The organism is Chitinophaga sp. (assembly GCF_035538455.1).
Classification (GTDB): Bacteria; Bacteroidota; Bacteroidia; order Chitinophagales; family Chitinophagaceae; genus Chitinophaga.
In genome coordinates, this window is sequence record NZ_DATLKJ010000276.1 from 1 (window position 1) to 57,671 (window position 57,671).

Consider the following 57,671-nt stretch of genomic DNA (forward strand, 5'->3'; position numbering starts at 1 on the left):
CAGAATTTCACGGAAACCCTCAATATCTGGAAAATTTCTGTTTTTTTTCCGACTATTCCACAACCGGTAACAAAATCTCTGAATACGGATATATTAATGATGTACAATTCTCTTCAACTGCAGGTTGGTAACGGGAGCCACGACTAACGGATACTTCTCAATGGTTACGTAGCTGGAGTCCAGCCCGAAGCCTCTTTCTTCTGACAGACTGATTTTCTTCAGGAAGAAGTAGATCTTCATTACCATTCTTTCGTATAAAGGCAGATCATTATCATGCGAGAGGAATTTCTCCATAACAATGAACTGGAAATCGCCCACCACATTGTTTTTGCTCAACGATTCGTAGCGACTGGTGATATTTACCTCCTTGTTACGTACCATATCTTCCACTACCATGCGGAACATAAGATTGATACGCTGCTCCACTTTGAAGCCCAATCTGAATTCAACACGAATTACTTCATTAGGAATAATTGTCTGAACAGAATATTCGCTGAGATAAGGCTCATCTACCACATCGACATGCACAAACCAATAGATGTCAGCGCGCTTTGGCTTTTTGTTGAGGATAGAATAGATGATCTTATGTTCTATTTCCTTCGGATTATCTGCACTACTCATGTAAACGAGATGTGTGGCATATTTGGGAATAGTAGTGTCATTACTCAGTTCCTGTATAATAGGCAGATAGTCTTCCAGCCTTACAAATTCCACGTAACGGTTCTTGATTTTCCTGGATTTGAACCAGGCGATCATGACAAGGAAGAGTGCACCGGCTACTATGACCGTAACATAACCACCATGCATAAACTTCACCAGGTTGGCAAACAGGAAGGAGAATTCTATAGAGAAGTAGACGACGAGGTAAAGTAATATCCATCCGATCCACACTCGCCTGGTGTATAAGTAGAAGGCAAACAGGCAGGACGTCATCAGCATACAAATGGTGATAGACAAACCGTATGCAGCTTCCATATGGGATGATTCCTGGAAGATGAGCACGATAGCCGCACATCCTACAAACAACATAGTGTTGATTCCCGGAATATACAGCTGGCCGCGCATTTCAGTAGGATAGTTCACTTTCAGTTTAGGCCAGAGGTTGAGTCTCATGGCTTCTGCAATCAATGTGAATGATCCGGATATAAGTGCCTGGCTGGCAATGACAGATGCCATAGTGGCAATCAGTACGCCAAAAATGACGAACCATTCTGGCATAATGGTAAAGAACGGATTCTGATCTTTTGGCAGGATCTGTCCTTTCTGTGTGAGTAACCAAGCACCCTGGCCCAGATAATTCAGAATAAGGCAGGATTTTACGAAAATCCAGGATATTCTGATATTTCCTCTTCCACAATGTCCGAGGTCGGAATACAGCGCTTCTGCACCGGTAGTACAGAGGAATACGGCGCCAAGTATAAGGAACCCTTTGGGATAGGTTGTCAGTAATTCTATAGCATAATGCGGGCTGAAAGCCTTGAGGATACTGAGATCATCGGCAATATGGGAGATTCCCAATACGCCCAGCATAGAGAACCACAGCACCATGATAGGGCCAAACATGCGCCCGATAGATACTGTCCCGAACTGCTGCATGACAAACAGGCCGGTAATAATTGTCAGTACGATTTTAACAATAGTAAGCTGACTGAGATCTTTAAAGACTTCGAGCGTCCGCAAACCTTCAATTGCGGAGGTAACAGTGATAGGTGGTGTGATAATGCCATCAGCCAGTAGTGCAGCGCCTCCGATCATGCCGAATATCACGGCCCAGCGGGCATGACGCCGAACAAGTGCATAAAGGGAGAATATACCACCCTCTCCTTTATTGTCAGCCCTCAATGTGAGGATGACGTATTTGATGGTTGTTTGTAGGGTTAACGTCCAGATGATACAAGATATACCACCTATAACAAGTAGGTCGCTGATGGGGTTACCGCCGACAATTGCTTTAAACACGTATAGCGGAGAAGTTCCAATATCGCCGTAAATGATACCCAGCGCTACTACTAAACCTGCCAGGGAAACCCTGTTAATGTTTATTCCCACGTTGTAATAAAAAATTGGTTAAAAAAGCCTCCAAAATTAGGGGGAATTATTGAGACCAGCAATTGAATGTTCTATTAACTAAAAAGTCCTCTCCCGCATTAACGGGAGAGGACTTTTTAAATTATCATCTCAAGGAGTGATACTTATTAGTTAGCAGGAGCTAAGTCAACAGTACCAGACTCACCAGGAGTGTTTTGTTTGATGAAACGACCGCGGTCGATGCCTTGTTTGTCGGCCAGGTAGTCGATAACTGAATCAACACGACGGCTGCTCAGGTCAACACCACCTTTTTTACCTTTAGCACCTGCGTGACCTGTTACCAGAACGTTGCAGGAAGGATTGCTCTTCAGCGTAGAAGCAACGGAAGCCAGGATAGCTTCTTGATCGCGACCAACTTTGGTAGAGCTACCTTTGAAGGATACGCTAGGCAGAACCAGTGTAGCGCAAGAAGTTTCAACTGGTTTGTTTTTGCAGCACTCAGGATCTGGGCATTTACCAACACCATCAGCGTCAACTGGCTGGCAGTAAGTTGGAGTGATCAGCTGTTTGTCTTTGTAATCAGGAACGCCATCACCGTCAGTATCTTTAGCAACACCGTGAGAATCTACAGGTGCGCCAGCAGGCGTGTTAGGTTCGCGATCGAACTGGTCAGTAACGCCATCACCGTCAGCATCAGGCAGAACAGGGGTAGGCAGTTTCATGTGACGAGGGTTGCTCAGCTCGCTGTAAGCGTATTCCAGCGGGTTGATCCACCACAGTGGCTGTACGCGTTTAGCAGGGTTACCCAGGTTGAAGTTCAGACGAACGCTGGTGTAAGAATACAGATCTTTGGAAGCACCATAAGGATTTGCTAAACCATCCAGGTAGGCATCGAAAGGCATGGTGATTTTTTCTTCTACGCCGATGTTGAAGCGTTTAGAAACTTTGAAAGCTACACCAGTACCGAGGTCCAGAGCGTGACGGATCAGCTGGTTGTCGTTGTTACGACCGATAGCGATTCTGTTACCCTGAGAAGGAGCATTCTGCTCGTATTTTTTATCCTGCAGAGATCTGATATCCTTAACGATCTGGTGGCGTTTTTTACCGAAATCGATGCTGCTGTAATCGTAAGCGTTACCGTTACCGTCCAGTGCATCAACGTCTACGTCAGCCATTACAACAGAGTAACCAGCCAGTACGTACCAGTTAACTTTAGGTTCTGCTCTGTAGAACAGGATGTTGCTCAGAGAAGCCAGTACGTCCAAAGACAGCTGATGGTTAGCTGATTTGTAGTTAGGAACGTAGTAACCATTCTTCGCATAAGTTTTAGCCCAAGGGCTACCAGCACCTGGATTTTCGAAACGTTTCTTATAATCCTGACCGTAATCGAAAGATCCGATATACTCAGCTCTTACAGAGAAAGTATGACCCAGTGCTTTTCTCAGAGAGATACCACCACCAAAACCAGGAGTAGGATTAACAGTTCCACTGATCAGGTGCAGACCGCCATGAAAACCAAGTTCCCATTGATCCCTAGGTTTAGCAGGGAAATTAGACTGGTGGTTCAGGAAGTTATTTTGTTGTACCAAACGCTTGCCACCCACTTTGGACGAATCCAAAGCGTCGTAGCCCGTTGGCTGAACCTGTGCAAAACCAGTAGAGGCTGCCAGTAAACTTGCAGCACCTGCCAGTAATAAGTACTTTTTGCTTGCCATAATTGTGTTTTATTTAAAAACTGTTAAAAATTTACTAATAACCCGTTTTTTACCTAGCAAAGGTAAATATCATTAATGAATATACAAATTTTTCTTGCAATATTATTTTCATTGATAAGTCCTTCAATACTAGAGCTTAACCGAAACTATTTATATACCTTATTTACAGTTAAGTTAAAGATATGTTTAGCCCTTGTTAAAGGAAACCTTAACCCTTGTTAAAGGAATGTTATACTCCATATACAAATTAAAGGCCAAAATGTTAAAATTTCCCATTTAAAACATAGCTTAGCAAACCTTTTTATTTACTACATGGATGATTTAAAGTACCTGATAAGTAAGGAATTACAGGATTTTGAAGACAAGTTTGCCGATTCGGTAAAAAGTCATGTGCCGCTGCTGGACCGCATTATGCACTATATAGTGAAGCGGAAAGGAAAGCAGATCCGGCCCATGTTCGTGATACTGTCTGCCAGACTTTTTAAAGATGAAATCGGAGAAAGCACCCACCGGGCAGCCGCCCTTGTTGAATTATTGCACACTGCCACTCTCGTACACGATGATGTGGTAGATGACGCCAACCAGCGCAGAGGACTTTTCTCCATCAACGCATTGTGGAAAAATAAGATCGCTGTATTGGTTGGCGATTATTTATTATCCAAAGGTTTGCTGTTGTCGCTCAGTAACAACGACTTCCGCTCATTGCAGATCCTCTCCGAAGCGGTGAAGGAAATGAGTGAAGGAGAACTCCTCCAGATCGAAAAGACCCGCAAACTGAATATCAAAGAAGATATTTACTTTGAGATCATACGCCGCAAAACGGCCTCGCTTCTGGCATCCGCCTGCGCAGCAGGCGCCTGGAGTACGAGCAATGATGAGAATACCACAGAGCAGATGCGTCTGTTTGGTGAAAAAGTAGGTATTGCCTTCCAGATCAAAGACGACCTGTTCGATTATGGTTCTGCGAAAATCGGGAAACCTACAGGTATCGACATCCGGGAGAAAAAGATGACGCTGCCACTTATTTATACGCTCGAACATGCTTCTACTGAAACCCGCCGCAAAATCATCAATATTGTAAAAAATCACAATACTGATAAAACTAAAGTGGATGAGGTTATTCAATTGGTAAAGGCATCCGGTGGCATCGATTATACCCAGCAGAAGATGGTGGAATACCGGGATGAAGCACTGGCAATTCTACATCAATTCCCTGAAAATGATATCAGGAACGGGTTGGAATCATTGGTAAGATTCACTACCGACAGGACCTTCTAAAAGAAAAAAAGAAAAATGTAAAATAATAAATGTAAAATGTAAGAGTAAAATACCACAACTGCCTAAAACTACCGGTACATTTTACATTTGTCATTTTACATTTTCTTAATCTGTTTCCTTACCTGAGAATCTGATGCAAAAACGCTGGACAGTAAAAGCATATCAACCAAACCAGGAAAAGTCCCTTCAATCCTCACTGCGTATACATCCGTTATTATGCCGGCTGCTGGTACAACGTGGCATACACACTTTTGAAGCGGCCAGACAATTCTTCCGTCCTTCCCTGGATGATCTGCACGATCCGTGGCTGATGAAAGACATGGATAAAGCCATCTCGCGTATTGAACTTGCATTTTTCAGAAAGGAAAAAATACTGATCTATGGTGACTACGATGTAGACGGCACCTCTGCTGTGGCTACTGTGTACGCTTTTCTACACAACCTCTACGGTAACATAGAATTTTATATCCCTCACCGTTATCGCGAAGGATATGGTATTTCCGTTCAGGGCATAGATTACGCCCGTGAAAATGAGTTCAGTCTCGTTATTGCACTGGACTGTGGAATAAAATCGGTAGAGCATATCACACGTGCAAAAGAGCTGGGCATAGATTTCATTATCTGTGATCATCACCTGCCGGATGCAATATTGCCACCAGCCGTAGCCATTCTGAATCCCAAGCAGTATGATTGTCCCTATCCTTACAAGGAATTGAGTGGCTGTGGTATCGGATACAAACTGATTACGGCCTTCGCTCAGAAAAGAGGGCTGCCGCGCAAAGAAGCTGACAGATATCTGGATCTCGTTGCCACCAGTATCGCTGCCGATATTGTGCCGATGACCGGAGAAAACAGGATACTCGCATTCCACGGACTCAAAAAAGTCAATGAAGACCCACTGCCAGGTATCAACGCACTCATTGAGCTTAGTGGACTTAAAGAGAAACTAACTATCTCTAATCTTGTTTTTGTTATCGCACCCCGTGTTAATGCTGCCGGCCGAATGGATGATGCACGCAAAGCTGTAAACCTGTTCATCGAAAACGATGAAGAGAAAGTGGCAACTATAGCAGCTGTATTGCACGCAGACAATTTCGACAGAAAAGAGATCGATAATACCATTACACAGGAGGCTATTGAGCTGCTGCAGCAGGATACCAATATTCACGCGAAAAAATCAACCGTATTATATCAGGCACACTGGCATAAAGGCGTGGTGGGCATTGTGGCTTCCAGGTTGATAGACAAATACTACTACCGGCCTACCATTATCCTCACGCAATCCAATGACAGAGTGGCTGGGTCCGCGCGTTCTGTAATGGGCTTCAACGTGTATGAAGCTATCCATCAATGCAAAGATCTGCTGGAAAATTATGGCGGCCATTTCTATGCTGCCGGCATGACGCTGAAACCAGAAAATGTAAAGGCCTTTCAGGAACGTTTTGAAGAAGTGGTTGCCAATACCATTAAGCCGGATCAGCTGATACCAGAAATTGTGATCGATACTGAAATTTATTTTTCAGATATCACCACGCCGTTCTACAACATTCTGAATCAGTTTGAGCCACTTGGTCCGGAAAATCTCCGCCCGATATTCCTCGCCCGCAATATCATCGATACCGGCTATTCAAAACTTGTAAAGGAAGAACATATCAGGTTTGCTGTGAGGCAGGGAAAATCCGGTACTACAATGTATGGTATTGGTTTTTTTATGGCTGAAAAATTCCCGATCGTCAGCAGTAACAAACCGTTTGATATCGCTTTCAGTATTGATGAAAATGAATGGAATGGCCAAACATCCCTGCAATTAAAAGTGATTGATATAAGGGAAAGCAGCAGGTAGCTCTCAGAAGTGCTGCTGCAATAACCACGTATATACGTCGGGGTTAGCATAGGTGCGGGTCCAGGCATCATGGCCACCATCAGGATATTCTGTGTATTTAACATTCCCCCCCAGATCTTTCAGTGCCTGTACAAGCGCACGTGTTTCGGTCACTGCTACCGTCGAATCATTTGCTGAGTGAAAAGCCCATACAGGCGTACTTTTCAGCCTTACCATAGCAGATACGCTGCCGCCGCCACAAATAGGTACAATAGCAGCAAACCTGCCAGTAAAGGACGAACTCCAGTCCCATGTACCATAGCCACCCATACTCATTCCTGTAAGGTAAATACGATTGGTATCCACGTTGTATTTATTCCTGACTTCTTTGTAAAGATATTCCAGTACAGCAGGATTCCACCAACCCTTACGGCATTGCGGTGCAACTATGATAAAAGGTTTCCCCGCAGCCACTTTCATTAGTCCTGCTTCTCTCAGTACATTAACATCACTCCCCATCTCTCCTACACCATGCAGAAAAAAAACTACCGGCCAGCGGTAATTCTTCTTTTCATTATATCCAGGCGGAATATAAAGCAGGTAATCGCTCACGTTGCCGCCTTTAGTATCAGTTTTCTGGGTTGAAATACCTTCCGGATAAGGGGATACCGGATTGGTACTATCACCGGGTGACGGCGCAGGATTAGAAGTGCCTGATTTGGAACAGGCGAGTAATACCAGTGCGCAAAGCGCAAGCGTATGAACAAAAAACTTAATTCTTCTTTTTTTCATATAACTACACAAAAAAGAAAATCCCCCGGATTACAAACCGAGGGATTTTCGTGATATTTTATTCCTGCATCCTGTTTTGGTTTGCAGGCAGTGTTCTGCCACAAAGAAAACAAAAAACAGTAAATAAAATATCGTTTATGTATGGTTATATCATTTTTTTTCGTCAGCCAGCAGTTCAACACTTCTGTTAACAAACGCAGTGAGGTCTGCGCCTGTAAGCAGGTTCTGTGACAATAGTGCAAGATCAGCCAGGTTTTTCACCTGTTTTTCCTGACGTATAGCATCTTTCTCGTCCAGGATCTTCAGGTAAACAGGGTGGTTGGCATTTACGGTCATATTGATCTCATCAGGCATAGCTGCATACCAGTTCATACCTCCGCCGCCCATAGCTGCCATATCTTTCATACGGCGCATGAATTCAGGACGGGTTACAATAACCGGCTGTGCCTCAGCGCTGAGTCCCTTCATTTCTACTTTGATATTGGGCTGGTTCACCTGTGCGGTGAAGATGTCTTTCAGCGTTGTTTCCTGTGTTTCAGACAACACCGTAGTAGTGTTCTCGGCCTTATCGATCAGATTATCAGCAATATCTGCATCTACACGTGTGAACTGTACTTTATCCCACTTCATCTCGATGTTGTTAATGAAAGCGGCATCCACCAGTGTTTCCATCTTCACTACGGTAAAGTCTTTGTTTTTTGCTGCCTGTACATAGCTATCCTGTTGCACAGGGTTAGTAGCATACAGCACCACCAATTTATCTTCTTTATTGGTTTGCAGGGCAGCAGCAGCGGTACGATATTCTTCCTGTGTATAGAAAATGCCGCCATCCACGTTTTCGAGCAGGAGGAACTTATTGGCTTTATCCAGGAACTTATCATCCGTCATCATACCATATTTCACGAACAGGCCGATGGATTCCCATTTCTCTTCAAAACCTTTACGGTCATTACGGAACATTTCATCCAGTTTGTCGGCTACTTTCCTGGTGATGTGTGCATTGATCTTCTTCACATTAGGGTCACCCTGCAGATAGCTACGGCTCACGTTCAGCGGAATATCCGGGCTGTCTATCACACCATGCAGCAGCATGAGGAATTCAGGAACAATATCTTTCACCTCATCCGTTACGTACACCTGATTGGAATACAGGTTGATCTTGTCTTTCTGTATTTCGTAACTCTTGGTAATCTTCGGGAAATAGAGGATACCTGTGAGGTTGAAGGGGTAGTCAACGTTGAGGTGAATCCAGAACAGCGGAGCCTCTGCGAAAGGATATAATTCTTTGTAAAAGTTCTGATAATCTTCTGTGGTAAGTTCGCTCGGTTTCTTGGTCCAGGCGGGATTGGTATTATTGATCTGATTACCTTCGTACTTTACCGGAACCGGAAGGAATTTACAGAACTTCTGGAGGATAGAACGGATACGGCCTTCGTCCAGGAACTCTTCACTTTCTTCGTTAATGTGCATAACGATTTCGGTGCCTCTGTCTTCCCTGGTAACTTCTTCCAGTTCATATTCGGGGCTGCCGTCGCATTCCCAGCGAACTGCTGCGGCATCTTCCTTCCAGGATTTGGTAAAGATCTCTACCTTGCTGCTCACCATGAAAGAGGAATAGAAACCAAGACCGAAATGGCCAATGATATTGGTACCATTTTCCTGTCCTTTATACTTCTTCAGAAATTCTTCTGCGCCGGAGAATGCAACCTGGTTAATATATTTATCCACTTCTTCAGCAGTCATGCCCACGCCATGGTCCGCAATAGTGATTGTCTTTTTCTCTTTATCCAGTCTTACTTCAATATCAATGTTTCCAAGCTCTCCTTTAAACTCTCCTACGCTGGCCAGGGTTCTCAACTTTTGGGTGGCGTCTACCGCGTTACTTACCAGTTCGCGGATAAAAATTTCATGATCTGAGTACAGAAATTTTTTGATGATGGGGAAGATATTTTCCGTTTGAACACGGATTGCGCCTTTTTGCATCGGTTATCTGATTTTTGTTGATGATTTTCAAAGGGTATGCCAGCACTTATCCGGCTGACAAGTTGACAATATCTTCAATTAACAAATAATTCATTGTAAAACGGGGATCAGGCTATTACAATTTTGTAGATTTAAGCAATAATTAACACCCCATTTTTCTAACCAAAAGCCGTCTATGAAAAAAACGCTACTCTCTTTTTTATTCATTTCCCTTTACTGTCACTGGGCGCAAGCTCAGACTAATCCGGCACCACGGCCGCTTCCCTACCAGGAAAGCTTTGATGCGCTACCTGCTTCGTCCACGGTATATCCTGACGGATGGCAGGGCTGGCTCCTCAGTGGTTCGCCTTCGGGAAACTTCAACGTTCTGCCACCTACATCGGACAAACCGTTGATAGCCAATGGCAGTGCATCTTCTACAGCCAACGGTGCTTATAACTACACTGGCAAGCTGGGCTTCCTTAACAGCGGCAGCGCAGATAACTCGCTGGTGCTGGCGCTCAAAACTTCCGGCCAGATCAACATCACCGTGAGCTATGACGTAATGACTATCAGGAATCCTTATGACAGTGCCTCCAATACGCGCATCAATGAAGCAGTATTGCAGTATAGGGTTGGCAGTACCGGAAACTTCACTACTATCGCCGGAACAGAATACCAGAACAATACTGTTAATCAGAGTACTTCTGGTGTTACGCTGCCCCAGCAATCTGTTACAAAATCCGTCGTATTACCGGCAGCCTGTAACAACCAGGCGTTGGTACAATTGCGCTGGGTAAACCGCCAGATCGGAGGAGCCGGCTCCAGACCCAGTTTTGCAGTAGATAACATTCAGGCTGGCGGCAGCGGTGTAGATCTGACCCCTCCGACCGTCAGTAGCCTGGTTCCTGCCAATGGTGCAGACAGTGTATCTCCAGCCACTGACATCAGTATAACCTTCAGCGAAAACATAAAAGCCGGCAACGGTAATATCCTGCTGCACAATACCAGCAGCCACATTACAGATACCTTTGCGGTAAACAATGCAGCTATCCAGATCAGGAACAATATACTTTCTCTGAAAAAGCTGCTGCAACCTCATAGACATTATTATATCACCGTAGACAGCGGCGCCGTAAAGGACCTGTCTGACAATGATTTCGCAGGTATCAGCGATACTGCGCAATGGCAGTTTGCTACCGGCGAACAGGAACTGAATTTCAACTTCAACAACTGTACGCCCAGTGGCAACAGTCAGCTTAGCAGCGGCTTCATGCAGTACAGCGTGAGTGGTGCGCAGGTATGGGCTTGCACTACATTCGGACAAAATAACAGTAACGGCGTGCAGATAAATGGTTTCAGTGGCAGTGCCATTGAAAATGAAGATTGGCTTATCTCTCCGGCTTTTGACTTCACAGCATTCAGTTTCCCGCTGTTACATTTCAGCAGCCGTACGGCATTTACAGGCCCTGCACTGACACTGAAAGTATCTACAGATTACAGTGGTAGCGGCGATCCGCGTCTGGCTACATGGACAACTATCAACGGACGTTTCCCGGATGCTGCCAGCGATGTGTGGAAAGCTTCTGATGGCATCAATCTCGCTGCGTTTAAGCAGGGCAGCGTTTATATCGCATTTGTATACACATCTTCGCCTTCCTTGCAGGCAGCCCGCTGGACAATCGATGATTTTGGCATAAAAGATACCACTGCTGCCCCTGCACCCACGCTTAACAGCAGCCCGGCTGCGCTGGACTTTGATTATGTGAAAGCCGGACAGCAATCGGCTCCCCAGGCTATTGCATTCTGGGCCAATGACTTCACCGGGGACCTGAAGGTTAATGTGCCAACCGGTTTCCAGGTATCGCAGGACAGCAGCAGCTACAGCAATCAAACCATTGTTTCTCTTTCAACATTAAACGCTGGTCCGCAACGTGTTTGGGTAAGGTTTGCACCGACAGCAGCCAACCAGGCGCAAAGCGGCCATGTAAGCTTCACTGCTCCCGGTTTTACAGACAGCCATATTGCGTTATCAGGTACTTCGCTGCGTTCGCTGAAAGTGGTGAACTGGAATATTGAGTGGTTCGGCAGCCCTGAGCAAAGCCCAGATAACGACAGTCTGCAGCAGGCCAATGTAACAACTATCCTGAAAAAACTGGATGCCGACATATTTGCGCTGGCAGAAGTAGTAGATACCGCAAGGTTCAAAACCGTAGTAAGTCAGCTACCCGGTTACAGTTATGTATTATCTGATTTCGGTTCTTATGCTGACAGCATTACCGATGTAGATTACGTAAGCGCTCAGAAACTGGCGTTTGTTTACAAGACATCTGTGATCAGGAAGATCAACACCTATGGCGTATTACGTAAAGGTGGCGGCAACACTGCTTATTACAACTGGTCATCCGGCCGTTTCCCTTATATGCTGGAAGCCACAGCCAGGCTGGAAAGTGATTCCGCCAAGATCCGGTTCCTGCTGCTCCACGCCAAGGCCAATACTGGTACCAAAGCGGAGAAACTGGTTTCGTGGGACAGGCGCAAAAATGGACTGAAAGAGTTGAAAGACACACTGGATGCAGAGTATCCGTATAGCAATATTATCATGCTCGGCGATTTCAATGATGATCTTAACAAGACCATTACTATAGAAAGAGCGCCGGATACTACCACCTCTTACATTGACTTCACCAGTGACACGGTGAACTATAAACCGCTGACATTACCACTGAGTATTGCAGGACAGCGATCTACTGTAAGTTTCGGCTCTGTGATTGATAATGTGATTGCGTCCAATGAAACCGGGGTAGCTTACCTGCCGGGATCTGCAAGCATCCGTATGGAAGTGGCCAAACTGGTGAGCGGTTATGGTACTACTACCACAGACCATTACCCGGTACTGAGCCGCTACGATCTTCGTATACTGGCTAATCCTTTGCCAGTAAAAGGTTTTACAGCTAAATCCGATGGCGGCAAAGTACAGCTTACCTGGAATACGCCTTATGAAATCAACAGTTCTTCCTTTGTCATAGAGCGTTCCCGCAATTCACGCACTTTTGTACCGGTGGATACCATTACCGCACATGGCAGCACCAGTGGAGCTTCTGACTACCTGGCATATGACGAGCGGCCATGGCCAGGCTTCTCTGTTTACAGGCTGAAAATCATTTCATTGGATGGCAGTGTGAAATACAGCGAGATAAGACCAGTTTGGGTGATTGACAGAGATCTGTGGTTGAGATTATTGTGGTGCATATTCGGTCATCAGCTGCAATACTGGATCGAATGGAGCAAGAGCGGTCCAGCCGGCGTACAGCTGATAGATCTTCAGGGACGTATCAGGTACCAGGGCAAAACGGATCTTATCAAAGGCAGGAATGCCCGTACGCTAGAAATAGGCGATCTGCCGGGTGGCATATATTTCCTGAGAGTCCAGTCGGGTGACCAGGTACAGGTCAGCAAGATTGTAGTTAACCACTGATCTTAATTGAGATACCATGCGAAACCAGGGCTGACCAAAAGGTCAGCCCTTTTTGTTGCAGAAACAGGAGGGGCTTAGGGCTTTAAAAATAAAAAATTACATAATATATTTATCTTATCAGAATCAATAGATAAAATCTAAAAATTGTAAAATCTCAAATTTTGTAAATCTATTTTCCGGATTTCTCACCAGATTAAGAATAGTTCAGTATCTTTGCGGTCCAATTTTTTTTATTTAAACCAATTTAAACAGGGAATTATGAACTACGAATTGATGGTGATCTTTACCCCTGTGCTTTCTGAAGACGATTACAAAGCGGCTCAGAAAAAATTCGTCGATATCATTAAAGATAACGGCGGAGATGTAACGCACGAAAATCCCTGGGGATTAAGATCACTGGCGTATCCTATCCGGAAAAAGACTACAGGAATGTATCTGGTTCTGGAATACAGTGCGCCATCCGACCTCAATGAGAAGCTGAAAATCCAGCTCAACCGTGATGAAAATGTATTACGCCACATGACTACTGCGCTCGACAAGAATGCAGTTGAGTACAACAACCGTAAAAGGCATGGCGTGAATGCTGAATCTAAAACCACTGAAGCTTAATTATTATGGCAGTTAAACCAAAAAAACAAGAAATTAAGTACTTAACAGCCGTAAAAACCGAGAAACGTCAGAAGAAATACTGCCGTTTCAAGAAAATGGGCATCAAGTACGTAGATTACAAAGACGGTGAGTTTTTGAAGAAATTTTTGAACGATCAGGGTAAAATGTTGCCCCGCCGTATTACAGGTAACTCCCTGAAATTTCAGCGTAAAGTAGCCCAGGCTATTAAGAAAGCTCGTCAAATGGCTTTATTGCCTTATGTTACTGACCTTTTAAAGTAAGAAGTTATGCAAATTATCTTAATACAAGACGTAGATAACCTGGGTCAGAAGAATGAACTGGTTAACGTAAAAAACGGTTACGCCAGGAACTTCCTGATTCCCCAGAAGTTTGCAGTAGAAGCTAGTCCTTCTAACCTGAAGCAACTGCAGGAACGCCTGAAAGTGCAGAAAGTGAAAGAAGAGAAACTGCTGGCTGAGATCGCAAAAGTTGTGGAAGTGCTGAAAGCATCTCCTGTTAAAATTGGCGCTAAAACCGGTACTTCCGGTAAGATCTTCGGTAGCGTAACTGGTGTTCAGATTGCCCGCGCAATTAAAGAGCAGAAAGGTTATGAAATTGACCGTCGCCGTATCCACATCCTGGATGATGTGAAAGAATTAGGTACTTACAAAGCACGCCTCGATTTCGGTAAAGGCAACGAAACCGAAATGGAATTTGAAGTGGTGTCTGAGTAATATTCCGTTAATCGGATAAGAAAAATCCCGGGCTGTCATCAGTCCGGGATTTTTTTTTACTTTCATATCTGTACATTTTCCAGGATATGAAAAAATACCTTTACGCCCTTCTGATACCCATCCTGATCAGCGCCTGTTCCACCCGGAACAATAAGCAGACAGCGCATCTTACGGCCATTACCATTCACGGCGATACCATTCCGCAATATACTTTCCGTTATGATAAAGCCGGGCATCTGGTGGAGCTGGTAAAACATAACGGAGCACTTGATACGAATACCACCATTTACACATATGACAGCTCTAACCGCCTGGCAGGCATGACAACTGTGCACAGGAATGGCTGTAGCAAACAGGTCCTCCGGCAGGCCGTTGTAAAATCATGGGATAAAGATGGGAACATTTCAACCATAGCGTATTCCGGACAAGCAAATGAGCCAGCACATACGGTAAGCATCAACTGGGAAAGGGGGCTGCCCGTTGCCATGAAATGCTCAGACTCCTCCCAGGTCAGCAGCTGGAGCTATAATAAAGATGGGAACATGGACTGGAGAAATCTTTGCGCCGATACGGTTACCGGCACCGATAAAGATACCAGCATCTTTTACCGGAGCGCCAGTTATGAATGGGAAGATTCCCTCAATCCTTTGCAGCCGATTATCAACAATCTTGTGCTGGGGCCTGGTATTACGCCGGTTCCTGCCCCAGGCCCTTTTGTAAGCATGGAATATATACTGATGCATCTCAGTACCCATAATCCTTTCCTTATAAAATTGGAAGAGAAAGAAAAATCGACCTGTAAAGGGTATTCACAGGAGTATCTCCGTCACTCCACCTTACAGTTTTCCTACGCCTATAACAGTAACGGCTACCCGAAAGAAACCTATGTGCACCTTCATACGGAAGGATGGACCAAGCTTGCTTCTGACACGCATGTGAGGCTGGATTATGCATATGAATGATACCGGGTACATTCCCCCTTATTCAGGAATAATACGTACCTTTTAATGAATGGATATTATTGCACGGCTTCGGAGAATGCCTTTTACCCTGCTGCTGATTACATTGAATGTGATTATATTTTTTCTCCTCTTACTAACGGGAATGGATATATGGCAGGATGACGGAGAACTGTTGGTTCAATGCGGAGCCAACTACTGGCCGCTTACCATGCATGGACAGTACTGGCGCTTGTTTGCCAGCATGTTTCTGCATGCCGGGTTATGGCATCTGCTGACCAATATGGCAGGGCTGTTTATTGCCGGCATGTTCCTGGAACCGGTACTGCGCATAATCAGGCTCGCAATTGCCTACACATTCACGGGGCTTATCGCCAATTATGCGAGTATTTACGTTCATAAGGGCGTTGTCGGCGTAGGTGCTTCAGGGGCCATATTCGGGCTGTATGGCGTGTTCCTTGCGCTGCTGACCACTACACTCTTCCGTCCTGCCGCCAGGAAAGCTTTCCTGGTGTATATCGGGTTGTTCACAGTGCTTAGTTTCGCTGTTGCATTTTTTTCTGTGGGCATTGACAACGTAGCACATCTTGCAGGTTACATCAGTGGGCTGTTCTTTGGCTACCTACTTTACTTCACCCTCTCTAAAGCAGATGGGGAAAGGCTTCCCGGATAATCATCCACAGCAATTTATATTATATACCTTTGCTTCCCTAAAATCTCTTACTATGTTAAGGCCATTATTCCTGTTAGCCGTCACGGCAGCTGTCGTCTCAGCCTGCAATCAATCCCAGCCTGATACCAACACCACCGCCAACGATTCCATTACCGCAGTACCAGCCCCCAAAGCAGCTCCTGCAGCCACTCCAATGGATACTGTACAAATAGGCAATGTTACCTTCTTTGCTTATTATATTGATAAAGCAGAATTTGACAAATACGCCAAACCAGATCCGGATACCAGCGAAAGTAACCTCCTGGCGCATGACAAGGATATTATCCGCGAAGGCAACAGTCTTCACATTAAACTGGCCAATGGTTTACAGCTGACACGCACGAACGTAGATTCCGACGGCGATGATTACGTCCGTTACTCTTATGATCGTAACTATGCGGACATTCACCGTAAAGGGCTGTTCCTCTCTTTATATGAAGCCCAAGGGTATGAACTGATCAATCAACAGAACGGTGATACACTGATCACCTGGTCAGCACCGGTTGTTTCACCAGACAGGAAATACCTCCTTTGCGCCAACCTCGACATGGTGGCAGGATTCGATCCCAATGGCTTTCAGTTATTCAAACTGGAAAATGATGTGATCAAACCAGTGGGAGAAGCATTGATAGAAGACTGGGGACCGGGTAAAACATTCTGGATCGATAATAATACCATTCTTGCAGAATACAGATCCTATGACAAAACGGATCATGAGATCAACCGCCATGTGAAACTGGTGATGCAGTAATGGCGGATTATTTACGGCTATTTAGTATATTTAATATAGCTAGATAGCCGTAAACCAAAATCGTCCACGCCACTATGAAAAAGCTGCTTACCCTCCTGCTTATCTCAGCTGCCAGCAGTACACTACTTGCCGTCAGCCCCTTTCAGACCCCGGCCATGAATGTGGAAGGCACCGCCAGTTCTATCGTCAGCAAGCTGGATAAAACATTGTTGCTGACAGATAAACAAAAGCCAAAGTTGCTTTCCATCATCTCCGGTTACCTGCATCAGCGGGTTAACATACAATCACTGCAACACAGCAATGAAACTGCTTACCGCACTAAGCTGAACAGCATGCAAAACGGGCTGCACACAAGACTCAAGCCACTACTGACGCTGACACAATACACAGAATTTCTTGGCCAGAAACCGAAGCTACCGGATGAGACAAATGTATTAACACAGTTGTACTATTAATGCGGTTATTTCCATGCGTTGCGCAGGAATCGCAGCCAGTTGCCATGCATTACATTGGTAATGTCTTCATCACTGTATCCGCGTTTTTTTAATCTTTCAGGAATAGACTGCAGATCGGCGATTGTTTCAAGATCATAAGGGCTTTGTTCTTTACCAAAGGCGCCGTCGAGGTCTGAACCAATGCCGATGTGCAGGGCATTTCCGGCAATCTGGCAGATATGATCCAGGTGATCGATCATTACATCGAGGGAGCAATTCATTGCTTTCGGATCTGACACGCCTCTCTCCCATCCGGGTACCATCATCCATGCGTCGAGCGCGCCGCCGATAACGGCACCGCGAGATACCAGCAGCTTTATTTGTTCGTCGCTGAACTGGCGGTTATGATTCACCAGGGCGCGGCAGTTGTTATGACTGGCCCATATATGTCCCTGAAAAAGATCCATAGCTTCCCAGAAGCTATCATCGCAAAGATGAGTGGCGTCCATAATGATGTTCAGGCGTTGCATTTCCTTCAGCAACTCACGACCGGCTGCTGTAAGACCACCGGTAGCGTCAGTTCCCTGTGCATAACGTCCGGGGCCATAATGGGCAAGGCCCACAGCACGCAATCCGTTTTCGTACGCCCGTTGCAAATAAGAAACATCAACGATTGAGTCTGCGCCTTCGAGGCTGAGGATGTAACCAATAGGTTTATGATCATCAGGATTCCTGTCATTCCATCTGGTAAGATGGTTTTCGAGAGATGTCAGGTCTGTAATTGGTACGAGCTCACCGGCTTGCTCCATTGCTTTGTACCAGGCCAATTGTCCTTGTGTCTGCGCCCAGGCCTGTTCCGGTGAAAACCATCCGGGCAGCGGGTTATCGGGCGCCACAAACCGGGCGATCTGTGTGCCTACAACAAGCCCGATATTACCTTTGCGCAATTCGGGAAACGATACGACACCTTTTTCCCGGTCGGGTTTGTCAGACATTCCTTTCTCCCTTTCCCTGATTTCGTTTATGGGTAACCGTAGGTTACGGTTCCATTCCATGGCGTTCATGCTCAGATCCAGGTGTGCATCTATTGCAAACATAATACGGGCTTTTTCAGATAATAATTTGCCTGTCGCGGGCAACGATGCGCCAGTTGGCATAGCAGGCATTGTTGGCTGCCACGTATGCCTTTTCATACAGGGCAACGGTGGGGCATATATGTAATGGCATGCCGTAAAACACGGCGCCAATCGGATATGCAGCGGTATCGGGTACCGTTACCACGAGATGTTCTTCACTTTGCGACACAGGCTGTGCTTCCGGTACATTGAGGAAATGCACACGTGGTTGTGGATTTTCGGCAGCAATGGATTTATGTCCAAGATCGAGGCATAAGCGCTCTTTATCGATGACAGAGATAACCCTGGTGACTACCAGCGCCGCCACATGGAAAGGCTGCTCCGGTAATATCCTGGAGTAACCCCAATCCCAGAATACGAAAGTGCCCGGGCTGCACTGGATATTTTTCCTGGCGGCATGTATCGGAAAGGTGGGCGATCCGCCTGCAATGATAGCGGGTTCCGGAAGGCCAACTTTTACAATATCATCGCACAGTTGTTCTGCCGGTGCGTAGGCAGCGTCGCAAATTTCCTTTCGTATAGTCATATCTGTTTCATGGATGTGACCATCATAGGCATGCAGGCCCACAGGCAGCAAACCAGGCAACTCATGCAACTGCTTGTAAAGCGCAAGCGCATGTGTTCCTGGTTTGATACCGGTACGGTTCATACCTACGTTCAGATCGAGATAGACGCGCAATGAATGTTGACCATGAAAAACATTACTGATGGCTGTTGCCGCATCCAGGTTATCCGTAAGACAGGAAAAGGTAGTGGCAGGATATTTCTGTACCAGTTCCAACAGGCGCACTATCTTAGGGCCTACCGGCTGATAGGCCAGCAACACATCTTCTGCACCAGCTATTCCCAGCATTTCTGCTTCGGCTATGGTTGCACATTTAAACCGGCGAATGTCTGCATCTAACATCAGCCTCACTACTTCGGCCATTTTACAGGTCTTTACATGTGGGCGTAACCGTTGTACATCGTCTATCATCGTCTTCAGCAGACCGATATTCTCCTCTATCCTGTTCTTATACACGACAATAGCCGGAGAGTCTATCTGGCCCTCGTTTGTAAGCTGATACCATTCCATTTTAAAAATGTGTTCGTCAGTGATAAAACGATGTTATGCCAGTTCGAAGAGTGCTTCAATCTCCACAGGAATATTATCCGGCAAAGATCCCATACCGACGGCACTGCGTACGCCTATTCCATTTTCCTCTCCCCACACTTTTGCAAACAGTTCGCTACAACCATTGATGATGTATGGATGACGCTCAAAGTCAGGTGTACAGTTCACCATTCCCAACACTTTGATTACTCTTTTGATTTTATCCAGGCTACCCAGATTGGTTACCAATGTGGAAAGAATGGCCAGTCCTACCTGTTGTGCAGCCAGCTTCCCGGCTTCCATATCCATATCCTGGCCAATGCGACCAATGATCAGGCTTTTATCATCCTTTACTGTTCCGTGGCCTGATACATACACATGCTTACCATCTATCAGCAGTGGTTTATACACTCCCAGCGGAGCGGGAGCCGGTGGCAGGTTCAGCCCCAGCGCTTTGAATCTTTCTGTTGGTGTCATTTCGTTTATTCGTTTACGTTATATAATCATACTGAGGATCAAAGTGCCGACGAGACCGGTTACAGAAACGATGGTCTCCATTACCGACCAGGTTTTGATCGTGTCTTTCACAGACAAGTTAAAGTATTCCTTGAACATCCAGAAGCCTGCATCATTCACATGTGAAAACATCAGGCTGCCTGCGCCGGTGGCGAGTACCATCAGGTTGGGGTTCACGCCGGAAGCTACAATCACCGGCGCGACGATGGAGGCTGTTGTCAGCCCTGCTACAGTAGCAGAACCGATGCACACGCGAATAATAGCGGCAATTCCCCAGGCCAGCAGCAATGGATGCAGGTGCATATTTTTCAGTGTCATGGCTATATAGTCATTCACCTTGCTATCATGCAGTAACTGGGTCAGTGCGCCAGAACCGCCTATAACCAATATGATTACGGAAACATCTCGCACGGCGTCATCCATGATACCCATCACTTTTTTCACGGGTAGCTTTCTTCTCAATCCCAGCAGATACATTCCATTCAGCACAGCCAGTAACATCACTATCAGCGGATCTCCCAGCCAGGATGCAAGATGATATACGAATTCATCTTCCTTCACCCATAACTTAATCATTGCAGTAACCGCCAGTAATAACACCGGCAATAACGCAGCAAACAAACTGGCCACCATTCCAGGTAGCTGCTCTTCCGGTAAGGGGGGCGCCACAAACATCTGCGACGGCGAGGTTTTATAATGTTTCAGAAAACGCGAAAACACAGGACCGGCCAGCACAATAGCTGGTACCGCCAGTATAATACCGTACAATAATGTAAGTCCTATATTAGCATGGAACTGCTGTACCAATGCTGTAGGAGAAGGATGCGGCGGCAGATAACCATGTGTAACGGACAAAGATGCCAGCATGGGAATGCCCAGATAAACGGCCGGCAGTTTTGTTTGTGCTGCTACTGTGAAAATCAGCGGCACCATCAGCACGAAGCCAATATTGTAAAACAAGGGAATACCCACTACGAAGCCGGTAATCATGAGCGACCATTGTATATAACGCGGTCCAAGCAATTTCATTAGTCCGCCTGCAATACGTTGTCCGGCGCCACTTTCAGCTACCAGCTTCCCCAGCATACTGCCACACACAATCACGACAATCAGTGAGCCAAGTGTTTTACCGATACCGGTTTGTATGGACTGCGTGATGTCTGCAATCTTCATATGCAGCGCAAGTCCCATCAGTAGTGATACAATCAGAAAAGAAAGGAAAGTATTCAAACGGCACCAGGTAACAAGCAACACTAACAAAATGATAGCAGCTACTACGATCAATAAGGGCATAGCATGGAAAGTTTTTCAGACTACGTGGTTTCGATATACCGTATTCTGGTTGATAAACAGAAGCGAATTACCTGTATAAGATAGAAATCTTTTACCGGAAACGAAATAGCCAGCGAGAAAATATCTGAAAAAACTGCAAATGCGCTTACTCGTAGCGCAGTGCTATAATAGGATCGAGCTTGGATGCCTTGAAAGCGGGATATATACCGGAAATAAGCCCTACAGCAGCACAGAGACTGACACCAATCAATATCCAGAGCCAGGGCACTATAAACGTGGTCTTTAAGAGTAGGGATACGATGTTACCCAGCAACATACCCATGAATACGCCTATCACTCCGCCCATTACGCTGATGATGATGGCTTCATACAGGAACTGTTTGCGGATCACTTCACCGATGGCGCCCAATGCTTTGGTAACGCCTATTTCGCGGGTACGTTCCGCTACTGCAACAAGCATGATATTCATTAACCCGATGGCTGAGCCAAAAAGCGTAATAAATGCAATAACGATGGCAAAAAGATTCACCTTGCTCAGACTCGAGAAGAGCATCTCTGCGATACTGTCGCTCTTGTTGAGAACAAAGTTGTCTCTTTCATCAACAGTCAGTCCGCGGATAACGCGGAAGGTACCGGTCGCTTCACCCTGCGCAGCATCCATTTGTTTAATATCTTTTACGGCAATGCTTATCTGGTAAGTGGCATTGGGCCTGTTGAAAATCCTCCTGGTATTATTGACAGAAGTGATTACCACATTGTCGGCACTCATAAGATTACTGCTGCCTTTTGATGTCATTACACCAATTACGCGGTAGCGAATATCACCCACGCGGATACTACTGTTCACTACATTCTTCAGGTTCTTGCCAAACAACTTCAGGGCAACATCATGGCCCAGTACGGCCACGTTACGGCCAGACTGTACATCCAGTGCATTGAGGTTGCGGCCATCGGAAATTTCGTAGTTGGATATTTCCAGGTAGTTTTCATCTCCGCCAATTACCTGCACATTGGGATTGGTTTTTTTATCGTCTTTATACACGGTAGCAATGCCACTAGCTCTGAAAGAGATGCCTACTGTAGCTGGAAACTTGTAGTTCTCTTTGAAGCGGACAGCCTCCTGGTAGAGAATAGGCTTATTGCTATTTGATTTTTTTACTTTCTTCTTGACATTCTTATTGCCTTTGGTGGCGTTTTCATTGCCGTCGTCAAAGCGGATCTGCATATCACGGCTGCGGATGGAGAAACTGTTGGCGCCCATCATAGCAAAGCTGGAATAAATGCTGTTCTTCATGCTGTCGATGGCAGTGAGAATACCCACCAGCACGGTGATACCTACGGCGATAATAGAAACAGTAAGACCGGTGCGAAGCTTATTGCCACTCACAGAACGGTATGCCAGAGAAAAAATATCCAGAAAACGCATATATAAGGGTTACTCCTAAAGTTAGGATAATATCATTGGTTCGCACAGTCAATTTTTTATGAACGGCAGATAAGGGCATAAAAAAGTTAGCCTTCAGGCATCAGCTTTAAATAATAATATTTAAATGCTGACAGCTGAAGGCTAACCCAATTATTGAAGTTATTTTACAACCAGCAGAGCAGGATATTTGGGAACAACCCCAGCACCAGTACCAGCACTACAGCCAGTATCAATGCAATTTTGAATCCGCCGGAAACATTTTCCACTTCAGGTTCGCCCTGTTTAAAATACATCGCCATGATCACGCGGAAGTAGTAGTATACGCTGATAGCAGCGCCCAGTACGGCAACGATCACCAACCAGAGCAGGTGGCCATGCTGAATGGCGGCAGCCAGTACGAAGTACTTCGCGAAGAAGCCAGCTGTTACCGGGATACCTGCCAGGGAGAAAAGGAATACCGCAACAGCAAAAGCCAACAGCGGTTGTTTACGGGCAAGCCCGTTGAAACCTTCGAAAGTATAATCTTTTAGTTTAAGCAGTACTGCGAAAACACCGATGGTAGCGATACTGTAAGCAGCGGCATACAGGATGATACCTTGCGTAGCCATACCATTCAGTGCTATCACGGCAAACAGCATGAAGCCTGCCTGCGCAATACTGGAATATGCCAGCATACGTTTTACACTCTGCTGGAACACAGCACTGAAGTTACCAAGCAGTAGTGTTGCAGCAGTGATGATGGAGAGGATCAGCGTCCAGTGGTGGCTGATAGCGCCTCCTGCAAAGCTCACATGGAACATGCGCATGAAAGCGATAAAACCACCAGCCTTCACTACAGTAGCCATAAAGGAGGTGAATACAGTAGGTGAGCCATCGTATACATCAGGTGTCCAGAAGTGGAAGGGCACTGCAGACACTTTAAATGCCAGTGCAAAAGCCATCAGGATGATACCGCATAACGCTAACGGATGTACGCTGTCTGAGCCGAGGCCCAGCTCTACGATATTGAAAGTACCGGCAGCACCGTAGATCAGGGCAATGCCCATCAGGAGGATGCCGGTAGAAAAAGATCCCATCAGGAAATATTTCAGGGAAGCCTCATTGCCTTTCAGGCTTTTCCTATCGCTGCCTGCGAGTACGTACTGCGGTATAGACATAATCTCTATGGCAAGGAACAGCATCAACAGGTTGCTGAAAGTGGAAGCCAGTGATATACCGGCGAGGATGAAGAATATCAGCGCAAAATAATCGGCGACATGGTCTCCTACTTTTTCAAATTCGCTGCCGGATAAGAGGAAATACAGCAAGGTAGCGCCCAGTGCTACAGCGTTGAATACCACGCTGAAACGGGACACTTCTATCATGCCAAACATTGTATAGCTGCCCAACTCCACGGAGGGGTACTGCACCAGGTTAGCAATAAATGCTACAATGATGGCCGCTATCGCGAAAAATTTAATATGCTGCTTATTGCGTACAAATAAACCGACAAACATCAGAACAACGCCCGATAAAGCAGTAGAAATTAGTGCATTCATATTGTTGCGTTACAAAACCTTATTAATTTTTTTATTTTAATATTTTCTTATTTGATTATTTAAATAGAAAAATAACCACCTAATCAAATAACAAAATACTAAAACGCCTTACCTACCAGATCCAGCATTGGCTGCGGATATACGCCAAGCACCAGGATAATGATCACTACGATGCTCAGTGCTACGGCTTCGCCGGGCTGAATGTCGGTAGTGGTATCTGTCAGTGCATTGCCTTCTCCAAAAATCACTTTCTGGATCATATTGAGCGTATAAACAGCAGACAGGATAATACCCAATCCTGCGAATGCCATAAACCAATGATTGTATTGGAACAAGCCGCTGAACATCAGGAATTCACCGATGAAGCCGTTAGTAAGCGGCAGACCGATGTTGGCGAGGCTGATGATAACCAGGAAGATGGCCATGCGCGGCGCTTTGCGGGCGATACCACCCAGCTGGTCCATGTTCTTCACACCAAGGCGGTTCTGGATGATCTCTACGATTATCCACAATCCGATAATGTTGATACCGTGGTTGAACATCTGTATCATTACACCCTGGGTGCTTTGTTCGTTATGCGCAAAAATAGCTGCACACATCAGACCGATGTGGGCGATGGAAGAATAGGCGATCAGCCTTTTCAGATCGCTCTGCACCATTGCGATGCAGGAAGCATAGATAATACCGATCACAGACAGCAGGATAGCTACATCAGACCAGATAGCTACGCCCTGCGGCAGCACAGGCATCAGCCAGCGGAGCACACCGAACAGCCCCATCTTCACCATTACACCAGAAAGGATCATGGTTACAGGAGTGGGCGACTGCTCGTAAGTGTCAGGCTGCCATGTATGGAAAGGAAATACCGGCATCTTGATGGCAAATGCCACGAAGAACAGCCAGAACAACCATTTCTGGTCTTCCAGACTCAGTGACAAGCTAGTGAAGGATGTCCAGCTGAAAGAATGGTCCGGTGTCTGGAAATACAGGTAGATAATACCTACCAGCATCAGCAGTGAGCCGAGGAAAGTATAAATGAAGAACTTAAAAGTAACGGCTATACGTTTTTCACCACCCCATACGGAGCAGAGGAAGTAAACCGGTATCAGCGCCAGTTCCCAGAAGATATAGAACTGCAGGGCATCATAGGCAGTGAATACACCGGTCAGGCCCGCCTGCGAAAGAAGCAGCAAACCGTAAAAACTGTTTGGTCTTTCGAAGGTGCGGTTACTGATAGTCAGAAAAACCAGGAGAGAAGCTATTGCTGTAAGTAAACAGAGCATGCTGCCCATTCCATCCAATCCAACCCTGAACTGACTTCCCAGCTGAGGTATCCAGTTGGCAACCACCGTGAGGTTACCGGGAGCAGTATGCACCTGGCATGCCGCTCCTATTGCTACTGCCACCGTTACCAGGGATGCTACCATTCCCAGCACCTTAGGCCCGGACCCTTTCAGGCCAAATGCAATAAGGCCCGCAACGAAAGGAATCAATATTAATAAAACTGTCAACATAATTTATCTGCGCTTATAACTTCCGCTATTGGTTTATAATAAGAATCCGATCACAAATAAAACGATCATACCGATCACCATTGCAAAGATGTAGAACCCTACCTGTCCGTTCTGTACCAGGCGGACCTGCTGGCTACCCCACTGCACACCGCGGCCGACACCGTTCACCAGTTTGTCGATACCGGCTTTCTCTATCGTATCGCGGAGGAAGCGAGACAGCTCCTGCAACGGTTTTACGATCACGGCATCATACAATTCGTCGATATACCATTTGTTTTCGAGTACTTTAGCAAGACCCGTATTTTCTTTACCGGTATCTTCATAAGCGGCAAATTTCTGACGCGCCAGCAAAATGAATACGATCACGAGTACACTGCTGATACCCATCAGCATCCATTCTGTCCCATGAGAGAGATGATGCTCTGCGGCAAAAGGTGCAGACGGAGCAAATACAGGCGCCAGGTATTCGGCCAGCATGTTCTTGGCACCGAATACTTCCGGCAGGCCAACATAACCGCCGAATACAGACAGTACCGCCAGAATGATCAGCGGAAGCGTCATAGCAGCAGGGCTTTCATGAAGGTGGTGTTCCTGCTCATGCGTACCACGGAACTTACCGGAGAAAGTGATGTAGTACAGGCGGAACATATAGAAAGCTGTCATTAACGCGCCTGCGAGGCCCAGTACATATAGTACAGGATTGTTGGCATACGCCTGCGCCAGAATCTCATCTTTGGAGAAGAAGCCGGAGAACCCCGGTATACCTGCAATAGCGAGGCAACCCACGAGGAAGGTCCAGCTGGTGGTAGGCATGTATTTTTTCAGACCGCCCATTTTGCGGATGTCCTGTTCGCCTCCCATTGCGTGGATCACAGAGCCGGAACCGAGGAACAACAAAGCTTTGAAGAAAGCGTGTGTCATTACGTGGAACACAGCAGCTGAGTAAGCACCCACGCCCAGCGCCAGGAACATATAACCCAACTGGCTCACTGTTGAATAAGCCAGCACTTTTTTAATATCATTCTGTTTCAGTGCGATGGAAGCAGCAAAAAGTGCAGTAGCCAATCCTACAACAGCTATCACCATCTGAATGCATGGGGCCAGCGTATAGATCACGTTGCTGCGTGCGATCATATAGATACCTGCAGTAACCATTGTAGCCGCGTGGATCAGGGCAGACACCGGAGTAGGACCTGCCATCGCATCAGGCAGCCAGGTGTACAGGGGTATCTGTGCAGATTTACCCATAGCGCCTACAAACAGCAGCATAGCGATTGCTGCCAGGATGCCGTTATTCATGCCAAGGCCTGCAGCCTTTGAAAATACTTCGGGGAAGGTAACAGTACCAAACTGCATAATCATGAAGAAGATGCCGAGCAGGAAACCCAGGTCACCGATACGGTTCATGACAAATGCTTTCTTAGCAGCATTGTTATAGTTGGTGTTTTTAAACCAGAAGCCAATGAGCAGGTAAGAGCAGAGCCCTACGCCTTCCCATCCGATGAACATCATCACATAGTTGGCGCCCAGTACCAGTATAAGCATAGAGAATACGAAGAGATTGAGGTATGCGAAATACCTGGCAAAGCTCTCATCGCTTTCATCATGCATGTAAGAAGTAGAGTAGATATGAATCAGTGTACCAACACCGGTTATTACGAGGAGAAATAAAGCACTGAGCTGGTCTACCTGGAATGCGAAAGGAATATGCAGACTGCCAACGGAGATAAAATTAAACAGATGAACTACCTGCGCCTGAAAGCCGGGAGCTTTCACCTGCAGGAATATCAATAAGCTTACCACGAAGGAAGCCAGCACTGTACCGCTTCCGATAAATCCCACCAGGGACTTCGATAAAAATCTGCGTCCCAATCCATTAATCAGAAAACCCAATAATGGTAAAAATGGCACCAGCCAAACTAGATTAATCATTTATCAATTCTATTTACGATGTCGAAACAATTAATAATCTACAGGGAAATGAATTATTAATTTTTCAGCCTGTTAAGAATGTTAATATCCACAGAATGCGTGTTTCTGTAGACCATTGTAATAATTGCCAGGCCCACTGCTACTTCCGCAGCTGCCACCACCATTATAAAGAATACAAACAATTGTGCGGATCCTGCATCTACTTTCCCGGCATCCGCCCACATCTTGGAAAATGCTACCAGCAACAGGTTTACGGCATTCAGCATCAGCTCTATGCACATAAAGATGATGATAGCGTTACGACGCATCAATACACCCATAACGCCAATACAGAATAAGGCGATACTCAGGAATATGTAATATTGTACAGGCATAAAATATGTTGAGATTTTGTGATTATGTGAATTTCCATCGGGGTTCCTGCTCAGTCTTTCTTACCGATCACCACTGCACCAACCATGGCGCTCAGGAACAGGATACTGCTCACTTCAAAAGGTACCACATACTGTCTGAACAGTGTCTGTCCGAGGTTTTTGATCAATCCTATTTCAGTGGCTCCGGTACTGAGTGCAGGCATGCTCGCATCGCGCAGGGCGGCTACCAATACTACGAGCAGTGCACCGCCGCTGATAGCGCCGGCATATTTCAGCCAGTTACGCTTCTGGGGCTCCACGTCTGAATTGAGGTTCATCAGCATCATCACATAAAGGAACAATACCATGATGGCGCCCGCATATACAATGATATGCACTACAGCGAGAAACTGGGCGTTCAGCATTATGTAATGTCCAGCTATGGTAAAGAAGGTCACGATCAGGCACAATACACTCGTCACCGGGTTCTTGCTCAGCACCACTCCCAGCGCTGAAGCCAGGGCTATGACCGAAAGTACCATGAAGATTATTTGTTGTATACTCATTCCCATCTCTGCTATGTTTGACTTTTGTTTTAAGCTTATACGTGCTGTGAATAATTATTTACCCTGCTCCTTCGGAAAAGGAATCAGCAAATCGTCTTTCCCATAGATGAACCCTTTACGCTGATAATTGGAAGGAGGAAAGGTTTCAGACATATACACAGCATCCTTCGGACAAGCTTCTTCACAAAATCCGCAGAAGATACAACGCAGCATATTGATTTCATATTTAGCTGCATATTTCTCTTCCCGGTACAGGTTCTCTTCTCCGGGTTTTCTTTCAGCCGCTTCCATGGTGATCGCTTCAGCAGGGCATGCAACTGCACACAACCCGCAGGCAGTGCATCTTTCACGTCCTTCTTCGTCGCGGTTGAGTACATGCAGTCCGCGGAATACCGGGCTGAATTCACGTTTTTTCTCGGGGAAGCTTACTGTTGCCTTACGCTGGAACAAGTGTTTGAGCGTAATTCCCATTCCCTTTGCAATAGCAGGAACGTATAACCTTTCCATGAAGGTCATTGGTTTGCGGTCTACAGCTTTTGCCCTGTTTGTTAATGCTTGCATAGTAAATGCTTTATTTAAAGCACACGTCTGAGGTGTGTATTTAAGTTTAGATGAATAATTAATGTTGACGCATCAATACCACTGCTCCGGTAACCAGCATATTCAGTAATGCCAGCGGGATCAATACTCTCCATCCCAGGCGCATCAACTGGTCGTAACGGAATCTTGGCACAGTCCAGCGCACCCACATAAAGAAGAATATAAACAACAATATTTTAATGAACAGCGCCAGGAAACCCAGCAGTGTCAATATGTTCGGGCTTAGTCCCAGGCTATCCATGAAAGGGAAGGCATAACCTCCGAAGTACATGGTGGCCATCAGCGCAGAGCTGATAAACATGTTGATATATTCAGCGAAAAGGAAAAATCCGAGTTTCATGGAAGAATATTCCAGGTGATAACCACCATTCAGTTCGTTCTCTGCTTCAGGAAGATCGAACGGCGCACGGTTCGTTTCAGCGAAGGCGCATACCAGGAAGATGAAGAAACCAAGCGGCTGGTATACTACGTTCCACAGGCCATGACGTTGTTGTTCCACAATATCCTTCAGACTGAGTGAGCCGGTAAGCATGAGCAACGCGATCAGCGCCAGGCCCATAGGAAGCTCATAGGAAATGATCTGTGAAGCGGCGCGCACGGAAGCCAGCAGGGAGTATTTGTTGTTGGAAGCCCAGCCTCCGATCATAATGCCGTACACACCCATACTTATCACACCGAATATGAAAAGGATACCGATGTTCACATCAGCGACCTGCAGGGAAATGCTGCGGCCTGCGATGGTGAGCGTATCCCCCCAGGGAATAACGGCACTGGTCATGCAGGCAACTGTCATAGCAATGGAAGGACCGAGAATGAACAGGAACCTGCTTGAATTGGTAGGAATGATCTCTTCCTTGAAGAAGAGCTTACCACCATCAGCCAGTGGCTGTAGCAATCCTATAGGACCCGCACGGTTAGGACCAAGACGGTCCTGTATCCATGCTGCCACCTTTCTTTCACCCCATGTGGAATACATCGCCACCACCAGTGACAGTACCAGCACTGCCGATATCAGCAGTACCTTTTCAATAATAAACAACCAGTCTATGCTTAATAACGTCATCTCCAATTACGATTACGGATTACGAATTACGATTTTTGTGTTTTGAAATCATCGGAATGCGCGGGGCCATCGATCTTTGACAGATCTATTCCCGGGCGGTTCACTTCACTTGTAGAGTGGATGTCGAACAGCAGTTTTGGTTGTCTGCCATCCAGTACATCTACCAGCGGATCTTTCGGTTTCACAGTATTTACGTAGTGTCCCTGAGAAATAACGCTCTGACGGTCTATTTTACGAGGTCCTTCGATGGTCCAGTCTTTTACATCTTTCTTATCGAAGCGACAGGTATCGCAGATAAATTCTTCCACTTCACCGTATTTGTCTTTACGGGCGGTTACGCGGAACACTTCATCGCCGCGCATCCACAGTACGGTTTTACCACAGCATTTGTCACAGTTGCGGTGTGCATCTACTGGTTTCAGGAACCATACGCGGTTTTTGAAGCGGAAAGTTTTATCGGTGAGGGCGCCTACCGGGCATACGTCAATGACGTTGCCGATAAAGTCGTTGTCCAGGGATTTTTCGATGTAGGTGCTGATTTCAGCAGCATCGCCGCGGCCGAGGATACCGTGTTCGCGTTTGCCGGTAATCTGATCGGCTGTAAAAACGCAGCGGTAGCACAGGATACAACGTGTCATGTGCAGTTTGATCTTATCGCCTATATCGATCTTTTCAAATGTTCTTCGTTTGAATTCGTAGCGGGTAGCGTCTGCACCATGCTCATACCCCAGATTCTGGAGATCACATTCGCCGGCCTGATCGCACACGGGACAATCCAGCGGGTGATTGAGCAGCAGGAATTCCACCACACCTTTGCGGGCGTCCTGTACTTCAGGGGAAGTGATGTTAGCTACTTCCATGCCGTCCATTACCGTGGTGCGACAGCTGGCAACCAGCTTAGGCATAGGACGCGGATCCGCTTCGGAGCCTTTAGTTACTTTAACCAGGCAGGTACGGCATTTACCGCCGCTGCCCTGCAACTTGGAGTAGTAGCACATTGCGGGCGGCACAATATCTCCTCCTATCTTCCGGGCCGCGTTGAGTATAGTAGTACCAGGTTCAACCTCCACGGAGACGTTATCGATCGTAACCTTAAATAATTTCTTTTCCTCCGCCATCTTAGTATTGTTTTTTGCTCGCAAAGTCCGCAAAGGGAGCAAAGAAGCAAAGTTTATAATTTTTATAACTTATTAACTACTCTATGGATTCCATTTTTTATTAAAGAGACATTAAAATTTATCAGTAATCCCAATCTCAAATCTGTTAGCTTCAGATAAGTAAGTACTTGTTTGTAATACAAATCCTTTAACTCCTCTACTGACTTAATCTCAATAATCACTTTATTCTCAATAATCAAATCTGCCCTGAATGCTTTGTCAAGTATTAATTTATCATGAATCAATTTAACGCCTTCCTGTCTACTCACCTTCAATTTTCTCTTTTCAATTTCATAAGTAAGCAGTTCTTCATAAACAGATTCAAATAGTCCAGGGCCGTATTGCTTATGAATATTATAGCACACGTCTACGATCTCCTTTGAGATTTCATTTTCTGTCATGGATGAAATATTTTGGGTTAAACAAATCAGAAAAAAAATCTTTGCTTCTCTGCGCTACTTACGCGTCTTTGCGAGCAAACTATACAGCCGCAGGAGTAACTACGGGAATAGGATCTGCATAATGTGCCAGTCCGAAGTTACGTGTTACTGCTTCATCCGGGTTTTTCACATGCCATTCGAACTCGTCGCGGAAGTGTCGGATAGCGGCTGCTACCGGCCATGCAGCGGCGTCGCCGAGCGGGCAGATGGTATTACCTTCTATTTTGCGTTGTATATCCCATAACAGGTCTATATCGCTCATTTTACCTTTACCGTACTCGATGTTGTGCAGTACTTTCTTCATCCATCCGGTACCTTCACGGCAAGGGCTGCACTGTCCGCAGCTTTCGTGGTGATAGAAGCGGGCGAACGTGAGTGTGTTGCGCACAATACATTGGTCTTCATCCATCACAATAAATCCGCCGGAACCTAACATAGAACCGGTGGCAAAGCCGCCGTCATTCAGGCTTTCGTAGGTCATCATGCGGGTTTCGCCTTTTGCAGTTTTCAGCAGCAGGTTGGCAGGCAATACCGGAACGGAAGATCCTCCAGGGATGCAGGCTTTCAAGCGTTTACCGCCTTTGATGCCGCCGCAGTATTCATCGGAGTAAATAAATTCTTCTACGGAGATGTTCATTTCGATCTCGTATACACCGGGTTTGTTGATATTGCCGCAGGCGGAGATCAGTTTGGTACCGGTGGATTTGCCGGTGCCGTATTTGATATATTCATCACCACCGATGTTGATGATGGGCACAACAGCAGCGAGTGTTTCCACGTTGTTCACCACGGTGGGACACTGCCATAAGCCTTTCACAGCAGGGAACGGAGGCTTGATGCGGGGATTGCCGCGTTTACCTTCGAGCGATTCTATCAGGGCTGTTTCTTCACCGCAGATATAAGCGCCGGCGCCACGTTGTACAAATATTTCGAGATCGAATCCTGTGCCGAGAATGTTCTTACCCAGCCAGCCTTTGTTTTTGGCTTCAGCAATGGCCTGTTCAAGAATGTCCGGAATCCAGGCGTATTCGCCGCGGATGTAGATATAGGCACGGTTGGCGCCCAATGCAAAGCTGGAGATAAGGAGGCCTTCCACCAGCAGGTGGGGGATGAACTCCATCAGGTATCGGTCTTTGAATGTACCGGGTTCTGATTCATCCGCATTGCAAACAAGGTAGCGGGGCACACCTTCAGGTTTTGCGATGAAACTCCATTTCAGACCGGTCGGGAAACCTGCACCACCACGGCCTCTCAGGCCGCTTTTCTTCACTTCTTCCAGTACAGCCTCTGGCCCCATGCTTTTCAGCGCTTTCTCCGCTGCAGCATATCCGCCATTGCTCTGGTAGGTATCATAGTACCGGATACCTTCTATATGTGCTTTGTCTAACAGTAATTTGCGTCCCATTTTCTTCCTTATGGTTTAATGGTGATTGTTTAACCAGGCACCATCAACAGATTTTATGATATATCTTTTAAGCCTTGCGGATCCCATGTTGTGAGATGCGTTCACCGATCCTGTAAAACAGGAGACCTGAACCCAGTCCACAGACGAAGGAAATGAACATATTGTCAATCCTCCAGAGAGCGGTCAGTGTTCCTATCAGCAGCAGCGCCTCTACGATGAATAACCTGTGGCGCAGGTATAATTCCCAAATCCGCATGACGATATTGTTTTTCTGAAGCATCAGTTTGCGTTTGCCCTGCATTCTGCGATGATTTCATCTACTTTCGCCGGGGTGAGGTGCTCACGGTAGTGCTTACCCAGTTGCATCATGGGAGCGTATCCGCAGGCGCCCAGGCATTCTACCGTTTTAAGGGTGAACATGCCGTCTGGTGTAGTTTCACCTACACCTATACCCAGTTTATTTTTAATATAGTCAATGATCTGATCGGAGCCGCTTACCATGCAGGGACCGGTCTGGCACACTTCAAACAGGTATCTGCCCACTGGTTTCAGGTTGAACATACTGTAGAAAGTGGCTACTTCATATACCTCAATGGGTTGCAGGTCCAGCAGGGAAGCAACATAGTCCATTGTTTCTGCGCTCAGCCAGCCTCCGAATGTTTCCTGCGCCAGGTGCAGCACTGGTATCAGGGCACTTTTCTGCTTCCCTTCCGGGTAGCGGGCTATAATTTCTTTTACTTTATTCAGTTTCTCCTCAGAAAATTGAACCACAGCCATTGTTTTAATCAGCTTTAGTCTTCAAAAATTAAATAGTCAGGACTCCTACGCATCCAGTTCACCTGCAATCAGGTTCAGGCTACTCATACACACGATGGCATCACTTAGCATAGCTCCTTTTACCAGTTCCGGAAAGGCCTGGTAGTATATAAAACATGGGCGGCGGAAATGCAACCTGTAAGGGCTGCGGCCTCCGTCGCTGATCAGATAGAAGCCCAGTTCACCATTGGCGCCTTCCACTGCGTTATATACTTCACCGGGAAGGATCTCTGATTCACCCATCACTATTTTAAAGTGATAGATCAGCGCTTCCATTTTCGTATATACGTCCTGTTTAGCAGGCAGGTAATAGGCAGGAACATCTGCATGATAAATATCATCCGGTAATCCCTTCAGTTTTTCTATTGCCTGACGGATGATGCTGATACTTTCCCACATCTCTGCATTACGCACCAGGTAACGATCGTAGCAATCGCCGGTGGTACCCACAGGGATGGTGAAATCAAAATCCTGGTAAGAACAGTATGGATTAGATACGCGCACATCGTAGTCAATACCGGCAGCACGGAGGTTAGGGCCAGTGAAGCCATAGCTCATGGCTCTTTCCGCGGTGATACCGCCTACACCCTGGGTACGTTCCATGAAGATACGGTTACGGGTGAGCAGCGTTTCAAATTCTTTCAGTGCCAGCGGGTATTCGGCAAGGAAGCGGTCTATCTTTGCAAATACTGCCGGTGTGAAGTTGCGCTCAAATCCGCCGATACGGCCGATATTGGTGGTCAGGCGGGAGCCGCATATTTCTTCGTAAATTTCGTATATCAGTTCGCGGTAGGTCATCAGGTACACGAACCCGGTAAGGGCGCCGGTATCCACACCCATGATCGAGCTGCAGATCAGGTGATCTCCGATACGGGCCAGTTCCATGATGATTACGCGCATATAGTCAACACGCTTGGGTGTTTCGACACCGAGGAGTTTTTCTACTGTCAGGTGCCAGCCCATGTTGTTGATGGGTGCAGAGCAGTAGTTCAGGCGGTCTGTAAGTGGTGTGACCTGATAGTAGGGACGGCGTTCAGCGATCTTCTCAAATGCACGGTGGATGTACCCTACGGTAGATACAGCGCTTACAATCCTTTCACCATCAATTTCCAGGATATTCTGGAATACGCCGTGTGTAGCGGGGTGTGTAGGCCCCAGGTTGAGCGTGGTGGTGTTTTTTTCGATGGAGCCTTCCGGCAGTTTTATATGTTGTTTCTGATCTAACATAACCTGATGTATTAAAAGTGTCCTCCCCTGCCAAACATCTCATCGTCTTTATCTGTACGCATGGGATCTTCCAGCGGGAACTCCTTGCGCATGGGGAAATAGGTCATTTCTTCCACGTTCAGGATACGTATCAGGTTAGGATGTCCAACAAAATCGATCCCGAAGAAATCATATGTTTCACGTTCCATCCAGTTGGCGGATTCAAACAGTTTGGTGGCTGTGAATACTTTGGGCGCCGCAACGGGTGTGTATACCTTGAGGCGGAGCCTGATATTGTCCTGGAAGTTGTGCAGGTGATATACTACTGCCAGTTCTTCATCTTTCCTTTCAGGATAATGCACGCCCGTGATGTCTGTCAGAAAACGAAAACGCAATTCCTCATCATCAAACAGGAATTGCATTATTTTCAGGTTGTCATCTTTCTGTGCAGTAAGGGTAAGCAGTCCGAACGGCTCTTCAAAGCCGGTGATCACATCTCCAAACTTCTCCGTCAGGCGTTGCTGTATGCGTTCGTTTGTTAAAGACATTAACAATTTGAAATTTACGAGTTACGAGTTACCATTCACACTCCACTATTTGATACCGTAGGATTCCATCAGTTCCTTGTACTTGTCGGAATTACGGCGGCGCAAGCTTTCATTGCTTACCAGATCCTGAATTCTCATGAATCCATCGATGATACCTTCTGGTCTGGGGGGGCATCCTGGTACATAAACGTCTACGGGTATCACCTGGTCAATTCCCTGCAATACAGAATAGGTATCGAAAATACCACCGCTGCAGGCGCAGGCGCCTACTGCCATTACCCAGCGGGGTTCAGCCATCTGGAGGTAAACCTGACGCACAATAGGGCCCATTTTTTTGGAGATGGTACCCATCACCATGAGCAGATCACACTGACGCGGTGTAAATGCCATACGTTCAGCGCCGAAACGCGCCATATCGTAGGTAGCCGCCATAGTGGCCATGAACTCAATACCGCAGCAGGATGTTGCGAATGGTAAAGGCCAGATGGAGTTTTTACGCGCCAAGCCAATCACCTTATCAAAAGAAGTTGCGTAAAATCCCTCTCCGGAATATCCTTCCGGGATTTCTACCATCTTCACCTTCGTGTTATACTGAACCGGACGAGCCATTTAATTAAGATTTAAAGATTTAAGATTAGTCTTCCCACTTCAGCGCTCCTTTCTTTACAATGTAGATAAATCCACACAGGAAGAAGCCCACAAACATCAATACCGCGGTAAATCCTTCCCATCCCAGGTCTTTAAAGTTAACAGCGTAGGGATAGAAAAATATCACTTCCACATCGAACAACACGAACAGGATCGCAGTCAGGAAATATTTGATGGCTACCGGCTGCCTGGCATTGCCCTGTTGTTCAATTCCACTTTCAAAGTTAATAAGCTTATCGCTGGTTTTACGCTTGGGACCCAAAAAGTGAGTGGCTAGCATGGTTATTCCCACAAAACCTAGAGCAGCAATCAATTGCAGTACTATAGGGAAATAGCTGAAAGGAGTGGATGTTGCTGACAATAATGCAGTTTCTATATACATAAGCTTCCCAATAAAACATTGTCCGAATTCGCAAAAATACTGTAACTAAACCAAATATCAAATCTATTAGGATTTAAAATATTATCTTTTTTTTGCAAACGGAAACTATTAAACCCGCAGGAGTACAGCGGGGCACAAAATAAAAGAGAACAGCCTTTGGCACTCAGCTTTTCAAAAGCGAGGAACCAAAGGCTGTTCTCTTTTATTTTACTTAATTGTTATTTTTTGTTCTGACCTGCAGGTTTAGCAGCAGGTTTGGCAGTAGCCTGTTTTTCACGGGCGGCTGTATTTTCCATTACCTGTTTAACAGTGATGTTGTTAGGATCAATGGCAATCAGTTTATCAGCATATGTTTTCAGATTGGCTTTATCTTCTTTAAAGTAGTAGTAAAGCACTTCATAGGTATATGCATTGATCATCTGAGCTTTGTTCTTGTTAGGATCAGCTTCTGAGATCTCGAGATATTTGTCGAAGTAAGGTTTGGCGGTACCAGCCTGCGCCTGCAGATCTTTCTGGAAATTGCTCTGGCCTCTCCAGTAGTAGCCTGTGTTCAGGTCTGGTTTTGCTTCGATAACTTTCTGGAACGCAGCATCTGCTTTGTTGATCAGTACAGTATCTACTGGTTTTGCACTGGCGCCACCATAGAAGTAGTTGATACCAACGTTAAAGTAGTCAAGTGCCTGCAGCTGCTCTTTGTTAGCCAGTTTCAGCTCATTGGCTTTGGAATACCAATCACCGGCTTTCTCATATTTTCTTGCAGTTTTCAGCTGTTCTGCGATCTGGCTGAAGGTTTCAGGATCTTTGGAAGAAACAGCATTTGCAAATTTCTCTGTATAGCTCAGTGCTTTTTCGGTGTACTGGTTCTGTAAAGCGGTATCAGAAGATCTCAGTTTCAGATAGATGGAACTCAGCAGTCTGAAGTCGTTGGAGTCGAGTTTGTTAGGCCCAACTTTAGCAGCATAATCATCCATTACCTGCTTGGCACTCAGAGAGTCGCCTTTCTGCAGGAAAGCGTCACCGATCAACAGTGTCAGCTTATTCTGATACAGTTCATTAGCGCCAGGCAGTGCAGCTTTACCTTTTGCGATGGCGTTGTCATAGTCTTTCTTGAAGAAAGCGATGCTGGCGCTCAGGTATTCGTTCTTGGTTTTATCTGCAGGATCTGCAACACCCATATATTTCTCCAGGTATTCAGCAGCTTTATCCCAGGACAGCTGATCTTTCTTAGGAGTGATATAGAAGTTGAACAGTTCGTAGAAAGCAGGGGCATATTTAGGATCCATGTTGGTAGCCTTTGTCCAGTCGGTTACTGCTTCTGCTTTCAGTCTTGCGTTGTAGTTAACCAGACCTTCTTTCATTACTGCTTCAGCATTGTTGGCATCCAGTTCCAGTGCTTTCTCGTAAGAGTTGATAGCTTTACCACCGTTTTCACCACCGAGGTAACGGTAAGCGTCACCTAATTCGATGTAGTCAGCGGGAGTAGCTGTATATGCTTCTTTCTTTTTACGGCCTTCGTTGTTCAGGAGTTTTTCCATTACAGTGAGTGCATAACCGCGGTCACCACCTTTGATTTCGGAGTTGGCGTCAGCGATGGCACGGGCAACATCACCATCACGGCCCTGAGTGGCAGCGCTGGCAGCGTCAAATTTTGTTTTAGCTGCACCAGCATCACCCTTGATCAGGTCAATACGTCCCATACCAGCTTGCAGTAATGCTGAAGTAGGAACAGCCTGCAAACCTTTCTGGAAAGTAGCTGTAGCACCGGCTACGTCTTCCATTGCGAGTTGAGCCATACCCATGTAATAGTAAGCCTTGTCATCAGTGGGTTTCGCAGCAATTACTTTTTCAAATGTCTGTTTGGCGGACAGATTTTTACCGTAATACAGGTCTTTTAATCCATCTTCCACAGACTGGGCCATCACGCTACCTGATGCCGTGCACAGCAATGCTACGATTAAACTTTTCCGTCTGTTCATTTGCAATCTGATTTTTTAGTTTTAGTTGTGTTTGTTTATTATTTGAGATTGGCCTCCCGGAATACAACATTCGATCTCGCCGGGAATAGCCGGAACTGCTTGATAACAAGCTGTCCTTCATAACTGCCGAGGAAGGTTGCAAATCCTGTGCCTAAGCCATGGTATGGCTCTTTAAGGCAATAAAAGAGACCTCTTTTCAGTGGGTAAGCGCCTGTTCCGATATAATATTGGTAAGGCCCCACATAATCCGATCCATAATCGGCCCTTAACTTCACTACCGTCACTTTATTGGTAAAGTCTATAGTAAGCGAGTCACTGGGATCAGAGATCCAGCTCACTCCTATCACTCCAATAGCATCTTTGTTTTTGCTTACGTAGTCAATCACCTCCGGGTTGGTTTTTGCGGCCATTGTGCCTGGCGGCAAAGGTTTCCCTTTATTGATTGAATCCTTTATGTACCGTACTGTGCTTGAGTTGGCATTATCAAACACGATCTGCCACTTTCTGTCTTTGTTGGAACCATCCATGATGCCGCGCACCTGGTCCATTTTCAGTACAGAGTCCGGGTTGCTGCGGTTTACCACGAGTGCTACAGCATCCCAGGCCAGTAACAGGCTGTTCGGAACGATTTTAACTTTATCAAAGTAGTCGCGCTCTTCAGCATTGAGATCACGTGTGACGATGACCATGCGGGCGCTATCATTTAAAAGATCTCTAAAGCACTCAACCTCCGGTTTATAAGTGGGGATGATATGTGCCTGTGGATACAGCGACTGAAAAACTTTAATCTCCGAATCTATCAGCGGCTTATAGGTTTCATCCACACTGATGTGAATAGTACCCTCTGTTGCCGTATCCAGTTTTTTCGCATTCGGATTAGCACATGCTGTAAATATAATGGTTAATGCTGCTAAATATACGGCATTCATCTTTTTAAAACCGAAAAACATATACCTTCTTCTTTAGTTCTTGTTAAAAAAAAGCTTTCTGGAGCCGTTATAAACCCTGAATACACCATAAATCAATAGCGCTACTCCTAAAGCGGTCATCCATTGTGGAGATAAACGAAATTCCGTTACCCCCAGTTTCTCCGCAAATATTGCGAAGAGCCCAAAGAGAATAAAGAAGATACCCCGGATTATTTCACCCATTGGACGGTATCTGTTTTCCTGTCGTCTGTTTACTTGTTCGTCCTGCATTTCCGTGTTGCGAGTTACAATTATACAAAAAAATATTTTTTAATCTCGTATCTGAAATTTTAGAAGATTGTTAAAAAACATCCGGATAAACGGTTGCATTTGCTTCATCAGTCAGTATCTCCGGTATTTTTTCAACATATTTCTAAAAATTAATCTAAAAATTAATCATATCGTGTGGCATACGATTTATATCAGAAAATGTTGTGTGTTGGGCCAGTTAATCGTTTTATTAACACTTTTAACAACAATTAGCTGGATAAAGATGCAAATGAATGAACTTTTCCATATAATCTTGTAGGTTTGCGGGCTGATATTCAACTTTATTCAGCATGAAGATATTGATGGTATGTCTGGGCAACATCTGCCGCTCTCCGTTGGCAGAAGGCATTATGAGGCACCTGGCAGAAAAAAAGGGGCTGGACTGGGAAATTGATTCCGCCGGCACCGGCAGCTGGCACATCGGCGATCCACCGGATCATCGTTCCGTAAAAGAGGCCCACAGACAGGGCATCGATATCTCCGGCCTGCGTGGCAGGCAATTCCAGGTAAAGGATTTCGATACATTTGACCGCATCTATGTCATGGATCGCAGCAACTATGGCGATGTACTGAGAAAAGCCCGCGACGAGGCAGACAAAGCCAAAGTGCGTTTCCTCCTCCCTAATGAAGCGGAGGTACCTGATCCCTGGTATGATGACGCACTCTTTGCACCTGTATATAAACTGATTTACCAGGCATGTGAAAACATCGCCGATAAAGGATAAAAACTTTTAATTTTTTTGAAATGATAAAACCCGGCATACCTAAAGGCACCCGTGATTTTGGCCCTGTAGTGGTAAGAAAACGGAACTATATATTCCAGACCATCCGCGAAACATTCGAGGTATTTGGCTTCCAGCCGCTCGAAACTCCCGCAATGGAAAACTTATCCACACTCACTGGTAAATACGGCGAGGAAGGTGACAAACTGATGTTCAAAGTATTGAACAACGGCGAGATATTCACAGAAGCCCATGCTGCAAAAGATAATAAAGAACTCATATCTGCCATCACAGAGAAGGCTTTGCGATATGACCTCACCATCCCGTTCGCACGCTATGTAGTAATGAACCGCAACGATCTCGCGCTTCCCTTCAAACGCTACCAGATGCAGCCTGTGTGGCGCGCCGATAAGCCCCAGAAAAGCCGTTACCGTGAGTTCTACCAGTGCGATGCCGATGTGGTTGGCAGCAACTCCCTCATTAATGAAGTGGAACTGCTCCTTATATATGATACTGTGTTCACCAAACTCGGACTGGAAGGTTATGAGCTGCGCATCAACAACCGCAAGATCCTCAGCGGCCTCGCAGAAGTAATCGGCAAATCTGAGCTGCTCACTGACATCACTATTTCCATCGACAAACTCGATAAAATCGGCGCTGATGGTGTGCGCAAAGAGCTTCAGGAACGCGGCCTCACCAACGAGGATATTAACACCATAGAACAATTCCTCGCTATCGGCGGCACCAGTGAAGAGAAACTGGCCAAACTCAAAGACCTGCTGCAATCTTCTGCTACAGCGCTGAAGGGTATCGAGGAGCTGTCTTTCGTGCTCAACTCCGGCTACGGTAATTTCAACACTACCCCTGTAATAGATGTGACACTCGCACGCGGCCTCAATTACTACACCGGTATGATCGTAGAAGTGAAAGCGCCCGCCAAAGTGGCCATAGGCAGTATTGGCGGTGGCGGTAGGTATGATGATCTCACCGGCCTGTTCGGTCTTAAAGATATTTCCGGCGTAGGTATCTCCTTTGGCGTGGACCGCATTTATGATGTGCTCGAAGAGCTGCAACTGTTTCCTGAAGCCGCTCAGCAATCTACCCGTGTACTGTTTCTCAATCTTGGTGAAGCCAGTGCCCGCAGGGCTTTCAGTTACATGATGCAACTGCGCGCGAAAGGTATTGCTGCTGAGCTGTTCCATGAAAACAGCAAGATGGATAAACAAATGAAATACGCTGATAAAAGAGGTATCCCATATGTAGTGATCCTCGGCGAATCTGAATTGCAGGAAAATATGGTAAGTCTTAAAAACCTTACCAATGGCCAGCAAGAGAAGATTGGCGCTGATGCGCTGTTAGCATTCAGTTTCTAGTATCTGGTATAAAATAAAAACGGCTCCCATTTTATGATGAGAGCCGTTTTTATTTTAATGCGGATGTTTATTTCCCCTGTCTTTTTACAAATTCTTCTTTTGCACTTTCCAGGTATTTCACAAAAGCATCTACGTCTTCTTTAGGATCGTATCCGTAGCCTTTATTTACCAGCGGCTTACCTTCATGGTCTACCGGAATATAGTATGGCTGTGAATTACGGTTGAATCGCATCACTTCAATATCCTGGTTCTTCTGACCAACATTCTTCACTTTGCTGCCATCAAATTTGGAGACATATTGCTCTGCTTCAGGCAGTGATGTTTTCTCATCAGTGTACAGTGAAGCCACGATGAAATCATTACGCAGGATCTTCATCACAGCAGGATTGGACAACACCGATTTTTCAAATTTGCGGCAATTCACGCAGGTGTGCCCCGTAAAGTCGAGCATCAGAGGCTTACCGGATGCCTTGGCAGCTGCCAATGCTTCTTCATAATCAAAGAATACGTGCTCTACACCAGGGATCTCCGAATGTAAAATGTCCACCAGCTTTTTAGGCTTTATCATGGTAGTATTACCACTACCTGTACTTCCGCTGCCAGCACCACTTTCCAGGGATGCCTGTATATCTGTGAGTGATTTGTTCAGGTTAAAGTCCTGTGAACCTTCATGCGGCAGGAATCCGCTGATCCCTTTCAATGGAGCCCCCCACATGCCGGGTAACATATAGATTACGAAAGTGAAGGTAACAATAGCAAAGCAAAGACGTGTAACAGAAAGAAACGGGACATCGCTGTCATGGCTGAATTTCAGCTTTCCGATCAGGTACAGTGTCAGCAATGCGAAGATAGCAATCCACAGTGCCAGGAAGATTTCTCTGTCGAGCAGGTTCCAGTGATAAGCCATATCCACGTTGGAGAAGAACTTCAAGGCAAGTGCCAGTTCGAGAAAGCCGAGCGTTACTTTCACAGCGTTGAGCCATCCGCCTGCCTTTCCGATCTTATTCAACATACTGGGGAACAGTGCGAAGAGCGAGAACGGAATAGCCAGTGCCAGCGAGAAACCGAACATCCCGACCAATGGCCCGGTGTTACCTCCTCTTGCAGCCAGTACCAGCAGGTTGCCCAGGATTGGACCAGTGCAGGAGAAAGATACAATAGCCAGCGTAAGCGCCATGAAGAAGATGCCTAACATGCTGCCCATGCCTGCTTTTGAATCGGATACATTAGCCCAGGAACTTGGCAGATTGATCTCAAACGCGCCCAGGAAGGAAAACCCGAACAACACGAAGATCACAAAGAATATCATGTTGGCAATGCCATTACTGGCAAGGGCATTCAGTGCGCTGGCGCCAAATATCTTTGTAATGAGGAAACCCAGGAAAGTATAAATAAGGATGATGGAAACAGAATATGTGAAGGCGTTTCTGATCCCCTGTGCCCTTGTCTGGCTTCGTTTTGTGAAGAAGCTCACCGTAATGGGTATCATGGAGAATACGCATGGGGTGATCAGCGCAATGAAGCCACCGCCAAAACTCGCTAAGAATATCCACCAGAGTGATTTGTTGGAGGCGTCATCATCAGCCACATCTTTACCGGCCGTTACATCAGCCGCTGTGGCCTTATCTGCAGGGGCGGCACCCAGCTCCACGCTGAATTTTTCATCCTCCTGCACTACTTCCCCACCTTTCAGCGCCATATAAGAAACGGCGCCGGTGAGTTTCCCGGCAGGACCATGTAACTTTACGTCTGCCAGTAGTTCTACTTCGTTTTCGAAATATTTGATGTCCAGGTTATCGAAGAGCGGCTCTTTCCTGGTTTCCAGCTTACCCTGCTCTGTAATACCCGCCAGGGTAGCCTTTATGCTACTGTCGAGTACTACTCTTGTATGCGGGTCATCCTCGCCCATTGTAGTGGAGAAAAGGGCATAGCCTTTATCCACAGTACCTTTCAGATGCAGCACATATTCCTGGTCACCTTTCTTCTCAGCTGAAAACTGCCATTTCACCGGCTTTGGGCTTTGTTCCTGCGCGTCTGCCCGAAAGGCAAACAGGGTCAGGAACGGTATCAGAAATGAAAGCAATTGCTTCATATAGTCAATAGGCTTTAAATAATATACAATAGGATAAACAACAACGAGTTCCTGTTTGGAGGAACTCGTCTGTTGCATAATGTATCGTTGTAAACCGGGTACAAATTATTTTCCCCCCACAGCGATGGCAAACTCCTGCTCTTTGGGAGGCAGGCACTGATGATCATCGCAAACCATGAACTCAACACTGCCTTTCACTTTCGTGGCAGCCTTTCCTTTCACAGTAACCTTCTGTACAAAATCAACGGATTTTTCGTAGTATTTGAGCTCAGTATTGAAGTTCTTATCGAAAGACTTATGCAGTTTACCTACTTCTACTACTTTACCGGAGGTCACTGCCAGCGGATTTTTAGCGAATTTGAAAGTAGTGGGAACCGGACCTTCTCCAGTTTCCTGTGCATACAGGTGCCAACCGGCATCAATAGTTGCAGTTGCGTGTACCTCGTAAGTCGTAGCATCTACTTTCCTGGAGGAAAAGCTCCATTTGACCGGATTTTCGATCTGTGCACTTGCCAGTAATGGCAAAGCGAACAGCGCCAATGCTGTGAATAATCTTTTCATTCTTTTCTTTTTAATTGGTTGGTTGATTTAAACTAAAACTAATTATTATTGATGAGACTCTGAATGATCAGCTGTCCGTCAGTGTTTCCGAGCGCGAGGCTGGTAGCTCTTTCAGGATGCGGCATCATTCCGAATACATTTCTTTCTTTATTGCAGATACCGGCGATATTACGAAGGGCGCCGTTATGGTTGGCTGCATCAGTGATGTTACCAAATTCATCGCAATAGCGGAAGAGCACCTGGTTGTTCCTTACCAGTTCATCCAGGGTAGCTTCGTCAGCATAGTAACGTCCTTCGCCATGTGCGATGGGTATCATCAATGGCCTGCCGGTCACGTCTTTAGTGAGGGAGGCTACAGTATTTTCACTTTTCAGGTAAATATTCTTGCAGATGAACTGCTGGTTCTGGTTGCGCAGTAATACACCTGGCAGCAGACCGGCTTCGCACAGAACCTGGAAACCGTTGCACACGCCTATTACACGACCACCCTTGTTGGCAAATTCGATCACGCTCTGCATCATCGGGCTGAATCTCGCGATAGCACCACAACGCAGGTAATCACCATAGGAGAACCCTCCGGGTAATACGATACAATCCTTTGTGCTGAATGCGCTCAGGTCTTTATCTTTATGCCACAGTTCTATAACTTCCTGCCCCAGGTCATTACGCAGGGAATCAATCATATCATGATCACAGTTAGAACCCGGAAAGGTGACAACACCAAATTTCATCTGAAAATGTTTTGTGTTTTTATGTAAATAAAGGACAAAAGTACTTCTCCCATCGCAATTTTCCATTGCCGCTCATCCGGATTTAACAAAATACTGTAAACCAAGCGGTTTTAGGATTTATTTATTTTAATATTTCTTTATTTAAACGCAGAAGTCAGCAAATTCCTTTCTTCGTTAAATAAAAAAATATCAACATAAATACATTTCAGCATAGTTAGCTGAAATACTGCATAACGATAACGTAGGCCAGTGTTATGAAGTGGATCACGTTGGCAAATGTTTCATTGGTGACAGACCAGAAAACATTACCGGCAAACATCGCTACAGGTAATACGGCGAGCACCCAGTATGCGGGGGAAAAATGTGTGTTAAAGAAAGGTACCAGCATGGCCACCAGTACGAAAATGATTAGTGCCGCCCATATCTTACGCCCCTGTATCAGCATCTTCTTCAGCGGGCGCTGCAACAGGAGCCAGCCGATCACGAAGAACAATACACAGGCTATCATAGCGCCCCATACCTTATAATCTGTAATCAAAGGCAGAGAGAATCCTATATTCGGAATCCTGCGCAACAACGCGATCTGGTTAGTAAGGAACAGGTAAGTACCGGTAAGATAAAGGGGGCATATCAACCCCATAATTGCTATGATCCATTCTGCCAGGCGGAAAGCCCGCATAATCAGCATGCTCACCAGCAATAACAGACAGAAAATGATCGAAGGAAAATAAAACAGGCCGCACACACCCAGGGCAAACCCGATATTGAAAACCACATCACGTGCAGAAGTACGTGTATACAACTCCGTTATACTTGCGAACACCCACAACATAATGAGGTTTACAAACAGCGCCGGAGAAAAGGTGTTCCAGCTTTGCAACATGGAAGTGAAAAGCAGGAAGCACATAGCCGGCAGATAGGTGGGTTTCGGAAACAGGCGGTGATGGTTAATAATCCGTGTAAATAACAGCGATTGCAGGAACATGATCATCACCGCAATGGAGGTATAGAAAAACGGGCTGTCGCCTACAAAACCGTGCAGCCATTTCACCATCAGATCATACAATACGCCGCCTGACCCATCTGCTACATATGTAGCGGGATGCAACAGATAGTAAAATTTAATTACCAGGGTGTATATCAACAACAGCAATACGGTAAGCGGATTGCCGGAACGGAAATATTTTATCACAGTGCAAAGGTGTGATTAAAAGTCTACTTTAGCAAAGCAAATATAGTTCCTGTAAATACATGGTACAAGCACAGAACGGCTGCTGATCTGTTTTCCATATCTCGGCATCCATGTAAAGCCTTTGTCCTGATTACGCATAGTAGGCATCCGGGTTATTTTTCCACCAGGCGCCAGGCTCGCATCTGTGACCAGGTAATTCCTGCGGTCCAGTTCATTGTACAGGAAACGCAGTTCACTGCCGATGTTCACCATCAGATAGGACAGATAGAGATCTGCATTGTCATCATACTGGCTCTTGCGGATGAAGTTACTCCATTGCATGTTGCCTTCTTCATCAAAAGAAAGTACAGCCACATTATCATAATGATAGCGCACACCCTGTGAATTATTCCAGTACCAGGGGTTGTAATACCAGGGAGAATAAGGAGAGTAATAGTAAGGGGTATAGAAGCCGCTGTAAGGGCTGCCATACATATAGTTCCAGCGGTTCCAGGGCTGGTAGCGGGAAGACGTATAAAATGATTCTGCTGTAAGCAGGAAACCGCCGTTGTTGGTATTGATGATCCGGCGGATAAAGTAGTCGTTGAAAGCGCTGTTGGTGTTGGACTCCCCACGTGCATTCAGTTTCAGCTCATTGGAAAAGACCAGCGTTTTCTCGTATATGGGTTTATTCCCGTTGTAATCAAATTTGTAGAGGTACATGCCTTCCACATTACCCCGCTTCTGTTTATAATAAAAAGCAGTAATCAGTGCTGTGTGTCTGTTGTTGTCCAGTTTCATTTTCACCTCATCCAGCAGTTGGGATCTGAACTGTAGGGGAGATACTTCAAAGCTGTCTACCAGCGCACGTTTGATCACCATATTACCATTCACTACATAGTCGCGGTTGGAGGTGCGTTCCAGTTTGTTGAACAGGAGATCCCCCTCATTGCTGAGATTGAAATTGCTGAGAAACTGTTTCCTCCCCTGCATCGGAAGCGCGAGGCGGCTGTTGTTCACCAGGCTCATGGCGCTGTCGTACAGGAAGGTGTAGAATACATTGTTATCTTCCTTATCCTGATTTATTTTATACACCAGGATCCTGTTTTTATCTTCAGATATTTCTACGGAATATACTTTGTTCTCCTTGGTATACAGCCCGATGCGGGTAGAATCGATCATCAGCGGGGCATCGTTGAATTTCGCATCAGGAGTCATGGTAGCACAGAAACTGTATACGGCATCCTTGCGCTGGAACTGATAGATCATCAGTATCTTGTTCTGATACGCTACGAAATCCATGCTGATCACTTTCTTGGGCAGAAAGTCGAGTTTTACGCGGTTTTTCAGCTGCATTTCATTGTCATATACCGAAACGGCGTAGTCCCCCCGGTCAGCCTTGTACACAAGTATATTACCGGCCACTCTACCGATAATCTCAAACTCAGTGCTTTTGTAATCATCCTTTTCTGGTTCGGAATAGGATACCTTCTGTGCCATAGCTGCAGTGCCGGCAAGCAGCAGCAACAAAAACAGTTGTATGCGGTATAGCGTATGCATGCTGTAGTGATGTTTCTAATAAGTGGATTAAGTTGGGATGCTTTAAGCACATCAGTTTCAAACTTACACTAAAAATCAGAATTTAATAAGTCAAATTCATGATATAATATGCGTTTATACTTAAATACCAAAAGGAGGTATTTATTGTGTATTTTTAAGAAATTTTTTACTAAAGTAGTTATTACTGAATGGAGAGCGTTATTATAACCGGAGGAACAGGATTGATTGGCACCGCATTGACCCGCTTATTGCTGGATCGCGGATATAAAGTGATCGTCCTTACCCGGCGCGCTGAAAAAGGAACCAACCCTTCCGTTACCTATGCCCATTGGGATATTGAACAGCAAACCATAGATATTGAGGCAATTCAACGGGCCGATTATATTATTCACCTGGCGGGCGCCAATGTAGGCGAAAAACGCTGGACTACTTCAAGAAAACAAGAGATCCTGGAAAGCCGTACCAGAAGCAGTGTACTGCTTTACAAAGCATTACAGGAAAACCCCAATAAAGTTAAAAAGGTGATCAGTGCCTCCGCCACAGGCTTTTATGGCGAATATACCGGTCACACCTTCACTGAGACGGACCTTCCGGCAAATGATTATCTTGCCAATACAGTAGTAGCCTGGGAAAAGAGCATTTCGCAGGTGACCTCACTGGGTAAGAAACTGGTCATCTTCCGCACGGGCATTGCCCTTAGCCGTGATGGCGGCGCCTTGAAGGAATTCTACAAGCCCCTCCGCTTCGGATTTGCTACCATACTGGGTTCCGGCGACCAGTACATCAGCTGGATACACCTACAGGACCTGGTAAGATTATATTTCAATGCTATTGTAAACGATCAGCTGGAAGGCGTTTATAATGCTGTGGCCCCCAAACCGGTACGGCACAAAGAGCTGGTGCTCAGCATGGCAAAGGCAGCTAAAGGGAATAGCTATGTTACCAGTTATGTACCAGCTTTTGCACTGAAACTGGCACTTGGTGAAATGAGTGTTGAAGTTCTGAAGAGTGTATATGTATCAAGCCAGAAAATACAGGATACCGGCTTCCAGTTTTCCTACCCCACCATTACAGAAGCGATGGAGCAACTTTTTAGCAAGTAATTGTTTTGGTCATGGCATCCGCTTTCAACAAGCATTCTTCCCATTCTTTCTCCGGGTCGCTGTAGAAGGTGATAGCAGAACCTGTCTGGAAGGACAAGTAGTTATCTGATGCGTTATATAGTATACTGCGGATCACTACATTGAAATCGAAATCGCCCTCAGGGGTGATATATCCTACTGCACCAGAGTAAAGCCCGCGGCGGGTGTGCTCATACTCCTCTATCAACTCCATTACCCTGATCTTGGGGGCGCCTGTCATGGAGCCCATCGGGAAAGCGTTGCTGATCACTGAAGTGAAGGGCGTTTGCGATGATACCTGTGCAGATATAGTGGAGATCATATGATGTACCTGGGCGAAAGAATAAATACCACAAAGCTCTGTTACATGTACACTTCCGCGCACAGCAGTGTGCGACAGATCATTCCTCACGAGGTCTACCACCATGATATTTTCCGCGCGCTCTTTGGGGCTATGATACAGTTGATCGCGGAGCAGCTGATCTGTGGCCGGATCGGAATCTTTGCGGCTCGTACCTTTTATAGGCTGGGAAATAACCGTCTGTCCGCGTTTCTGGAGAAAACGTTCCGGGCTGGAACACGCGAGGTAGCGGTGAGCCAGTTTGTAATATGCAGCAAAAGGCGCCGGCGACAACGCATTCAACTGCGAGTATAACGCAGGTGCATACACGCCGGAAGCTTCCATGTAATTTTCACGACAGAAATTCACTTCGTAACAGTCACCACGACGAATATGCTGCTGCAGATCTTTCACAGCACGGATATAGGCGCCGTGATCCAGCCTGGCATGTAAAGGGTGTAATACGGGTGCGGCTGGCGTGATAACGGCAACGGGCATACGAAGGCAATCCCTGAAAACGGTAAGGGCCTCGTCCTGACTCAGGTTGATGCCACCGATATGTACCTGCTGCTGCCGCAGGAACATGACGATGCGGGGCCTGAAGAAGCTCATATCCGGGAAGCCGATACCATCGTGGTTATCAGAGCGGAGTCCGGGAATGGTCTCATTTTTCAGGTCGTAGGCAAGGTGTCCGAAGAGCCAGTCCTGCTGTGTTTGATGGAAATGGAGCAGGGCATCAAAAGCCTTGCCCGCAGGTAATTCCAGTACATCGATTGCATCAGCGGCGAGCAATGCTTCATACTGGTGACAGGCCGAGGGATAATTATTATTGTCCAATAAACAACAAATGTTGAACTGGTTGCCCCAATTCAACATTTGTTGTTTAAACATCCGGTTATCGTCAACCGGGAATGTGTGAAATATCCTGATGGTAATCGCTTTTACAACTTAAAAATCATCATCCTCATCATCAAAGCGGTCGTTGAACAAGTCCATGTCCTTGAATTCATCGTCCAGGCCCAGGTCATCGTCCTCGTCCTTTTTAGAGCTTGGGCGACCACGCTTGCCTTTGGATTTAGGCATGTCAAATTCTTCAAAGTCAGGATCATAGTTGTCCTCCTCTTCTCCCTTCTCCCATGCATCATCCACGTCACTATCAAAATCATCGTCATCGTCGTCATCCTCGTCATCATCTTTGCGCTTGGATTTAGAAGCTGGCTTATCTGATTTTTTTGAGGGTGCTTTAGAAGAGGTTGTCTCTTCATCCTCATCCTCATCGTCATCATCATCCACCTCTTTCTTAGGCTTTGCTTCAGCTTTGGGAGTGCCTTTTGAAGTCTTAGGAGAAGTAGTTTTTTTCGTCTCTTTCTCTTTATCAGATTTTGATTTCATAATAGGTTCACTTATTTCTTTGCCGTAAAGTTTTAATAGTTTTTTTTATTAGCCAAATTTTTTTTGCCGTTTTTTTTGCGTAATTTTTAGAATTACTGCTCGAGGATATGATCGCGTCCAGGCCCGTTGGAAACGTATTTCACGGGAACACCGAGATATTTATCTACTGCTGAAACAAAGTCTTTCATCTCTGCTGGTAACTCATTGAACTCCTTGCATGTAGCTGTTTTTTCGGACCAACCTTTGAAGGTTTTCCACACCGGTTTTATATCCAGTCCGTTGAGCTGGAACGGGAGTTGTTCTGTTTGTTTGCCATTGATTTCATAGGCAGTACACGCAAGTACTTCATCAAATTCATCAAGTACGTCGCTTTTGGTCATTACCAGCTGGGTTACACCACTCAGCATGCAGGTATAGTTCAGTGCAACCAGGTCAATCCAGCCACAGCGACGGGGACGGCCGGTTACTGCGCCAAACTCATGGCCAGCCACACGCAGTTTTTCGCCGGTGGCATCATGCAGTTCTGTCGGGAACGGACCACTGCCAACGCGGGTACAGTAAGCCTTTGTTACACCAATCACTTCTTTGATCCACTGCGGTGCAATGCCCAGACCGGTACATACGCCTGCAGAAATAGTGTTGGAGGAAGTGACAAACGGATATGTTCCGAAATCAACGTCCAGCATGCTTCCCTGAGCGCCTTCCGCCAGTACTTTCTGACCGGCTTTCAGTTTTTCGTTCAGGAAGTATTCGCCGCTTACCACATTCATCTTTTTGAGGAAGGGGATCGCTTCAAAAAACTCAGCTTCCCATGCAGCAATATCTTCTGTGAAATCGCCGCCGTCGTATTGGGACAACAGTTGCAGATGCTTCTGTTTCAGCTTTTCATACAGTGATTTGAAATCAGGCGACAGCACATCTCCTACGCGGAGACCGTTTCTGCCGGTCTTGTCCATGTAAGCGGGGCCAATGCCTTTAAGGGTAGAACCAATCTTGTCATTACCTTTGGACAGCTCAGAAGCCTTATCCAGCGCACGGTGTGTAGGAACGATGATATGCGTTTTTTCCGCAATGAAGAGGTTTTTTGTCAGGTCAATACCAAGAGCAGCGATCTCTTCGCTTTCTTTCTTGAAGGCTACGGGGTCCAACACCACGCCATTACCAATGAGGTTAATGGTCTTTTCATGGAACACACCAGAAGGAATGGTGCGCAATACTACTTTCTGACCGTTCACATAAAGGGTATGACCCGCATTCGGCCCGCCCTGGAAACGGGCAATCACGTCGTACCTTCCGGCAAAATAGTCCACAATTTTACCTTTACCTTCGTCGCCCCATTGCAGGCCTAACAAAACGTCTACCATAATGATTTAAGTTAATTATCGGAGGTTGTTGCTTTAAAAGAAGTGGCAAAATTACGCTGAATTATAACAAAATCAAACTGTGATTAATTATGATGGATCTGATTATCCCGATTACAAGTATTGTGAATTTATGAAAAATAAAAGACTGTTTTTCTTAAATGATAAAAAGAAGAAACCCGTTCAGCGGTTAACACCAGACGGGTTTCTTCCTTTATCTTTCAAAAATTCAAATAATATCCTTCAGGATAATCACAAAAATCATCGGTAATCACAGTCAGGATTCTTCCAGGCGCTGCACAGATTGAATACCCTCCAGCCTTTTAAGTCTTTCTACCAGCTCATCCAGCTCTTCCTTATCATGTACATATACCTTGATCAACCCTTCAAATAAGCCTTCCTTGGACTCAATGCTGAGAGCGGAGATGTTTATTTTCAGTTCGCCGGAAATGATATTAGTGATCTTGTGGATAACACCCACATCGTCCATTCCCACAATACGAAGCCCTGTGAGGAAGGATATCTCGCGGTTTTTCACCCACTTGGTCTTCACTACACGGTGGCCATAATTAGCCAGCAGCTGAGCTGCGTTGGGGCAATTGGTACGGTGTATCTTCAGGCCTTCGCTGGCGGTAATGAACCCAAATACGTCGTCACCAGGAATAGGACGGCAGCAGTTGGCCAGCTTGTAGGCGATCCTATCGGAGCTTTCACCAAAGATGATCAGTTCCGCATCTTTCTTGGATGGCAGCTGGTGCTTTACATGCTCTTCAGATACATGCTCAGGCGGCTTCACCGGCTTGGGTGGCTCCAGCTTGTCGCCCAGTACAGTAAACTGTTTCAGCTCCTTCAGGTCGATATTCTTCACCGCTATCTGGTAATACAGATCAAGCGGAGATGGCTGCTTATAGAATTGCACCAGCTCATTGATGTTATGCTGGCTGGCGCTGATTTTCAAGTGATCGAGCTTACGTTCCAAGGTTGCCTTCCCATCCATGGCCACTTTGCGCTTCTCTTCCTTCAGCGCGTCCTTGATCTTGGATTTGGCTTTAGCAGTGAGCACAAAGTTGAGCCAATCTTCTGAAGGCTTCTGTTTATTGGAGGTAATGATCTCCACCTGGTCCCCGCTGCGCAGCTTATGACTGAGCGGCACCAGCTTATAATTTACCTTGGCGCCTATACACTTGTTGCCCACGGCACTATGTATGGAGTAGGCAAAATCAAGTGCAGTGGAGTTTACCGGTAATATTTTGAGATCGCCCTTGGGCGTGTATACATAGATTTCTTCTGTAAAGAGGTTGCTCTTGAAATCAGCCAGGAAGTCCATAGTATTGGAATCCGGGTTGTTCAGGATTTCCCTGATCTGGGTGAACCACTGATCAAATTTGGATTCCTGCTGAAGGTTTGCATTCCCTTCTTTGTAGCGCCAGTGGGCGGCTACACCTTTTTCCGCGTAGTCGTTCATGCGCTTGGAGCGGATCTGTACTTCCACCCATTTACCGCCAGGCCCCATTACCGTTACGTGCAAAGCCTCGTAACCATTGGATTTGGGATTGCTGAGCCAGTCTCGCGTACGTTCAGGGCTGGGGTGATAAAAGTCGGTGATGATGGAATACACCTTCCAGCAATCTGCTTTCTCTTTATCAGCAGGCGAATCCAGGATAATACGGATGGCGAACAGATCATATACTTCTTCAAAGGCTACGCCTTTGGTTTTGATCTTGTTATGGATGGAGTGAATAGATTTCGGACGTCCGAAGATCTCAAATTCAAGTCCTTCTTCCTGTAGTACCTCCTTGATTGGCTTGATAAACTCATTGATATAGCGTGTACGCTCACGCTTTGTTTCCTTCAGACGCCTGGCTATTTCACGGTAGGTTTGTTGCTCCGTGTATTTCATGGCCAGGTCTTCCATTTCGGACTTAATATTATACAGCCCGAGGCGATGCGCCAGCGGCGCATAGATGAACACTGTTTCAGAGGCGATCTTCAGCTGCTTTTCACGGCTCATGCTATCGAGTGTACGCATGTTGTGCAACCTGTCTGCCAGTTTGATGAGGATCACCCTGGGGTCATCAGCCAGTGTAAGGAGGATTTTTTTGAAGTTCTCTGCCTGGGCAGAGCTGGTACCGGAATCTATTACGGTGGATATCTTAGTGAGGCCATCTACGATATGGGCGATTTCATTACCGAACTCGCGGGCAATATCTTCAAGGGTTACCTCTGTATCTTCCACAGTGTCATGCAACAGGGCACAAATGGCTGAACGCACACCGAGCCCGATCTCCTCGACGCATATCTGCGCCACAGCCAGCGGGTGCAGGATATAAGGCTCACCAGACTTACGGCGCATTTCCTTATGAGCATCCGCTGCCATTTCGAAAGCAGTACGAACCAGTTCCCTGTCACCCTTTTTTAAACGGGGTTTTAACGCCCTCAGTAAAGCGCGGTAATGGCGGACTATTTCCTTCTTTTCCTGCTCTTCGTCTAAATTATATTTTTGAACTACCACTGTATCCATTGTGGCTAAAGTTACGATTTAATATAATCTGAAAGAAACAGAGAACGGAAATGCCCGGCAGGCAAATAAAAAAAGCATGCCGGACCTTGTAAGATCCGGCTCTGCTCAGATATGAGGGAAAAAAATCTACTTAATACAATTGGTTAGTGGAATGGCCACCTTCTCAATACGCATACCCTGTGGTGCATTGAGCCGCATGCCTACGTTAAAGATGGTTTCGAGGGAAAGCGAAGGTACCACTCCCAGCAGCCGTCTCACCCGGCCCATATACACATCCATACAGCGGGAGGTATGAAAATCATCTTTTCCCCACAGCTTCATCAACAGCTCGTCCTTTTTAATGATCAGGTCAGGACGGCTGAGGAAATAACGGATGATCCTGGCCTCCAGGGGAGAAATCGTTTTGATGATTTCGTTGGTATACCGGTTGGTTATTTTCAGTTTCCTGTAATGAAAGATAAAATCACCCACTTCATGGCCAATAAGCAATTCAGATTTCAGTGGTCTTGTCCATTTGAGGAATACCCGGATGCGGCGTTGCAGCTCCGGTAAACTTAAAGGCTTTACGAGGTAACCGTCGGCACCAACTTTAAAGCCGCCGATGCGGTCGCCATCCATAGTTTTTTCACCAGAGAGAAAGAAAATCGGAACTAATGTGTTCTTCTTACGTATTTCCTGTGCCAGCTGAAAGCCGTTCATCTTCGGCATCACAATGTCCACCAGACACATATCATAATTTTTTTTCTGAAACTGCTGCCATGCCTTCTCACCGTTATCGCAATGTTCCACACGATATCCTACTCCTTCGAGGTTTCTTTTCAGCATGCCGGCAAATACGCTGTCATCATCTACCAGCAAAATTTTTGGGTTTTTGTTGAGGGCTGTCGTTTTTTCCAGGTTTAGATTTGTTTCCATAGATTACCTTTTTGAAACGTTCCCCTATATAACCAAAAAGAAACCGCGGCGGGGTAGCCACGGTTTCAATTTTTATTTATTCACTGTAAATTCACACAATACTCACATGTTTTCCACATTTGAAATTCGTATAGCCACGGCATGCTGAAACCCTTTCTGTCGCAGCGATTCAGGAATCTTTACCTCCACTCCCGAAACATTAGTTTTCCACACCAGATTATCCTTCGCTCCTAACATCTGCAAACGGGCGCCGCGGGCAGGCTTCAGTCCATTGAATGAAATAGTAGCCGGCAACTGCTCATGCTCATCCAACAGATAAATAGCGTACACGCTACCATCCTTCTTCCGGGTGAAACATACCTTACCATCTTTGTAAGGCGCTACTGCACGGGTACCATAGATCGCATCACTGTTCACCTGCATCCAGGCGCCAATGCCTTTCATCGTGGTGTAAGCCGCTTCATGCAACTCACCATCAGGCCCCGGACCTACATTCAGCAGGTAGTTACCGCCTTTGGCCACAATATCCACCAGGTTGTGGATAAGTGTATTTACACTCTTGTATTTATCATTAGGTACGTAAGACCATGAGCCGCCCATCGTCATGCAGGTTTCCCAGGGATAGTCCAGCGGCTTCGCCGGGATCTCCTGCTCAGGAGTGCGGTAATTCTCAAACGGTCCATGCACACTGCGGTCCACTACGATTAATCCGGGCTGATGGCTCCTGGCCATCGATGCAATGCGTGCCATATCGATATCCTGGTCCTGTGGTAACGTTTTGCTCCATGACAATGACTCCTTCGTCTGCTGTTTCAGCGGGCGTACCCAGCCACCATCCAGCCACAGAATCTCCAGCTTGCCATAACCAGTCATCAGTTCTTCGATCTGGTTATATGTATATTGTTTAAACTGATTCCATCTCTCCGGATATTTCTTTACATCATAATTCACATTCCGGTCGCGGGGCGGGAAGTAATTCCACCAGTAGGCATCTGAGTGCCAGTCGGGCTTTGAAAAATAAGCACCGGCATGAATGCCTTCCTTACGGAACGCCTCAAACACTTCCTTTGCAATATTAGCGCGTTGATTGCTGCTGAATGCCACGCCAGGCGCGGTTACGCGGTAATCGGTCTGCTTCGTATCGAACATGCAGTAGCCGTCATGATGCTTGGTGGTAAACACCATATACTTCATACCTGCCTCCCTGGCTGCTTTAGCCCACTTCTCAGGAACAAAGCGAACCGGGTTGAATGTTTTCCCCAATGCTTCATACTTCTGCAGATATTCGAAGTAAGGTATCTTCGGATTACGGGCCGTCCACCCCTCATCTTCCGGGCAGATACTCCACGATTCCACCACTCCCCACTGGGAATAAGGCCCCCAGTGAATAATCATACCAAACTTCCAGTCCTGCCACTCATCCAGCTTCTGCAAAACAGCCTTGTCAGTTTCAGGTACGTAGGGACTTTCTTTTTCCTGCGCACTGGCCGCAACGCTGAACGCTAATGCGCATCCCAGTGCCATCCATAATTTTCGCATAGTCAATGTTTATAAGAATCTACCAAAGACGTTATTTTCAACGCCGCCCTGATCTCTTCCGGATTGCGGCCGGTAAGCAATCGTACCGTTTTCGTTTCCCCCGGCAACAGATCAAAATAATTTTCTTCCGGCCTTTCAGCTGCTGCAGCGCC

At 46.1% G+C, this 57,671-nt stretch carries 52 protein-coding genes (1 of these 52 running past the window's edge); 13 read left to right on the forward strand and 39 right to left on the reverse strand.

What is annotated here, in order from left to right:
* Positions 1 to 93: 93 nt before the first annotated feature.
* Together VM802_RS31615 and VM802_RS31620 are read right to left on the reverse strand one after the other, a co-directional pair.
* Positions 94 to 2,049, reverse strand: coding sequence for a KUP/HAK/KT family potassium transporter (locus tag VM802_RS31615; RefSeq protein ID WP_325538452.1), 1,956 nt, complete (start codon positions 2,047 to 2,049; stop codon positions 94 to 96).
* Between the two features lie 146 nt (positions 2,050 to 2,195).
* Positions 2,196 to 3,743: an OmpA family protein gene (locus VM802_RS31620; protein ID WP_325538454.1), complete on the reverse strand. Its 1,548-nt coding sequence runs from the start codon at positions 3,741 to 3,743 to the stop codon at positions 2,196 to 2,198.
* Positions 3,744 to 4,055: 312 nt separating this feature from the next.
* Between VM802_RS31620 and VM802_RS31625 the strand changes: the two genes are divergently transcribed.
* Together VM802_RS31625 and recJ are read left to right on the forward strand one after the other, a co-directional pair.
* Entirely contained in the window at positions 4,056 to 5,021 is a 966-nt protein-coding gene (locus VM802_RS31625; RefSeq protein ID WP_325538456.1) for a polyprenyl synthetase family protein, read from the forward strand.
* 133 nt (positions 5,022 to 5,154) lie between these two features.
* The gene (gene recJ / locus VM802_RS31630) at positions 5,155 to 6,864 is read left to right on the forward strand and encodes a single-stranded-DNA-specific exonuclease RecJ (RefSeq protein ID WP_325538458.1); all 1,710 of its coding nucleotides are present in this window, start codon (positions 5,155 to 5,157) and stop codon (positions 6,862 to 6,864) included.
* Between the two features lie 3 nt (positions 6,865 to 6,867).
* Here recJ and VM802_RS31635 read toward each other — a convergent pair whose 3' ends face one another.
* Positions 6,868 to 7,635 carry a carboxylesterase family protein gene (locus VM802_RS31635; RefSeq protein ID WP_325538460.1) on the reverse strand — a complete coding sequence of 256 codons (768 nt, stop codon included), beginning with the start codon at positions 7,633 to 7,635 and terminating at the stop codon, positions 6,868 to 6,870.
* 150 nt (positions 7,636 to 7,785) lie between these two features.
* Positions 7,786 to 9,618, reverse strand: coding sequence for a molecular chaperone HtpG (gene htpG, locus VM802_RS31640; RefSeq protein ID WP_325538462.1), 1,833 nt, complete (start codon positions 9,616 to 9,618; stop codon positions 7,786 to 7,788).
* Positions 9,619 to 9,793: 175 nt separating this feature from the next.
* On the opposite strand from htpG, the gene VM802_RS31645 reads away from it, so the two are divergent.
* The 8 genes from VM802_RS31645 (at position 9,794) to VM802_RS31680 (ending at position 17,295) form a co-directional block, all read left to right on the forward strand.
* Positions 9,794 to 13,075 carry an Ig-like domain-containing protein gene (locus VM802_RS31645; RefSeq protein WP_325538464.1) on the forward strand — a complete coding sequence of 1,094 codons (3,282 nt, stop codon included), beginning with the start codon at positions 9,794 to 9,796 and terminating at the stop codon, positions 13,073 to 13,075.
* A gap of 258 nt (positions 13,076 to 13,333) precedes the next feature.
* Positions 13,334 to 13,684, forward strand: coding sequence for a 30S ribosomal protein S6 (rpsF, locus tag VM802_RS31650; RefSeq protein ID WP_325538466.1), 351 nt, complete (start codon positions 13,334 to 13,336; stop codon positions 13,682 to 13,684).
* Positions 13,685 to 13,689: 5 nt separating this feature from the next.
* Positions 13,690 to 13,965 (forward strand): 30S ribosomal protein S18, encoded by a 276-nt coding sequence (rpsR, locus tag VM802_RS31655; protein WP_127040719.1) that lies wholly within the window; start codon positions 13,690 to 13,692, stop codon positions 13,963 to 13,965.
* A 6-nt stretch (positions 13,966 to 13,971) separates the two neighbouring features.
* Positions 13,972 to 14,418, forward strand: a complete 447-nt coding sequence (gene rplI, locus VM802_RS31660; protein ID WP_325538471.1) for a 50S ribosomal protein L9 — start codon at positions 13,972 to 13,974, stop codon at positions 14,416 to 14,418.
* Between the two features lie 86 nt (positions 14,419 to 14,504).
* On the forward strand, positions 14,505 to 15,380 hold the full coding sequence (locus VM802_RS31665; RefSeq protein WP_325538473.1) for an RHS repeat domain-containing protein: 876 nt from the start codon (positions 14,505 to 14,507) through the stop codon (positions 15,378 to 15,380).
* A gap of 49 nt (positions 15,381 to 15,429) precedes the next feature.
* Positions 15,430 to 16,050 carry a rhomboid family intramembrane serine protease gene (locus tag VM802_RS31670; RefSeq protein ID WP_325538475.1) on the forward strand — a complete coding sequence of 207 codons (621 nt, stop codon included), beginning with the start codon at positions 15,430 to 15,432 and terminating at the stop codon, positions 16,048 to 16,050.
* 52 nt (positions 16,051 to 16,102) lie between these two features.
* Positions 16,103 to 16,840 carry a hypothetical protein gene (locus tag VM802_RS31675; RefSeq protein ID WP_325538477.1) on the forward strand — a complete coding sequence of 246 codons (738 nt, stop codon included), beginning with the start codon at positions 16,103 to 16,105 and terminating at the stop codon, positions 16,838 to 16,840.
* Between the two features lie 74 nt (positions 16,841 to 16,914).
* A complete protein-coding gene (locus VM802_RS31680) occupies positions 16,915 to 17,295 on the forward strand; it encodes a hypothetical protein (RefSeq protein ID WP_325538479.1) in 381 nt (126 codons plus the stop codon).
* Between the two features lie 5 nt (positions 17,296 to 17,300).
* On the opposite strand, the gene VM802_RS31685 is transcribed toward VM802_RS31680, so the two are convergent.
* The 23 genes from VM802_RS31685 to VM802_RS31795 all read right to left on the reverse strand — a co-directional run bounded on the left by VM802_RS31685 (position 17,301) and on the right by VM802_RS31795 (position 39,811).
* The gene (locus VM802_RS31685) at positions 17,301 to 18,371 is read right to left on the reverse strand and encodes a dipeptidase (RefSeq protein ID WP_325538481.1); all 1,071 of its coding nucleotides are present in this window, start codon (positions 18,369 to 18,371) and stop codon (positions 17,301 to 17,303) included.
* Positions 18,372 to 18,384: 13 nt separating this feature from the next.
* Positions 18,385 to 19,485, reverse strand: a complete 1,101-nt coding sequence (locus VM802_RS31690) for a D-TA family PLP-dependent enzyme (RefSeq protein WP_325538483.1) — start codon at positions 19,483 to 19,485, stop codon at positions 18,385 to 18,387.
* Positions 19,486 to 19,518: 33 nt separating this feature from the next.
* Positions 19,519 to 19,980, reverse strand: coding sequence for a RidA family protein (locus VM802_RS31695; protein WP_325538485.1), 462 nt, complete (start codon positions 19,978 to 19,980; stop codon positions 19,519 to 19,521).
* Positions 19,981 to 19,998: 18 nt separating this feature from the next.
* Positions 19,999 to 21,312, reverse strand: a complete 1,314-nt coding sequence (locus VM802_RS31700) for a gluconate:H+ symporter (RefSeq protein WP_325538487.1) — start codon at positions 21,310 to 21,312, stop codon at positions 19,999 to 20,001.
* 145 nt (positions 21,313 to 21,457) lie between these two features.
* Positions 21,458 to 22,738 (reverse strand): ABC transporter permease, encoded by a 1,281-nt coding sequence (locus VM802_RS31705; protein WP_325538489.1) that lies wholly within the window; start codon positions 22,736 to 22,738, stop codon positions 21,458 to 21,460.
* A 164-nt stretch (positions 22,739 to 22,902) separates the two neighbouring features.
* Positions 22,903 to 24,276 carry an NADH-quinone oxidoreductase subunit N gene (locus VM802_RS31710; protein ID WP_325538491.1) on the reverse strand — a complete coding sequence of 458 codons (1,374 nt, stop codon included), beginning with the start codon at positions 24,274 to 24,276 and terminating at the stop codon, positions 22,903 to 22,905.
* A gap of 98 nt (positions 24,277 to 24,374) precedes the next feature.
* Positions 24,375 to 25,790 carry a complex I subunit 4 family protein gene (locus VM802_RS31715; protein ID WP_325538493.1) on the reverse strand — a complete coding sequence of 472 codons (1,416 nt, stop codon included), beginning with the start codon at positions 25,788 to 25,790 and terminating at the stop codon, positions 24,375 to 24,377.
* A gap of 33 nt (positions 25,791 to 25,823) precedes the next feature.
* Entirely contained in the window at positions 25,824 to 27,722 is a 1,899-nt protein-coding gene (gene nuoL / locus VM802_RS31720) for an NADH-quinone oxidoreductase subunit L (protein ID WP_325538495.1), read from the reverse strand.
* Between the two features lie 56 nt (positions 27,723 to 27,778).
* The gene (nuoK, locus tag VM802_RS31725; protein ID WP_073077731.1) at positions 27,779 to 28,096 is read right to left on the reverse strand and encodes an NADH-quinone oxidoreductase subunit NuoK; all 318 of its coding nucleotides are present in this window, start codon (positions 28,094 to 28,096) and stop codon (positions 27,779 to 27,781) included.
* Between the two features lie 50 nt (positions 28,097 to 28,146).
* Positions 28,147 to 28,617 (reverse strand): NADH-quinone oxidoreductase subunit J family protein, encoded by a 471-nt coding sequence (locus VM802_RS31730; protein ID WP_325538500.1) that lies wholly within the window; start codon positions 28,615 to 28,617, stop codon positions 28,147 to 28,149.
* 78 nt (positions 28,618 to 28,695) lie between these two features.
* The gene (gene nuoI, locus VM802_RS31735) at positions 28,696 to 29,202 is read right to left on the reverse strand and encodes an NADH-quinone oxidoreductase subunit NuoI (RefSeq protein ID WP_325538502.1); all 507 of its coding nucleotides are present in this window, start codon (positions 29,200 to 29,202) and stop codon (positions 28,696 to 28,698) included.
* Between the two features lie 58 nt (positions 29,203 to 29,260).
* The gene (nuoH, locus tag VM802_RS31740) at positions 29,261 to 30,304 is read right to left on the reverse strand and encodes an NADH-quinone oxidoreductase subunit NuoH (protein WP_325538505.1); all 1,044 of its coding nucleotides are present in this window, start codon (positions 30,302 to 30,304) and stop codon (positions 29,261 to 29,263) included.
* A gap of 26 nt (positions 30,305 to 30,330) precedes the next feature.
* Positions 30,331 to 31,422 (reverse strand): NADH-quinone oxidoreductase subunit G, encoded by a 1,092-nt coding sequence (locus tag VM802_RS31745; protein WP_325538507.1) that lies wholly within the window; start codon positions 31,420 to 31,422, stop codon positions 30,331 to 30,333.
* Positions 31,423 to 31,484: 62 nt separating this feature from the next.
* On the reverse strand, positions 31,485 to 31,862 hold the full coding sequence (locus VM802_RS31750) for a GxxExxY protein (RefSeq protein ID WP_325538508.1): 378 nt from the start codon (positions 31,860 to 31,862) through the stop codon (positions 31,485 to 31,487).
* 79 nt (positions 31,863 to 31,941) lie between these two features.
* Complete coding sequence (gene nuoF / locus VM802_RS31755; RefSeq protein ID WP_325538510.1) at positions 31,942 to 33,306, reverse strand: NADH-quinone oxidoreductase subunit NuoF; 1,365 nt, start codon at positions 33,304 to 33,306, stop codon at positions 31,942 to 31,944.
* 67 nt (positions 33,307 to 33,373) lie between these two features.
* The gene (locus tag VM802_RS31760; RefSeq protein WP_325538512.1) at positions 33,374 to 33,562 is read right to left on the reverse strand and encodes a hypothetical protein; all 189 of its coding nucleotides are present in this window, start codon (positions 33,560 to 33,562) and stop codon (positions 33,374 to 33,376) included.
* A gap of 23 nt (positions 33,563 to 33,585) precedes the next feature.
* Positions 33,586 to 34,083 carry an NADH-quinone oxidoreductase subunit NuoE family protein gene (locus VM802_RS31765; protein ID WP_325538514.1) on the reverse strand — a complete coding sequence of 166 codons (498 nt, stop codon included), beginning with the start codon at positions 34,081 to 34,083 and terminating at the stop codon, positions 33,586 to 33,588.
* 45 nt (positions 34,084 to 34,128) lie between these two features.
* A complete protein-coding gene (locus VM802_RS31770; RefSeq protein ID WP_325538516.1) occupies positions 34,129 to 35,349 on the reverse strand; it encodes an NADH-quinone oxidoreductase subunit D in 1,221 nt (406 codons plus the stop codon).
* A gap of 11 nt (positions 35,350 to 35,360) precedes the next feature.
* A complete protein-coding gene (locus tag VM802_RS31775; protein ID WP_325538518.1) occupies positions 35,361 to 35,876 on the reverse strand; it encodes an NADH-quinone oxidoreductase subunit C in 516 nt (171 codons plus the stop codon).
* Between the two features lie 45 nt (positions 35,877 to 35,921).
* Positions 35,922 to 36,485: an NADH-quinone oxidoreductase subunit B gene (locus VM802_RS31780; RefSeq protein WP_325538520.1), complete on the reverse strand. Its 564-nt coding sequence runs from the start codon at positions 36,483 to 36,485 to the stop codon at positions 35,922 to 35,924.
* Positions 36,486 to 36,510: 25 nt separating this feature from the next.
* Positions 36,511 to 36,906 carry an NADH-quinone oxidoreductase subunit A gene (locus VM802_RS31785; RefSeq protein WP_325538522.1) on the reverse strand — a complete coding sequence of 132 codons (396 nt, stop codon included), beginning with the start codon at positions 36,904 to 36,906 and terminating at the stop codon, positions 36,511 to 36,513.
* A 218-nt stretch (positions 36,907 to 37,124) separates the two neighbouring features.
* Complete coding sequence (locus tag VM802_RS31790) at positions 37,125 to 38,882, reverse strand: tetratricopeptide repeat protein (RefSeq protein WP_325538524.1); 1,758 nt, start codon at positions 38,880 to 38,882, stop codon at positions 37,125 to 37,127.
* A gap of 38 nt (positions 38,883 to 38,920) precedes the next feature.
* Positions 38,921 to 39,811, reverse strand: a complete 891-nt coding sequence (locus VM802_RS31795; protein ID WP_325538526.1) for a PstS family phosphate ABC transporter substrate-binding protein — start codon at positions 39,809 to 39,811, stop codon at positions 38,921 to 38,923.
* A 599-nt stretch (positions 39,812 to 40,410) separates the two neighbouring features.
* On the opposite strand from VM802_RS31795, the gene VM802_RS31800 reads away from it, so the two are divergent.
* The gene (locus VM802_RS31800) at positions 40,411 to 40,845 is read left to right on the forward strand and encodes a low molecular weight protein-tyrosine-phosphatase (protein ID WP_325538528.1); all 435 of its coding nucleotides are present in this window, start codon (positions 40,411 to 40,413) and stop codon (positions 40,843 to 40,845) included.
* 20 nt (positions 40,846 to 40,865) lie between these two features.
* Complete coding sequence (hisS, locus tag VM802_RS31805; protein WP_325538530.1) at positions 40,866 to 42,215, forward strand: histidine--tRNA ligase; 1,350 nt, start codon at positions 40,866 to 40,868, stop codon at positions 42,213 to 42,215.
* A 67-nt stretch (positions 42,216 to 42,282) separates the two neighbouring features.
* Here hisS and VM802_RS31810 read toward each other — a convergent pair whose 3' ends face one another.
* The 5 genes from VM802_RS31810 to VM802_RS31830 all read right to left on the reverse strand — a co-directional run bounded on the left by VM802_RS31810 (position 42,283) and on the right by VM802_RS31830 (position 48,330).
* Positions 42,283 to 44,385, reverse strand: a complete 2,103-nt coding sequence (locus VM802_RS31810; protein ID WP_325538532.1) for a protein-disulfide reductase DsbD family protein — start codon at positions 44,383 to 44,385, stop codon at positions 42,283 to 42,285.
* A 27-nt stretch (positions 44,386 to 44,412) separates the two neighbouring features.
* The gene (locus tag VM802_RS31815) at positions 44,413 to 44,868 is read right to left on the reverse strand and encodes a protein-disulfide reductase DsbD domain-containing protein (RefSeq protein ID WP_325538534.1); all 456 of its coding nucleotides are present in this window, start codon (positions 44,866 to 44,868) and stop codon (positions 44,413 to 44,415) included.
* Between the two features lie 38 nt (positions 44,869 to 44,906).
* Positions 44,907 to 45,599, reverse strand: coding sequence for a phosphoribosylformylglycinamidine synthase subunit PurQ (purQ, locus tag VM802_RS31820; RefSeq protein WP_325538536.1), 693 nt, complete (start codon positions 45,597 to 45,599; stop codon positions 44,907 to 44,909).
* Positions 45,600 to 45,813: 214 nt separating this feature from the next.
* Complete coding sequence (locus VM802_RS31825) at positions 45,814 to 46,791, reverse strand: hypothetical protein (RefSeq protein WP_325538538.1); 978 nt, start codon at positions 46,789 to 46,791, stop codon at positions 45,814 to 45,816.
* Positions 46,792 to 46,806: 15 nt separating this feature from the next.
* The gene (locus tag VM802_RS31830; protein WP_325538540.1) at positions 46,807 to 48,330 is read right to left on the reverse strand and encodes a hypothetical protein; all 1,524 of its coding nucleotides are present in this window, start codon (positions 48,328 to 48,330) and stop codon (positions 46,807 to 46,809) included.
* Between the two features lie 188 nt (positions 48,331 to 48,518).
* Here VM802_RS31830 and VM802_RS31835 point away from each other — a divergent pair, with 188 nt between their 5' ends.
* The gene (locus VM802_RS31835; RefSeq protein ID WP_325538542.1) at positions 48,519 to 49,433 is read left to right on the forward strand and encodes a TIGR01777 family oxidoreductase; all 915 of its coding nucleotides are present in this window, start codon (positions 48,519 to 48,521) and stop codon (positions 49,431 to 49,433) included.
* Here the strand turns inward: VM802_RS31835 and VM802_RS31840 are convergent.
* The 7 genes from VM802_RS31840 to VM802_RS31870 all read right to left on the reverse strand — a co-directional run.
* The gene (locus VM802_RS31840; protein WP_325538544.1) at positions 49,423 to 50,682 is read right to left on the reverse strand and encodes an anthranilate synthase component I family protein; all 1,260 of its coding nucleotides are present in this window, start codon (positions 50,680 to 50,682) and stop codon (positions 49,423 to 49,425) included. The two genes, VM802_RS31835 and VM802_RS31840, sit on opposite strands and share 11 nt — an antisense overlap.
* 57 nt (positions 50,683 to 50,739) lie before the next feature.
* A complete protein-coding gene (locus tag VM802_RS31845; RefSeq protein ID WP_325538546.1) occupies positions 50,740 to 51,183 on the reverse strand; it encodes a hypothetical protein in 444 nt (147 codons plus the stop codon).
* A 92-nt stretch (positions 51,184 to 51,275) separates the two neighbouring features.
* Positions 51,276 to 52,547 carry an adenylosuccinate synthase gene (locus tag VM802_RS31850; RefSeq protein WP_325538548.1) on the reverse strand — a complete coding sequence of 424 codons (1,272 nt, stop codon included), beginning with the start codon at positions 52,545 to 52,547 and terminating at the stop codon, positions 51,276 to 51,278.
* 274 nt (positions 52,548 to 52,821) lie between these two features.
* Entirely contained in the window at positions 52,822 to 55,065 is a 2,244-nt protein-coding gene (locus VM802_RS31855; protein WP_325538550.1) for a RelA/SpoT family protein, read from the reverse strand.
* Between the two features lie 126 nt (positions 55,066 to 55,191).
* Positions 55,192 to 55,980: a response regulator transcription factor gene (locus VM802_RS31860; RefSeq protein WP_325538552.1), complete on the reverse strand. Its 789-nt coding sequence runs from the start codon at positions 55,978 to 55,980 to the stop codon at positions 55,192 to 55,194.
* 102 nt (positions 55,981 to 56,082) lie between these two features.
* On the reverse strand, positions 56,083 to 57,519 hold the full coding sequence (locus VM802_RS31865; RefSeq protein ID WP_325538554.1) for an alpha-L-fucosidase: 1,437 nt from the start codon (positions 57,517 to 57,519) through the stop codon (positions 56,083 to 56,085).
* Positions 57,520 to 57,521: 2 nt separating this feature from the next.
* A protein-coding gene (locus VM802_RS31870) for a beta-mannosidase (RefSeq protein ID WP_325538556.1) crosses the window boundary here: on the reverse strand, positions 57,522 to 57,671 show its 3' portion. It continues 2,433 nt past the right edge of the window; 150 of the gene's 2,583 nt are visible here — the last part of the coding sequence; the start codon falls outside the window, past its right edge; the stop codon is at positions 57,522 to 57,524.

Coding starts and splice junctions, on each gene's coding strand:
- VM802_RS31685 (WP_325538481.1), bottom strand. CDS start 18,371: ATGTTTGCAATAGATGCACACCTGGATCTGAGCATGAACGCCATGGAA.
- VM802_RS31760 (WP_325538512.1), bottom strand. CDS start 33,562: ATGCGGATTTGGGAATTATACCTGCGCCACAGGTTATTCATCGTAGAG.
- VM802_RS31745 (WP_325538507.1), bottom strand. CDS start 31,422: ATGGCGGAGGAAAAGAAATTATTTAAGGTTACGATCGATAACGTCTCC.
- VM802_RS31730 (WP_325538500.1), bottom strand. CDS start 28,617: ATGGTACTTTCGGTCATAGCCCTGGCTTCAGCGCTGGGAGTGGTGCTG.
- VM802_RS31810 (WP_325538532.1), bottom strand. CDS start 44,385: ATGCAACAGACGAGTTCCTCCAAACAGGAACTCGTTGTTGTTTATCCT.
- VM802_RS31765 (WP_325538514.1), bottom strand. CDS start 34,083: ATGGCTGTGGTTCAATTTTCTGAGGAGAAACTGAATAAAGTAAAAGAA.
- VM802_RS31690 (WP_325538483.1), bottom strand. CDS start 19,485: ATGGAATGGTATCAGCTTACAAACGAGGGCCAGATAGACTCTCCGGCT.
- VM802_RS31675 (WP_325538477.1), top strand. CDS start 16,103: ATGTTAAGGCCATTATTCCTGTTAGCCGTCACGGCAGCTGTCGTCTCA.
- VM802_RS31625 (WP_325538456.1), top strand. CDS start 4,056: ATGGATGATTTAAAGTACCTGATAAGTAAGGAATTACAGGATTTTGAA.
- VM802_RS31680 (WP_325538479.1), top strand. CDS start 16,915: ATGAAAAAGCTGCTTACCCTCCTGCTTATCTCAGCTGCCAGCAGTACA.
- VM802_RS31715 (WP_325538493.1), bottom strand. CDS start 25,790: ATGTTGACAGTTTTATTAATATTGATTCCTTTCGTTGCGGGCCTTATT.
- VM802_RS31830 (WP_325538540.1), bottom strand. CDS start 48,330: ATGCATACGCTATACCGCATACAACTGTTTTTGTTGCTGCTGCTTGCC.
- VM802_RS31710 (WP_325538491.1), bottom strand. CDS start 24,276: ATGAATGCACTAATTTCTACTGCTTTATCGGGCGTTGTTCTGATGTTT.
- VM802_RS31815 (WP_325538534.1), bottom strand. CDS start 44,868: ATGAAAAGATTATTCACAGCATTGGCGCTGTTCGCTTTGCCATTACTG.
- htpG (WP_325538462.1), bottom strand. CDS start 9,618: ATGCAAAAAGGCGCAATCCGTGTTCAAACGGAAAATATCTTCCCCATC.
- VM802_RS31700 (WP_325538487.1), bottom strand. CDS start 21,312: ATGCCCTTATTGATCGTAGTAGCTGCTATCATTTTGTTAGTGTTGCTT.
- VM802_RS31645 (WP_325538464.1), top strand. CDS start 9,794: ATGAAAAAAACGCTACTCTCTTTTTTATTCATTTCCCTTTACTGTCAC.
- VM802_RS31850 (WP_325538548.1), bottom strand. CDS start 52,547: ATGGTAGACGTTTTGTTAGGCCTGCAATGGGGCGACGAAGGTAAAGGT.
- VM802_RS31835 (WP_325538542.1), top strand. CDS start 48,519: ATGGAGAGCGTTATTATAACCGGAGGAACAGGATTGATTGGCACCGCA.
- VM802_RS31845 (WP_325538546.1), bottom strand. CDS start 51,183: ATGAAATCAAAATCTGATAAAGAGAAAGAGACGAAAAAAACTACTTCT.
- VM802_RS31620 (WP_325538454.1), bottom strand. CDS start 3,743: ATGGCAAGCAAAAAGTACTTATTACTGGCAGGTGCTGCAAGTTTACTG.
- VM802_RS31860 (WP_325538552.1), bottom strand. CDS start 55,980: ATGGAAACAAATCTAAACCTGGAAAAAACGACAGCCCTCAACAAAAAC.
- VM802_RS31770 (WP_325538516.1), bottom strand. CDS start 35,349: ATGTTAGATCAGAAACAACATATAAAACTGCCGGAAGGCTCCATCGAA.
- VM802_RS31665 (WP_325538473.1), top strand. CDS start 14,505: ATGAAAAAATACCTTTACGCCCTTCTGATACCCATCCTGATCAGCGCC.
- rpsR (WP_127040719.1), top strand. CDS start 13,690: ATGGCAGTTAAACCAAAAAAACAAGAAATTAAGTACTTAACAGCCGTA.
- hisS (WP_325538530.1), top strand. CDS start 40,866: ATGATAAAACCCGGCATACCTAAAGGCACCCGTGATTTTGGCCCTGTA.
- nuoF (WP_325538510.1), bottom strand. CDS start 33,306: ATGGGACGCAAATTACTGTTAGACAAAGCACATATAGAAGGTATCCGG.
- rplI (WP_325538471.1), top strand. CDS start 13,972: ATGCAAATTATCTTAATACAAGACGTAGATAACCTGGGTCAGAAGAAT.
- purQ (WP_325538536.1), bottom strand. CDS start 45,599: ATGAAATTTGGTGTTGTCACCTTTCCGGGTTCTAACTGTGATCATGAT.
- nuoK (WP_073077731.1), bottom strand. CDS start 28,096: ATGCCTGTACAATATTACATATTCCTGAGTATCGCCTTATTCTGTATT.
- rpsF (WP_325538466.1), top strand. CDS start 13,334: ATGAACTACGAATTGATGGTGATCTTTACCCCTGTGCTTTCTGAAGAC.
- VM802_RS31855 (WP_325538550.1), bottom strand. CDS start 55,065: ATGGATACAGTGGTAGTTCAAAAATATAATTTAGACGAAGAGCAGGAA.
- VM802_RS31780 (WP_325538520.1), bottom strand. CDS start 36,485: ATGGCTCGTCCGGTTCAGTATAACACGAAGGTGAAGATGGTAGAAATC.
- VM802_RS31840 (WP_325538544.1), bottom strand. CDS start 50,682: ATGTTTAAACAACAAATGTTGAATTGGGGCAACCAGTTCAACATTTGT.
- recJ (WP_325538458.1), top strand. CDS start 5,155: ATGCAAAAACGCTGGACAGTAAAAGCATATCAACCAAACCAGGAAAAG.
- nuoL (WP_325538495.1), bottom strand. CDS start 27,722: ATGATTAATCTAGTTTGGCTGGTGCCATTTTTACCATTATTGGGTTTT.
- VM802_RS31790 (WP_325538524.1), bottom strand. CDS start 38,882: ATGAACAGACGGAAAAGTTTAATCGTAGCATTGCTGTGCACGGCATCA.
- VM802_RS31670 (WP_325538475.1), top strand. CDS start 15,430: ATGGATATTATTGCACGGCTTCGGAGAATGCCTTTTACCCTGCTGCTG.
- VM802_RS31750 (WP_325538508.1), bottom strand. CDS start 31,862: ATGACAGAAAATGAAATCTCAAAGGAGATCGTAGACGTGTGCTATAAT.
- VM802_RS31795 (WP_325538526.1), bottom strand. CDS start 39,811: ATGAATGCCGTATATTTAGCAGCATTAACCATTATATTTACAGCATGT.
- nuoI (WP_325538502.1), bottom strand. CDS start 29,202: ATGCAAGCATTAACAAACAGGGCAAAAGCTGTAGACCGCAAACCAATG.
- nuoH (WP_325538505.1), bottom strand. CDS start 30,304: ATGACGTTATTAAGCATAGACTGGTTGTTTATTATTGAAAAGGTACTG.
- VM802_RS31865 (WP_325538554.1), bottom strand. CDS start 57,519: ATGCGAAAATTATGGATGGCACTGGGATGCGCATTAGCGTTCAGCGTT.
- VM802_RS31800 (WP_325538528.1), top strand. CDS start 40,411: ATGAAGATATTGATGGTATGTCTGGGCAACATCTGCCGCTCTCCGTTG.
- VM802_RS31785 (WP_325538522.1), bottom strand. CDS start 36,906: ATGTATATAGAAACTGCATTATTGTCAGCAACATCCACTCCTTTCAGC.
- VM802_RS31775 (WP_325538518.1), bottom strand. CDS start 35,876: ATGTCTTTAACAAACGAACGCATACAGCAACGCCTGACGGAGAAGTTT.
- VM802_RS31635 (WP_325538460.1), bottom strand. CDS start 7,635: ATGAAAAAAAGAAGAATTAAGTTTTTTGTTCATACGCTTGCGCTTTGC.
- VM802_RS31705 (WP_325538489.1), bottom strand. CDS start 22,738: ATGCGTTTTCTGGATATTTTTTCTCTGGCATACCGTTCTGTGAGTGGC.
- VM802_RS31695 (WP_325538485.1), bottom strand. CDS start 19,980: ATGACACCAACAGAAAGATTCAAAGCGCTGGGGCTGAACCTGCCACCG.